Source organism: Bradyrhizobium sp. AUGA SZCCT0169 (genome assembly GCF_018130085.1).
In the GTDB taxonomy this organism is placed as follows: Bacteria; Pseudomonadota; Alphaproteobacteria; order Rhizobiales; family Xanthobacteraceae; genus Bradyrhizobium.
Genome location: NZ_JAFCMC010000020.1, coordinates 52,824 through 107,861 on the forward strand (window position 1 = coordinate 52,824; position 55,038 = coordinate 107,861).

Annotated in this window: 58 protein-coding genes (2 of these 58 running past the window's edge); 19 read left to right on the forward strand and 39 right to left on the reverse strand. The window is 62.8% G+C overall.

The genetic code is table 11. The features are described from left to right. Together JQ609_RS35630 and JQ609_RS35635 are read left to right on the forward strand one after the other, a co-directional pair. A protein-coding gene (locus JQ609_RS35630) for an adenylate/guanylate cyclase domain-containing protein (protein ID WP_283813877.1) crosses the window boundary here: on the forward strand, positions 1-455 show its 3' portion. The gene continues 247 nt to the left of window position 1, outside the view; only the last 455 of its 702 coding nucleotides appear in the window; its start codon lies beyond the left edge, outside the window; it ends in the stop codon at positions 453-455. Beyond that, on the forward strand, positions 452-763 hold the full coding sequence (locus JQ609_RS35635; protein WP_283813878.1) for an adenylate/guanylate cyclase domain-containing protein: 312 nt from the start codon (positions 452-454) through the stop codon (positions 761-763). Before JQ609_RS35630 ends, JQ609_RS35635 begins: the two co-directional genes overlap by 4 nt. Before the next feature lie 322 nt (positions 764-1,085). Here the strand turns inward: JQ609_RS35635 and JQ609_RS21835 are convergent, their stop codons facing one another. The 4 genes from JQ609_RS21835 to JQ609_RS21850 all read right to left on the reverse strand — a co-directional run bounded on the left by JQ609_RS21835 (position 1,086) and on the right by JQ609_RS21850 (position 6,451). Continuing rightward, a complete protein-coding gene (locus tag JQ609_RS21835) occupies positions 1,086-2,069 on the reverse strand; it encodes an ABC transporter substrate-binding protein (protein ID WP_212274918.1) in 984 nt (327 codons plus the stop codon). A 293-nt stretch (positions 2,070-2,362) separates the two neighbouring features. Continuing rightward, the gene (gyrA, locus tag JQ609_RS21840; protein WP_212274919.1) at positions 2,363-5,092 is read right to left on the reverse strand and encodes a DNA gyrase subunit A; all 2,730 of its coding nucleotides are present in this window, start codon (positions 5,090-5,092) and stop codon (positions 2,363-2,365) included. Between the two features lie 211 nt (positions 5,093-5,303). Beyond that, positions 5,304-5,702, reverse strand: a complete 399-nt coding sequence (locus tag JQ609_RS21845) for a DUF2306 domain-containing protein (protein WP_212274920.1) — start codon at positions 5,700-5,702, stop codon at positions 5,304-5,306. A 257-nt stretch (positions 5,703-5,959) separates the two neighbouring features. Further along, positions 5,960-6,451: a single-stranded DNA-binding protein gene (locus JQ609_RS21850; protein WP_192739871.1), complete on the reverse strand. Its 492-nt coding sequence runs from the start codon at positions 6,449-6,451 to the stop codon at positions 5,960-5,962. 475 nt (positions 6,452-6,926) lie between these two features. On the opposite strand from JQ609_RS21850, the gene JQ609_RS21855 reads away from it, so the two are divergent. The 4 genes from JQ609_RS21855 to JQ609_RS21870 all read left to right on the forward strand — a co-directional run bounded on the left by JQ609_RS21855 (position 6,927) and on the right by JQ609_RS21870 (position 11,517). Then, a complete protein-coding gene (locus JQ609_RS21855; RefSeq protein WP_212274921.1) occupies positions 6,927-7,679 on the forward strand; it encodes an outer membrane protein in 753 nt (250 codons plus the stop codon). Between the two features lie 293 nt (positions 7,680-7,972). Next, a complete protein-coding gene (gene uvrA / locus JQ609_RS21860) occupies positions 7,973-10,957 on the forward strand; it encodes an excinuclease ABC subunit UvrA (protein WP_212274922.1) in 2,985 nt (994 codons plus the stop codon). Between the two features lie 57 nt (positions 10,958-11,014). Continuing rightward, positions 11,015-11,305, forward strand: coding sequence for a DUF4258 domain-containing protein (locus tag JQ609_RS35930; RefSeq protein WP_409411192.1), 291 nt, complete (start codon positions 11,015-11,017; stop codon positions 11,303-11,305). Continuing rightward, positions 11,305-11,517 carry a hypothetical protein gene (locus JQ609_RS21870; RefSeq protein ID WP_212210519.1) on the forward strand — a complete coding sequence of 71 codons (213 nt, stop codon included), beginning with the start codon at positions 11,305-11,307 and terminating at the stop codon, positions 11,515-11,517. Before JQ609_RS35930 ends, JQ609_RS21870 begins: the two co-directional genes overlap by 1 nt. A gap of 51 nt (positions 11,518-11,568) precedes the next feature. On the opposite strand, the gene JQ609_RS21875 is transcribed toward JQ609_RS21870, so the two are convergent. Further along, complete coding sequence (locus JQ609_RS21875) at positions 11,569-11,856, reverse strand: HigA family addiction module antitoxin (protein WP_212274955.1); 288 nt, start codon at positions 11,854-11,856, stop codon at positions 11,569-11,571. Between the two features lie 5 nt (positions 11,857-11,861). Next, positions 11,862-12,149, reverse strand: a complete 288-nt coding sequence (locus tag JQ609_RS21880) for a type II toxin-antitoxin system RelE/ParE family toxin (protein ID WP_212274924.1) — start codon at positions 12,147-12,149, stop codon at positions 11,862-11,864. 144 nt (positions 12,150-12,293) lie between these two features. Here JQ609_RS21880 and JQ609_RS21885 point away from each other — a divergent pair, with 144 nt between their 5' ends. Further along, positions 12,294-12,617 (forward strand): hypothetical protein, encoded by a 324-nt coding sequence (locus tag JQ609_RS21885; RefSeq protein ID WP_212210436.1) that lies wholly within the window; start codon positions 12,294-12,296, stop codon positions 12,615-12,617. 57 nt (positions 12,618-12,674) lie between these two features. Here the strand turns inward: JQ609_RS21885 and JQ609_RS21890 are convergent, their stop codons facing one another. From JQ609_RS21890 to JQ609_RS21910, 5 genes are all read right to left on the reverse strand, one after another. Further along, a complete protein-coding gene (locus JQ609_RS21890; protein ID WP_212274925.1) occupies positions 12,675-13,007 on the reverse strand; it encodes a PRC-barrel domain-containing protein in 333 nt (110 codons plus the stop codon). 215 nt (positions 13,008-13,222) lie between these two features. Beyond that, positions 13,223-14,149 (reverse strand): cytochrome D1 domain-containing protein, encoded by a 927-nt coding sequence (locus tag JQ609_RS21895; protein ID WP_249128290.1) that lies wholly within the window; start codon positions 14,147-14,149, stop codon positions 13,223-13,225. A 79-nt stretch (positions 14,150-14,228) separates the two neighbouring features. Beyond that, positions 14,229-14,768, reverse strand: coding sequence for an SRPBCC family protein (locus JQ609_RS21900; protein WP_212210439.1), 540 nt, complete (start codon positions 14,766-14,768; stop codon positions 14,229-14,231). A gap of 158 nt (positions 14,769-14,926) precedes the next feature. Continuing rightward, positions 14,927-15,139 (reverse strand): hypothetical protein, encoded by a 213-nt coding sequence (locus JQ609_RS21905; RefSeq protein WP_212210441.1) that lies wholly within the window; start codon positions 15,137-15,139, stop codon positions 14,927-14,929. A 130-nt stretch (positions 15,140-15,269) separates the two neighbouring features. After that, positions 15,270-16,055, reverse strand: a complete 786-nt coding sequence (locus tag JQ609_RS21910; protein WP_212210443.1) for an AAA family ATPase — start codon at positions 16,053-16,055, stop codon at positions 15,270-15,272. 196 nt (positions 16,056-16,251) lie between these two features. On the opposite strand from JQ609_RS21910, the gene JQ609_RS21915 reads away from it, so the two are divergent. Beyond that, entirely contained in the window at positions 16,252-16,455 is a 204-nt protein-coding gene (locus JQ609_RS21915; RefSeq protein WP_212274926.1) for a hypothetical protein, read from the forward strand. A gap of 883 nt (positions 16,456-17,338) precedes the next feature. Here JQ609_RS21915 and JQ609_RS21920 read toward each other — a convergent pair. Together JQ609_RS21920 and JQ609_RS21925 are read right to left on the reverse strand one after the other, a co-directional pair. Continuing rightward, positions 17,339-18,196: a PCC domain-containing protein gene (locus JQ609_RS21920; RefSeq protein WP_212274957.1), complete on the reverse strand. Its 858-nt coding sequence runs from the start codon at positions 18,194-18,196 to the stop codon at positions 17,339-17,341. Positions 18,197-18,234: 38 nt separating this feature from the next. Then, entirely contained in the window at positions 18,235-19,872 is a 1,638-nt protein-coding gene (locus JQ609_RS21925) for an acyl-CoA synthetase (protein WP_212274927.1), read from the reverse strand. Between the two features lie 201 nt (positions 19,873-20,073). Here JQ609_RS21925 and JQ609_RS35640 point away from each other — a divergent pair, with 201 nt between their 5' ends. Next, the gene (locus JQ609_RS35640) at positions 20,074-20,202 is read left to right on the forward strand and encodes a hypothetical protein (RefSeq protein WP_283813479.1); all 129 of its coding nucleotides are present in this window, start codon (positions 20,074-20,076) and stop codon (positions 20,200-20,202) included. 125 nt (positions 20,203-20,327) lie between these two features. Here JQ609_RS35640 and JQ609_RS21930 read toward each other — a convergent pair whose 3' ends face one another. Together JQ609_RS21930 and JQ609_RS21935 are read right to left on the reverse strand one after the other, a co-directional pair. Next, positions 20,328-20,732: an SPW repeat protein gene (locus JQ609_RS21930; protein WP_212274928.1), complete on the reverse strand. Its 405-nt coding sequence runs from the start codon at positions 20,730-20,732 to the stop codon at positions 20,328-20,330. A 145-nt stretch (positions 20,733-20,877) separates the two neighbouring features. Further along, positions 20,878-21,822, reverse strand: coding sequence for a tetratricopeptide repeat protein (locus tag JQ609_RS21935; protein ID WP_212274929.1), 945 nt, complete (start codon positions 21,820-21,822; stop codon positions 20,878-20,880). A 98-nt stretch (positions 21,823-21,920) separates the two neighbouring features. Between JQ609_RS21935 and JQ609_RS21940 the strand changes: the two genes are divergently transcribed. Continuing rightward, positions 21,921-22,190 carry a GNAT family N-acetyltransferase gene (locus JQ609_RS21940; RefSeq protein WP_212274930.1) on the forward strand — a complete coding sequence of 90 codons (270 nt, stop codon included), beginning with the start codon at positions 21,921-21,923 and terminating at the stop codon, positions 22,188-22,190. Positions 22,191-22,339: 149 nt separating this feature from the next. On the opposite strand, the gene JQ609_RS21945 is transcribed toward JQ609_RS21940, so the two are convergent. After that, complete coding sequence (locus JQ609_RS21945) at positions 22,340-23,128, reverse strand: fumarylacetoacetate hydrolase family protein (protein WP_212274931.1); 789 nt, start codon at positions 23,126-23,128, stop codon at positions 22,340-22,342. Between the two features lie 171 nt (positions 23,129-23,299). Here JQ609_RS21945 and JQ609_RS21950 point away from each other — a divergent pair, with 171 nt between their 5' ends. Then, positions 23,300-23,464 (forward strand): DUF1127 domain-containing protein, encoded by a 165-nt coding sequence (locus JQ609_RS21950; RefSeq protein WP_212274932.1) that lies wholly within the window; start codon positions 23,300-23,302, stop codon positions 23,462-23,464. 81 nt (positions 23,465-23,545) lie between these two features. Here the strand turns inward: JQ609_RS21950 and JQ609_RS21955 are convergent, their stop codons facing one another. Further along, complete coding sequence (locus JQ609_RS21955) at positions 23,546-23,935, reverse strand: DUF3597 domain-containing protein (protein WP_212274933.1); 390 nt, start codon at positions 23,933-23,935, stop codon at positions 23,546-23,548. Between the two features lie 294 nt (positions 23,936-24,229). Here JQ609_RS21955 and JQ609_RS21960 point away from each other — a divergent pair, with 294 nt between their 5' ends. Next, positions 24,230-25,159, forward strand: a complete 930-nt coding sequence (locus JQ609_RS21960) for a DUF2189 domain-containing protein (protein ID WP_212274934.1) — start codon at positions 24,230-24,232, stop codon at positions 25,157-25,159. A gap of 274 nt (positions 25,160-25,433) precedes the next feature. After that, positions 25,434-26,249: a lytic murein transglycosylase gene (locus JQ609_RS21965; RefSeq protein ID WP_212210461.1), complete on the forward strand. Its 816-nt coding sequence runs from the start codon at positions 25,434-25,436 to the stop codon at positions 26,247-26,249. Between the two features lie 58 nt (positions 26,250-26,307). Here the strand turns inward: JQ609_RS21965 and JQ609_RS21970 are convergent, their stop codons facing one another. Next, positions 26,308-26,571, reverse strand: a complete 264-nt coding sequence (locus JQ609_RS21970; RefSeq protein WP_212210464.1) for a hypothetical protein — start codon at positions 26,569-26,571, stop codon at positions 26,308-26,310. Positions 26,572-27,448: 877 nt separating this feature from the next. Between JQ609_RS21970 and JQ609_RS21975 the strand changes: the two genes are divergently transcribed. From JQ609_RS21975 to JQ609_RS21985, 3 genes are all read left to right on the forward strand, one after another. Then, positions 27,449-27,601 carry a DUF1127 domain-containing protein gene (locus tag JQ609_RS21975; protein ID WP_016846063.1) on the forward strand — a complete coding sequence of 51 codons (153 nt, stop codon included), beginning with the start codon at positions 27,449-27,451 and terminating at the stop codon, positions 27,599-27,601. Between the two features lie 152 nt (positions 27,602-27,753). Beyond that, on the forward strand, positions 27,754-29,187 hold the full coding sequence (gene trmFO, locus JQ609_RS21980; RefSeq protein WP_212274935.1) for a methylenetetrahydrofolate--tRNA-(uracil(54)-C(5))-methyltransferase (FADH(2)-oxidizing) TrmFO: 1,434 nt from the start codon (positions 27,754-27,756) through the stop codon (positions 29,185-29,187). Positions 29,188-29,191: 4 nt separating this feature from the next. After that, positions 29,192-30,316 (forward strand): serine/threonine protein kinase, encoded by a 1,125-nt coding sequence (locus JQ609_RS21985; protein WP_212274936.1) that lies wholly within the window; start codon positions 29,192-29,194, stop codon positions 30,314-30,316. Here JQ609_RS21985 and JQ609_RS21990 read toward each other — a convergent pair. The 5 genes from JQ609_RS21990 to yajC are packed head-to-tail and all read right to left on the reverse strand — an operon-like array spanning position 30,313 to position 34,580. Next, entirely contained in the window at positions 30,313-31,176 is an 864-nt protein-coding gene (locus JQ609_RS21990; RefSeq protein ID WP_212210470.1) for a phytoene/squalene synthase family protein, read from the reverse strand. The two genes, JQ609_RS21985 and JQ609_RS21990, sit on opposite strands and share 4 nt — an antisense overlap. Further along, positions 31,173-31,556 carry an Mth938-like domain-containing protein gene (locus JQ609_RS21995; protein ID WP_212210472.1) on the reverse strand — a complete coding sequence of 128 codons (384 nt, stop codon included), beginning with the start codon at positions 31,554-31,556 and terminating at the stop codon, positions 31,173-31,175. The genes JQ609_RS21990 and JQ609_RS21995 overlap by 4 nt, the downstream gene beginning before the upstream one ends. 2 nt (positions 31,557-31,558) lie before the next feature. Further along, positions 31,559-32,563 carry a protein translocase subunit SecF gene (secF, locus tag JQ609_RS22000; protein ID WP_212210474.1) on the reverse strand — a complete coding sequence of 335 codons (1,005 nt, stop codon included), beginning with the start codon at positions 32,561-32,563 and terminating at the stop codon, positions 31,559-31,561. 13 nt (positions 32,564-32,576) lie between these two features. Continuing rightward, the gene (gene secD, locus JQ609_RS22005; RefSeq protein WP_212274937.1) at positions 32,577-34,175 is read right to left on the reverse strand and encodes a protein translocase subunit SecD; all 1,599 of its coding nucleotides are present in this window, start codon (positions 34,173-34,175) and stop codon (positions 32,577-32,579) included. Between the two features lie 39 nt (positions 34,176-34,214). Further along, positions 34,215-34,580, reverse strand: coding sequence for a preprotein translocase subunit YajC (gene yajC, locus JQ609_RS22010; RefSeq protein ID WP_192739505.1), 366 nt, complete (start codon positions 34,578-34,580; stop codon positions 34,215-34,217). Between the two features lie 178 nt (positions 34,581-34,758). Here yajC and JQ609_RS22015 point away from each other — a divergent pair, with 178 nt between their 5' ends. Next, a complete protein-coding gene (locus JQ609_RS22015; protein WP_212274938.1) occupies positions 34,759-35,730 on the forward strand; it encodes an ATP-binding protein in 972 nt (323 codons plus the stop codon). Between the two features lie 135 nt (positions 35,731-35,865). On the opposite strand, the gene JQ609_RS22020 is transcribed toward JQ609_RS22015, so the two are convergent. Beyond that, on the reverse strand, positions 35,866-37,248 hold the full coding sequence (locus tag JQ609_RS22020; RefSeq protein ID WP_212274939.1) for a peptidoglycan DD-metalloendopeptidase family protein: 1,383 nt from the start codon (positions 37,246-37,248) through the stop codon (positions 35,866-35,868). Positions 37,249-37,357: 109 nt separating this feature from the next. Then, a complete protein-coding gene (locus tag JQ609_RS22025) occupies positions 37,358-38,002 on the reverse strand; it encodes a protein-L-isoaspartate(D-aspartate) O-methyltransferase (protein ID WP_409363424.1) in 645 nt (214 codons plus the stop codon). Between the two features lie 256 nt (positions 38,003-38,258). On the opposite strand from JQ609_RS22025, the gene JQ609_RS22030 reads away from it, so the two are divergent. After that, positions 38,259-38,636, forward strand: coding sequence for a response regulator (locus JQ609_RS22030; RefSeq protein WP_212210483.1), 378 nt, complete (start codon positions 38,259-38,261; stop codon positions 38,634-38,636). 129 nt (positions 38,637-38,765) lie between these two features. Here JQ609_RS22030 and surE read toward each other — a convergent pair whose 3' ends face one another. The 12 genes from surE to JQ609_RS22090 all read right to left on the reverse strand — a co-directional run bounded on the left by surE (position 38,766) and on the right by JQ609_RS22090 (position 50,913). Then, entirely contained in the window at positions 38,766-39,533 is a 768-nt protein-coding gene (gene surE / locus JQ609_RS22035) for a 5'/3'-nucleotidase SurE (protein WP_212274940.1), read from the reverse strand. Between the two features lie 98 nt (positions 39,534-39,631). Beyond that, positions 39,632-40,177 carry a hypothetical protein gene (locus tag JQ609_RS22040; protein ID WP_212274941.1) on the reverse strand — a complete coding sequence of 182 codons (546 nt, stop codon included), beginning with the start codon at positions 40,175-40,177 and terminating at the stop codon, positions 39,632-39,634. Between the two features lie 11 nt (positions 40,178-40,188). Then, the gene (gene serS / locus JQ609_RS22045; protein WP_212274942.1) at positions 40,189-41,523 is read right to left on the reverse strand and encodes a serine--tRNA ligase; all 1,335 of its coding nucleotides are present in this window, start codon (positions 41,521-41,523) and stop codon (positions 40,189-40,191) included. A gap of 181 nt (positions 41,524-41,704) precedes the next feature. Continuing rightward, positions 41,705-42,529, reverse strand: coding sequence for a twin-arginine translocase subunit TatC (gene tatC / locus JQ609_RS22050; protein WP_212210491.1), 825 nt, complete (start codon positions 42,527-42,529; stop codon positions 41,705-41,707). Further along, positions 42,526-43,044, reverse strand: a complete 519-nt coding sequence (gene tatB, locus JQ609_RS22055; RefSeq protein ID WP_212210493.1) for a Sec-independent protein translocase protein TatB — start codon at positions 43,042-43,044, stop codon at positions 42,526-42,528. The genes tatC and tatB overlap by 4 nt, the downstream gene beginning before the upstream one ends. Positions 43,045-43,198: 154 nt before the next feature. Next, positions 43,199-43,438: a twin-arginine translocase TatA/TatE family subunit gene (locus JQ609_RS22060; RefSeq protein WP_192739514.1), complete on the reverse strand. Its 240-nt coding sequence runs from the start codon at positions 43,436-43,438 to the stop codon at positions 43,199-43,201. A gap of 218 nt (positions 43,439-43,656) precedes the next feature. Then, positions 43,657-44,388: an SMC-Scp complex subunit ScpB gene (gene scpB, locus JQ609_RS22065; protein ID WP_192739515.1), complete on the reverse strand. Its 732-nt coding sequence runs from the start codon at positions 44,386-44,388 to the stop codon at positions 43,657-43,659. A 21-nt stretch (positions 44,389-44,409) separates the two neighbouring features. Then, complete coding sequence (locus JQ609_RS22070) at positions 44,410-45,240, reverse strand: segregation and condensation protein A (protein ID WP_192739516.1); 831 nt, start codon at positions 45,238-45,240, stop codon at positions 44,410-44,412. Further along, on the reverse strand, positions 45,237-46,259 hold the full coding sequence (gene nagZ / locus JQ609_RS22075) for a beta-N-acetylhexosaminidase (RefSeq protein ID WP_212274943.1): 1,023 nt from the start codon (positions 46,257-46,259) through the stop codon (positions 45,237-45,239). Before nagZ ends, JQ609_RS22070 begins: the two co-directional genes overlap by 4 nt. A gap of 47 nt (positions 46,260-46,306) precedes the next feature. Next, positions 46,307-47,767: an SPOR domain-containing protein gene (locus JQ609_RS22080; RefSeq protein ID WP_212274944.1), complete on the reverse strand. Its 1,461-nt coding sequence runs from the start codon at positions 47,765-47,767 to the stop codon at positions 46,307-46,309. 120 nt (positions 47,768-47,887) lie between these two features. After that, a complete protein-coding gene (gene argS, locus JQ609_RS22085) occupies positions 47,888-49,681 on the reverse strand; it encodes an arginine--tRNA ligase (RefSeq protein WP_212274945.1) in 1,794 nt (597 codons plus the stop codon). Positions 49,682-49,704: 23 nt separating this feature from the next. After that, a complete protein-coding gene (locus JQ609_RS22090) occupies positions 49,705-50,913 on the reverse strand; it encodes a deoxyguanosinetriphosphate triphosphohydrolase (RefSeq protein ID WP_212274946.1) in 1,209 nt (402 codons plus the stop codon). A 107-nt stretch (positions 50,914-51,020) separates the two neighbouring features. Between JQ609_RS22090 and erpA the strand changes: the two genes are divergently transcribed. After that, positions 51,021-51,350: an iron-sulfur cluster insertion protein ErpA gene (gene erpA / locus JQ609_RS22095; RefSeq protein ID WP_212274947.1), complete on the forward strand. Its 330-nt coding sequence runs from the start codon at positions 51,021-51,023 to the stop codon at positions 51,348-51,350. 6 nt (positions 51,351-51,356) lie between these two features. Here erpA and JQ609_RS22100 read toward each other — a convergent pair whose 3' ends face one another. Beyond that, on the reverse strand, positions 51,357-52,196 hold the full coding sequence (locus JQ609_RS22100; RefSeq protein ID WP_249119770.1) for an amidohydrolase family protein: 840 nt from the start codon (positions 52,194-52,196) through the stop codon (positions 51,357-51,359). 17 nt (positions 52,197-52,213) lie between these two features. Beyond that, positions 52,214-55,038, reverse strand: the 3' portion of a protein-coding gene (locus JQ609_RS22105; protein ID WP_212210503.1) for an efflux RND transporter permease subunit. It continues 304 nt past the right edge of the window; the window shows 2,825 of its 3,129 coding nt (coding positions 305-3,129); its start codon lies beyond the right edge, outside the window; the stop codon is at positions 52,214-52,216.

A 55,038-nucleotide genomic window follows, 5' to 3' on the forward strand; every position in this document is an offset into this window, starting at 1 on the left:
GCGACGGGCGCTTTGCGTTTCGACAGGCGGTCGATCTTAGCCCCGGCAAGCACACCATTCAGATCGAGAACCGCACCAGCGATCGCGGACGCTTCTGGTTCCTCCAATACCCTTACCAGTTCGAGCCCCATCTGGTCGAGTATGAGCCGTTTCTTTCCGGCAAGCGGCTGCTGCTCACCCCGTGCTTCGGCGAACTCTACAAGACACAGTTGGTGGATGAGCGGGAGAGCCTGGCAGTCTCCGACATCACCTATCTGTTCACCGATCTAAAGGATTCCACCCCGTTGTATGAAAGCGTTGGCGACGTGAATGCCTATTTTCTGGTGCGTCAGCACTTCGACATCCTGAACAAGATCATTCGGGAGCGATCTGGCACCATGGTCAAGACGATCGGCGATGCAGTCATGGCTGGCTTCGAGCGTCCGCAGGACGCCGTTCTGCCTCCATCGAGATGATCGAAGAACTGCCACGGTTCAACCAAACCGCTTCACGACCACTCGGCCTCAAGGTCGGTGTACACAGAGGCAGAGCCATCGCCGTAAGGCTCAACGACCGGATGGACTACTTCGGGCAGGACGTGAACATCGCCGCCCGCGTGCAAGGTCTCGCCCGCGTCAACGAAATTTGCCTGACGGAATCGGTGATGGAGGCGCCCGGAGTCAGTGACGTCGTCAAAGGCCGACCGGCGTCGCGCGACTACGAGAACTTGAAGGGCATCGGCCAGAAGATGGAAATTTATCGGATTGAAATCTCTCCGGTGTAGAAATGAACGACCGCTGGCCGCTTGGCGGCAGGCCCACGTGCCGCCAGACCAACATACCGCTTGTCGGCATCAGGCAAAGGGCACAAGTCGCCGCTGCGGTCGCTTCCGTTCTGAAACCGCCATTAACCCATGATGATGAGCAACTCTTCACACGTTGATTGAAGCGCGCTATCGGTTCGACGCGACGACTGTTTCCGGCGTCAGACGTGTGGCTCACGCAAATTCAGGGGCGCTCACGCGCTGATCGGCCCCAGGTCCGCCGCTGGTCAAAGGCGGGCATGCTCGCAACCGCAGCGCTTCGTCGACAGGGCCGTCCCCGCCCTTAATCCTCGATCACCTCGTCGGCGCGGGCGAGCAAGGTCGGCGGAATGATCAGGCCAAGTGCTTTCGCAGTCTTAAGGTTGATGACTAGTACGTATTTTGACGCTTGCTCCACTGGAAGGTCTGCCGGTTTCGCGTCTTTGAGAATCTTGTCAATGTAGCTTGCCGCGCGTCGATAGAGGTCGCTGAAATCCGCGCCATAACTCATAAGACCACCCGCGTCCACGTTTGGTCTGTACGCAAATATCGCGGGCAGCCGATACTTCAATTGCAATTCGGCCAAGAGTGGTCCCTGTGCGTTGAAGATCGGGGAACCCAAGACGAGAACACCACGGACGCTTTCTCGTGTCATTGTCGAGAATGCTTTCTCGATTTCCGTGACAGTTCCAGCGGGAGTTATGACTAGTTCGACGCCGAGTTTTTCGCTCGCAGCTTTAATCGCCTTGATAGCGGTTGGATGAGAGGGGGTCGTGGGATTCCAGAGAACACCAATTCTCCTTGCGTGCGGCAGGGCTTCTCTCAAAATCTCCAGCTCTTTGACGGAGAGTTCAGTGAGAAGCATCGACAGTCCGGTGATATTGCCGCCCGGCCGTGAGAGGCTCGCCACATCCCCAAGCCCGACCGGATCTGCATGTGTTGCGAAGACAATCGGGATCGTTTTGGTCACCTTTCGGGCAGATTCAACATGGGTTGAGGCGGGGGCGAAAATAACATCAACTTTCATGCTGGCGAGTTGGGCGGCGAGATCATGCATTTGATCAGCCCGCTCCGCCCACCGGAACTCAATGAGAATATTCTTGCCCTCAACGTAACCGAGATCGCGCAAGCCGCTCCGCAGAGCCTCAACTTCCCTCGTCCAATTAGACGCCGGGCCAAATCCCAGATACCCGATCCGCCACACCCTCCCCGACTGTTGCCCGCGCGCCGCTAGCGGCCAACCAGCCGCAGCGCCGCTCAGAAGCGAGATGAACTCGCGTCGTTTCATTGTAGATCTTGCCCACGATGACCTGAACGCAAGCGTAAGCAATTTCCCGCGCGGCTCAAGCGGTCTGATGCCCGCTGTGGGTCAACAGCGTCGGTTGGCCGCGTGCCGCAGCGGCAGGACGTGCGCCACGTACTGGTCCTGCCGCACGATCAGCATGCACCCTGCTTCGCGATCTGCCGCGCACCCTCCCGGGCGCTCCGGCGGAGCAACGAGCGCCCAGCAATCCGACTTCCGTCAGGCTCGCCTCAAACCGATTTGGCTCTGCTGAGATGAGACCGCGCCCTGACAGGGCCCTAACCGCCATTCCCGTTCTCGCCATTCTCGCCGTCGTCACCGATATGCTCGACGGAGACCACGTGCTCGTCCTCGGCGGTGTCGAACACGATCACGCCTTGGGTCGAGCGGCCGGCGATGCGGATGCCCTCGACCGGACAGCGGATCAACTGGCCCTTGTCGGTCACCAGCATGATCTGGTCAGAGTCCTCGACCGGGAACGAGGCCACCAGCTTGCCGTTGCGGTTGTTGACCGACATCGCGACGATGCCTTTGCCGCCGCGCCCCGTGGTGCGGTATTCGTAGGACGAGGTGCGCTTGCCGAAGCCGTTGACGGACACGGTCAGCACCACCTGCTCCTGCGCCGACATTTCGGCATAGCGTTCCTGGGAGAGCTGGAGCGTACCCGAAATCTCCTCGGCCTCGACATCGGCGGGCTCCTCGGTGCCGGTCTCGCCGGCTACCGCGCGGCGCATCTTCTGATACGCCGACCGCTCGTCCGACGTGGTCTCGACATGGCGCAGGATCGACAGCGAGATCAGCTTGTCGTTTTCGGCAAGCGCAATGCCGCGCACGCCCATCGAGGTGCGGCCGGTAAAGACGCGCACGTCGGTGACGGGGAAGCGGATGCACTGGCCGCCGGCCGCCGTCAGCAGCACGTCGTCATGCTCGGTGCAGATCTGCACGTCGACGATCGCCTCGCCCTCGTCGAGCTTCATGGCGATGATGCCGGAACGGCGGACATCGACGAAGTCGGACAGCTTGTTGCGGCGGACGTTGCCGCCGGTCGTGGCGAACATCACGTCGAGATTGCCCCAGGAGGATTCATCCTCCGGCAACGGCATGATGGTGGTGATGCGTTCACCCTGCTCCAGCGGCAGGATGTTGATCAGCGCCTTGCCGCGCGCGTTCGGCGCCGCCATCGGCAGCCGCCAGACCTTTTCCTTGTAGACCTGGCCGCGCGAGGAGAAGAACAGCACCGGCGTATGGGTCGAGGCCACGAACAGCCGGCTAACAAAATCCTCGTCGCGGGTCTGCATGCCCGCGCGGCCCTTGCCGCCGCGGCGCTGCGCCCGGTAGGCCGACAGCGGCACGCGCTTGACGTAGCCGGCATGCGAGACCGTGACCACCATGTCTTCGCGCTGGATCAGGTCCTCGTCCTCGACCTCGTCTTCCTGCTCCATGATGACGGTCTTGCGCGGGGTGGCGAAATCGTCCTTCACCTCGGCGAGCTCGGCCTTGACGATGGCCTGCACCCGCGCACGCGAGCGCAGAATCTCGAGATAGTCGGCGATCTCCACCGCGAGCTTGTCGAGCTCTTCGGAAATCTCCTCGCGGCCCAGCGCAGTCAGGCGCTGCAGGCGGAGGTCGAGAATGGCCTTGGCCTGCTCGAACGACAGCCGCGCGGTACCTTCGGCAGTCATCCGGTGCCGGGGATCGTCGATCAGCGTGATCATCGCCTCGACATCCCGCGCCGGCCAGTCCCGCGCCATCAGGCTGTCGCGGGCGGTGGTGGGATCGGGCGAGGCGCGGATCACGCGAATGATCTCGTCGATATTGGCGACGGCGATGGCCAGACCGACCAGGATGTGGGCGCGGTCGCGGGCCTTGTTGAGCAGGAACTTGGTCCGGCGCGTGATGACCTGCTCGCGGAACGCGATGAACAGCGTCAGCAGGTCCTTCAGGTTCATGGTCAGCGGGCGGCCGGAATCCAGCGCCAGCATGTTGGCCGGGAAATTCGATTGCAGCGGCGTGAAACGATAGAGCTGGTTCAGAACGACATCCGGCACCGCTTCGCGTTTCAGTTCCACGACGACGCGCAGGCCCTCGCGGGACGATTCATCGCGCAGGTCGGCGACGCCCTCGATCTTCTTCTCGCGCACCAGTTCGCCGATGCGCTCCACCATGGTGGCCTTGTTCACCTGGTAGGGAATCTCGGTGATGATGATCGCTTCGCGGTCCTTGCGGATGGTGTCGATCGAGACCTTGCCGCGCATCATGATCGAGCCGCGGCCGAGGTGATAGGCCGAGCGGATGCCCTGGCGGCCGAGGATGATGCCGCCGGTCGGAAAATCGGGGCCGGGTACGATGTTGATGAGTTCGTCGATGGAAAGCGCGGGGTTGTCGATCAATGCCACGCAGGCGTCGATGACTTCGCCGAGATTGTGCGGGGGAATGTTGGTCGCCATGCCGACGGCGATGCCGCCGGCGCCATTGACCAAGAGGTTCGGGAACTTGGCCGGCAGAACCGACGGCTCTTTCTCCGAATTGTCGTAGTTGGCCTGGAAGTCGACGGTGTCCTTGTCGATGTCGCCGAGCACGGCGAGCGCCGATTTCGTCAGACGCGCTTCGGTATACCGGTAGGCCGCCGGGGGATCGCCGTCGACCGAGCCGAAGTTCCCCTGCCCGTCGATCAGCGGCACGCGCATGGAGAATTCCTGCGCCATCCGGACCATCGCGTCGTAAATCGACTGGTCGCCGTGCGGATGATATTTACCGATCACGTCACCGACGACGCGCGCGGATTTGACGTATTTCTTGTCCGGCGTGTGCCCCTGCTCGTACATCGAATACAGAATGCGGCGATGCACGGGCTTGAGGCCGTCGCGGGCATCCGGCAGCGCACGCGCCACGATCACGCTCATGGCGTAATCGAGGTAGGAGCGCTTCATCTCGTCCAGAATGGAAACGGGACGAATATCGGAAGGCACCGGCGGCTCGCCGGGCTTGTTCTCATCGTTGTCAGACAAAGGGGGAAATCCGGGTCAGTTCTAGGCTGGGAATCATATAGCGTATCGGGGGGCTTTTAACCACCCCGGGGCGCTCCCGGCCAGCTGTTTTTCCCTTCGTTTTTTCAGGGACTTACCGGGCAATCGCCGGGTTCCGGAGCGCCTGTCATGGAGAGGCGAATAGCGAATGGCGAATAGCGAATGGAACCCCTATTCGCCATTCGCTAATCCCTCACTGCCCGAACACCACCGCATGCATGATCCGCCCGGGGACGAAGGTAAACAGCCCCGCAACGACCAGCGCGCCGGCAAAGATCGAGATCATCGTGATCTTGTGGCCGCGGACCTTGTGCCAGCGCGCGTACCACACGCCGAGCACCAGCATGACCGGCGTGAAGATCGAGAGCAGATGGATCGGGCTCCAGGGACCCAGCAGCCTGATCTCGTGGATCCAGAACGAGGAGATCGCGACCACGGCCATTAGGCCAACCCAGATCCAGCCCAGCGTCCGGTGCGGCAGCGTTCCCTTCGGGGCCGCGAACTGGACGACGCCCAGCGCGAACGCAGCCATGGCCGCAAAGGCATGAAGCGGGATCGCGGGAGCGGCATCCAGCAACGGCGCGAGGCTCATGACGGACGCTCCCCAAGGCTCCATCCCGCGGCCGCCGGCTCGACGGCATCACGCGCGGCGGAAAACGCTAAACTGATCTCTTAATGTAAATATCATTTACATCGGCCGGAGTCAAAGTGCTGCGGCGCACAACGACACATAGCTGAATCAAACTGTTGGGGCAGGTTCTCAAGAATAAACACCAGCCAACCGAGCTTGCTCGAGCCGCCGATTTTTCGGCGGCTCACAAGCTCCGGTCAGGCCTGAACGGTGCCCGATCAGAACGGGATGTCGTCGTCCATGTCGTTGTTGCGTCCGGCGCCCGCTGCAACCGCGCGCCGCGGCGCGGAAGTGGCCTGGCCGCCGCCAAAATCGCCGCTGGAATCGTCGGAGCCAAAACTGCCGCCCCCGCCGCCGGAGCGGCCGTCGAGCATGGTCAGGGTCGAATTGAAGCCCTGCAGCACCACTTCGGTCGAGTATTTCTCGACCCCGCTCTGGTCGGTCCATTTGCGGGTCTGCAGCGCACCCTCGATGTAAACCTTGGCGCCCTTCTTCAGGTACTGCTCGGCGACCTTGCAGAGCCCTTCATTGAAGATCACCACGCGGTGCCACTCGGTCTTTTCCTTGCGCTCGCCGGTGCCCTTGTCGCGCCAGGTTTCAGAGGTCGCGATGCTCAGATTGGCGATCGGCCGCCCGTCCTGTGTCCGCCGGATTTCCGGATCCTTGCCGAGGTTTCCGACCAGGATCACCTTGTTCACGCTTCCCGCCATCGTCGCTCTCCACTCAAAATCGGTACCAAAAACTGCTGCGCCACCGCTGCAATCGGCCGGCACGGGCCGCCCGATTGGCCGCCTCATCCGCATCAGGGACATTTGAGACGACCCTATACGCCCGATGGCCGCCCCGACTTAGCGATCCCTCGGCAAAGCAGCGGTTATCCACATATAGCATTGCCCGCAGCATTGTTCCAGTTTTGTTCTACGCAACCTCAGGTCATCGACGCCCGGCCGGTATTCCGGTATTTGCTCCGTGCCGGAAGCCGCGCGGAGCTGGGAGCTGTGTGGCGGATATTCTAAACAAATCATTACCTTGAAGGTCTACACTTCGCCCGCGAGTGTTGCATTTCGGAGACGGCATTTCCGGTTGAATTGGCGTATGGCTTGTCCAGCGGCGCGGCGCTCGCGTCTTGGACAAAAACGCTTCGGGACCAACGGGAAGCGACCAAAGGACTGGGGACTATTTGAAATGAAGAAGTTTTTGCTTGGTACTGTTGCTCTCGTTGCCTTTGCGGCTCCCGCCGCTGCGGCTGATCTCGCTGCGCGTCCTTACACCAAGGCCCCCCCGATGATCGCGGCAGTCTATGACTGGAGCGGTTTCTACATCGGCGCCAACGGTGGTTGGGGTTCGAGCCACAAGTGCTGGGACGTCGTTCCGGTCGCTGGTCCTCTCCTTGCCGAAGGATGTCATGATGCGACCGGTGGCACGGCCGGTGGTCAGATCGGCTATCGCTGGCAGGCGGCTTCCTGGGTTTTCGGTCTTGAAGCGCAGGGCAACTGGGCCGACTTCAGCGGCTCGCGCGTAAGCCAGCAGTTCATCCTGGCTCCGGGCGATGCGACGGATCGCTCGCGCATCCGCAGCTTCGGCTTGTTCACCGGTCAGGTCGGTTACGCCTGGAATAACGCCCTGCTGTACGTGAAGGGTGGCGCTGCAGTCACCGAGGATCGCTACGAACATCGCTTCACCGGAACCAACGTGATTTTCGACTCGGCCAGGGAAACCCGCTGGGGCGGCGTCGTCGGTGTCGGCCTCGAATACGGCTTCGCCCCGAACTGGTCTGCCGCGGTCGAATACGATCACATGTTCATGGGCGATCGCAATCTGACCTTCGCAACGCCCGCTGGTCTGGTGTCCACGGTCGACCGCATCAGTCAGGACGTCGATCTCGTCACCGTCCGCGTCAACTATCGTTGGGGCGGCCCGGTCATCGCGAAGTACTGATCTACGCGAACCGCCAATACCAAATAACGAAAGGCCGGCCTCGTGCCGGCCTTTTTGTTTGAGGGCATCTTGCCTGCCGCGCGTTCCATCCACTCGGTTCCGCTGCCATCTGCTGCCATTGCTATTCCTTGGCAACTCCTTGCAAAACAAACCGTTGATGGCTTGCTGCGAGCACTGGAAATCCCGGCCCGTTCTTCCTACGTTCCAGCTTTCTGCCATCGGCGCCCGGCTAAGGTCTTCCCTGGCCATGCGCGCCCAACGTGGCGCGCCTCCACGCGCCTGGAAATGCCGATATGGATGAAGTGCTGAGGGCGAAGCGCCAAACCAACGCCGGCTCGGGAACGCGCGCGATAACGATCCGCGGCGCGCGCGAGCACAATCTGAAAAACATCGACGTCGAGATTCCCCGCGACAAGCTTGCGGTATTCACGGGCCTGTCCGGCTCCGGCAAATCCTCGCTCGCCTTCGACACCATCTATGCCGAGGGTCAGCGCCGCTACGTCGAGTCGCTCTCGGCCTATGCGCGCCAGTTCCTCGAGATGATGCAGAAGCCCGACGTCGACCAGATCGACGGACTGTCGCCGGCGATCTCGATCGAGCAGAAGACGACGTCGAAAAACCCGCGCTCGACGGTCGGCACCGTTACCGAGATCTACGACTACATGCGCCTGCTATGGGCGCGCGTCGGCGTGCCCTATTCGCCCGCAACGGGCCTGCCGATCGAGAGCCAGCTGGTGTCGCAGATGGTCGACCGCGTGCTGGCGCTGCCCGAAGGCACGCGGCTCTACCTGCTGGCACCGGTCGCGCGCGGCCGCAAGGGCGAGTACAAGAAGGAGCTCGCCGAATACCTCAAGAAGGGCTTCCAGCGCGTCAAGATCGACGGCAGCTTCTATGAGCTCGCCGAAGCGCCCACGCTCGACAAGAAATTCCCGCACGACATCGACGTCGTCGTCGACCGCATCGTGGTCCGCCCCGACATCGGCCAGCGCCTCGCCGAAAGCTTTGAGACCGCCTTAAAACTCGCTGAAGGCCTGGCGGTGATCGAATACGCCGACGCGCCCGCGGGCGCTGCCGAGGAAAAGAAGTCCGACAAGAAAACGGCAAAGATCCACGACAAGACCGGCCCGGAACGGATTTTGTTTTCGGAGAAATTCGCCTGCCCGGTTTCTGGCTTCACCATTCCCGAGATCGAGCCCCGGCTGTTCTCGTTCAACAACCCCTATGGCGCCTGCCCGGCCTGCGGCGGCCTCGGCGTCGAGCAGCATATCGACGAAGACCTCGTCATCCCCGACAAGGAGCTGACCTTGCGCAAGGGCGCGATCGCGCCCTGGTCCAAATCGTCCTCGCCCTATTACATCCAGACGCTGACCGCGCTCGGCAAATTCTACAAGTTCACGCTCGACACCAAATGGAAGGACCTGCCGAAGAAGACGCAGGCCGCTATTCTTCATGGCTCCGGCGACGACGAGATCAAGTTCTCCTATGAGGACGGGGTGCGCTCTTACGACACCAAGAAACCGTTCGAGGGCGTCATCACCAACCTCAACCGCCGTTTTCGCGAGACCGAAAGCGAATGGGCACGCGAGGAGCTGGCAAAGTATTTTTCCGACATCCCCTGCGAGGGCTGCCACGGCTACCGGCTGAAGCCGGAGGCGCTGTGCGTCAAGATCGGCGGCAAGCATATCGGCGAGATCAGTGAACTCTCGGTCAAGCGCGCCGGCGAATGGTTCGAGAGCGTGCCAAAGGCGCTCAACGCCCAGCAGAACGAGATCGCCATCCGCGTGCTGAAGGAGATCCGCGAGCGGCTGTCCTTCCTGCTCGACGTCGGCCTCAATTATCTGACGCTGTCGCGTTCGTCCGGTACGCTCAGCGGCGGCGAAAGCCAGCGCATCCGCCTCGCCTCCCAGATCGGCTCGGGGCTGACAGGCGTGCTCTATGTGCTGGACGAGCCATCGATCGGCCTGCACCAGCGCGACAATGCGCGGCTCTTGGAAACGCTGAAGCGGCTGCGCGACCTCGGCAATACCGTGATCGTGGTCGAGCATGACGAGGACGCCATTCGCCTCGCCGATTTCGTGCTCGACATCGGCCCCGGCGCCGGCATGCATGGCGGCCACATCGTGGCGCAAGGCACGCCCGCCGAGGTCATGGCCAATCCGAAATCGCTGACCGGAAAGTACCTCACCGGCGAATTGTCGGTGGCGATCCCCGAGCGCAAGCCGCCGAACCATCGCCGAACCATCAAGGTGATCAACGCCCGCGGCAACAATCTGAAAAACGTCTCGGCCGAAATTCCGCTCGGCCTGTTCACCTGCGTGACCGGCGTCTCCGGCGGCGGCAAGTCGACGCTATTGATCGACACGCTCTACAAAGCGATCGCGCGAAAACTCAACAACGCCAGCGAAGGCGCCGCGCCCCACGACCGCATCGAGGGGCTGGAGCATATCGACAAGATCATCGACATCGACCAGTCGCCGATCGGCCGCACCCCGCGTTCCAACCCCGCGACCTATACCGGCGCGTTCACGCCGATCCGCGAATGGTTCGCCGGCCTGCCCGAAGCCAAGGCGCGCGGCTACGAGCCCGGGCGCTTCTCCTTCAACGTCAAGGGCGGTCGCTGCGAGGCTTGCCAGGGCGACGGCGTCATCAAGATCGAGATGCACTTCCTGCCCGACGTCTACGTCACCTGCGACGCCTGCAAGGGCAAGCGCTACAACCGCGAGACCCTGGAAGTCCTGTTCAAGGGCAAGAGCATCGCCGACGTGCTCGACATGACGGTCGAGGAAGCCGCCGAGTTCTTCAAGGCCGTCCCGCGCGTCCGCGAAACTTTTAAGACGCTGCACCGCGTCGGCCTCGACTATATCCATGTCGGCCAGCAGGCCACCACGCTGTCCGGCGGCGAAGCCCAGCGCGTCAAGCTGGCAAAGGAACTGTCAAAGCGCGCAACGGGCCGCACGCTTTACATCCTGGACGAGCCCACCACCGGGCTGCATTTCCACGACGTCGCCAAGCTGCTCGAAGTGCTGCACGAGCTGGTGTCGCAGGGCAACACGGTCGTCGTCATCGAGCACAATCTCGAGGTGATAAAAACCGCCGACTGGGTCATCGACCTCGGCCCCGAAGGCGGCGACGGCGGCGGCGAAATCGTCGCCTGGGGTCCGCCGGAGGATATCGTGAAAGCGCCGCGGAGCTATACCGGCAAGTTTCTGGAGCCGGTGCTGAAGCGGGCGGCGGGAAAGCCGCGGAAGAGTACGGGGGCGAGTGAGGCGGCGGAGTAGACAACCGGACGTGAGGAGAGCCATTTGAGCGATACGCTCACTTAGATTCAGGCTCTTGTGACGCGGGGTTTGCTCCGCATTTCCGATCACGGCTATGACGAGCTTGCCAAGGATGATATATTGGTAACTGAGGTGCTGGTTGGTATCGATACCGCTGTTGTTGTCGAGGACTATCCGGCGGCAATGCGGGGACCCAGCGTTCTCGTTCTACAGTGGGACATCTTGCGGAGGCCGGTTCATGTGGTTTGGGCAATCCCAAAGGATCAATCGGATCCTGCGGTACTAGTCACGGCATATCGACCCGACCAAGAGCGATGGTCATCTGACTTCATGCGACGGAAGAAATGATGCTCCGAAAAACCGTCAAACTCATTCACGAAGGCCGTTATGCGGCAGAAGTCCCGGTTGAGCTCATCGAGGACGATACCGGATGGTCGCCATACCTTTCCTTGGAAGATGCACAGAAGCTTGATGCCGTCCGGCTGGCGTTGCGCAGAGGTGAAATCGCGGAAGCCGCAAGGCATGGCCTGGTATTCGAATTGACGCCAATTTCCGCTTAGCAGGTTGGCTCGTAGGGCGGAATAGCGCGGCGTATTCCGTTCTTCTGCGCCCTAAGCCGCGTCCGCCGGCCTCACCCGCTTCGCAATCTCCGCGCCCTTCTCCCGCTCAACGATGCCGATGTCATATTGGCCCTGCAAGTCGAGCCAGAACTGCGCCCCATTGCCAAAATAGCGTCCAAGGCGCACCGCCGTGTCAGCCGTAATCGAACGGCGACCGTTGAGAATGTCGGTGACGCGGCCTGAGGGTACGCCGATATCGAGCGACAAACGGTTGGCACTGAGCTTGCGAGCGGCTAGTTCGCGCTTCAATAAACGACCGGGGTGTACGACAGGAGCCATGACGGTCAACCTTTGTGGTAGTCCACGATCTCAACCTCGTGGGCATCGCCTTTGTGAAACTCGAAACAGATACGCCAGCGCTCGTTGACCGTCATCGCCCACTGCTTCTTGCGATCACCCTTGAGCTTGTGAAGGCCTACGCTTTTCAACGGACTTAAGTCGCTGAGTGACTTTGCTACATTCAATGCCACCAACAGATCGATCGCAGCTTCGAAATCCAGCCCGCGAAATTGATTTGGCTGTTCGCCGTCCCAAACCTTGCGGGTCGCGGAATTCCGCCATGATCGGATCATGGCATAAATATACTACGTCAAGCGGTGAACAGCAAGGATAGAGAACGAATAGAACAGCGTCGGCTCCACTATCCGCGGGCGGCAGGTTACCCCTGGGTCGGGCATTTGAATTGACACCACTCTCTGCCTGGACAAGCTAGGTCCATGCCCAGCCCGATTTACACCTTGTTCCGCAATGCGATCCTGGCCGAACAGCAGGTGGTCTGCACCTATGAAGGCCGCCATCGCGAATTGTGCCCGCATATCCTGGGTCTCAACAAGCGTGGTGAGGAAGTCGTGCTGGCGTGGCAATTTGCCGGACAAAGCAGTGGCAAGCTACCGCAGTGGCGGTGCCTGCGGCTTGCCGACGTCAGAAATGCCAATCCGCGTAACGGGCCATGGCACGCGGGAGGCTCTCACCGCACCGAGCAAACTTGCGTCAGCAGCATCGACCTCGACATCAATATTCACGTGCGCAAGTTGCGGTAGCGCGGCCGGCCAGTGTCGCGGACGTCCCTTTGCAGTAACGCGCTGCTCGCCCTCGCCCTACACCGTCCAATAATGCGGGTGCGGGTAGGATCGCGAGCGGTCGCCCCAGTCGAAGCCGTCTTCATCGAACTCGGACGGACCGGCGCGCAAATCGTCCAACGTCAGCTCGACCACGAAGGCCTGACGCGCGGGATCAAACCTGAGTTCGTCCCACCGCACGGGATAATGGTGATGGGTGGCGAGCAGCCCGCCGGTTTTTATCACGGCATACGCGACGGTTCCGCGCACCTTGTCCAGCATCAGTCGTTCGATCGTGCCGAGTTTCGCGCCGTCTCGGCCGTAGACGTTCGCGTGCTCGACGCGATCACTGGGCACCAGGGTATGCGGCATGGCATCCTCCCTGTTTTTCTCTGTTCTCCAGCCAATTATAGCACCAATGAGCCGGACATGCGCGCGCCCGGCAGCCGCGGCGCACGGACGCATGTAGGATGGGTAGAGCGCAGCGAAACCCATCAATCTCGCGCGCGGAGGGATGATGGGTATCGCGGAGCCTGTCATCGGGCGCGCATTCGCGCGACCCGTTGGCTCCACCCATCCTACGACCTCTACCGCCGTAAAAACATCCCGAACGCCCGCGGTCCGTCGCCGACCTTGATCTCACCGGTCACTTTCAATTCGACCGCATCGATCACGCTGATCGAGTTGCTCTCCCAGTTCGCCACGATGATCTGCCTGCCGTCCGCCGTCGCCGCGATCCCTTCCGGATAATCGCCGACATGGATGCGCTTGACCGGCGCAAGCGTCGCGAGATCGAACACGCTGACGGTGCCGTCATACTGGTCGCTGACGAAGCCGCGGCCCTGGGCAAGTGCGACCGCGTAGGGGCGCAGGCCCGTCTTCACGCGCCCGATCTCGCGGTTATCCGCGATGTCGATCACGGAGACGTCGTTCGATCCGACATTGGCGGTGTAGGCCCGCCGGCCCTCCGCATCGATCGTGATGCCGAACGGGCGCGTGCCGACCTTGATGATCGCCCGGCGTTCGCGCGTCGCGGTATCGATGACGGATACGCTGTCGGCATCGCGGTCCGCCGAGAGCAGCAGCCGCCCGTCCGGTGTGACCACAAGTCCCGACGGCGATGCGCCGACCGCGATATCGGCGATCACGCGCTGCTCTTTCGGGTCAATCACCCGCACCGCCGCGGCGTACCAGTCGGCGACATAGACCGCGCCGCCATCCGGCGCCACCGCAACGCCGAGCGGACCGCCGCCGACGTTGATCCTGCCGACCACCTGGCGTGCGGCGGCATCGACCACGGTGAGCGCCTTGGCGTCGGGGCTCGTCACATAGGCGAAGCGTCCATCCGGCGTGATGGCTACCCCTGCCGGCTTGCCGCCGATCGCGATGGTCGCGACCGGCCGCGACGTCGCGAGGTCAACGACGGTGAGATTTTCGCTGAGCTGATTGGTGACGAACGCCTCCTCGGCCCGGGCGGCCCAGACCGTGCCGATGCTGGCGACCGCAGCCGCCAGAACGACATAGCGTTTTCCAGCGAAGTGGACCCGGTTCGCGCTCAGAAAACGCGTCAAGACAAGACTCTAGCCCGCACGGTCAGCTTCCGCTTTCGACCTTCTTCTTCAGCGCCTCGAGGCCCGCTTTGTAAAGCCCGCTCACCGCCTTCACGGCGGCCTGGTCGCTCAGCTCCGGCGGCGGATCGTTGTTGGGAAAACCGCGGTAGAACGCGCCGGCCCACTCCAGGCTGCTTCCCTTGCCGTCGGCGCTGGGCGTGACCGTCAGGGTGGACGAATAGTTGGTGACCGGCAGCACCTTCACGTCGACGGCCGTGATCCGGTAGGAATAGGTCATCTTCTCGGCATCGTACTTATAGAGTTCCTCATCGACGGTCGCACCACCAGCCAGCGTCAGCCGCCGCGTGGCCTCGATCTCGTTGCCTTTGCTGCCCTCGGTCTTGCTGACCGGCTGCAGCCAGCTCATGTCCTGGAAATTGCCGATCACGGCCCACACCTTGGCCGGCGGCGCGTTGATCTCGATCGATTCCCGCACCTTCTGGCGGGTCGGCCCGTGCGCCCAGGCCACCCCCATGACTGCCAGCGCCGCCACCACGGCCCCCACCCTCGCGGTCGTTCTCATGTCGTTTCCTCTTGGTCCTTATGGCCGCGCAGGCGCGCGGCGGCGTTATGGCAACGCATTTTCATACCAAAGGAGGCTGGTTTGTGGCGCCGCCGGACCGCGCGGCGTATTCAGCCTGGAGCACGCTCGCGCGGCGCAACTCGCTTCGCTGGTGCGCCCTACCTCTCCCGCTTCTCCAGCGACGCGGCAATCCGCTCCAGAAACCCGTTCATCCGCCGCGTCTCCGCGACCTGCTGCTCGTAAAGCTCGATCGTGGTCGAGCCGGAAGATCCACGCGCCTGCATGCCGTTGCGGCGCGCGAACCAGCACCACACCGCGATCAGTAGTACGAACGGCAGCCATGCGACCGCAAACGATATCCATTCATTCATAAGAAACGTCTCCGATTTCGATCACACCGGGCAATTGACAGCGACAGCGCGCTACGATGGTGGCTTGCCGCTCGAGCTCGCTCACATGTTTCCTTAGTGCGGTCGGCGGTCTCAAGTTCACCCGGCGCTATCAGAACTGGTCGACATCCCGGCGCTGCGGCATCCACTCGTCGACCACCGCTTCCACAAATCCGGCCGGATCGTTGCAGAACTCCCGCATTACCCGGTAGTGGTCGGTCTGTTCGACGGTCACAGGCTCCAGGCCATACTTCGATAGCCGCAGCAGGCGCGCGCCGGGATAGGCCATCAGCATTGGCGCGTGCGTTGCCATCACGACCTGGCAATGCGTCGATTGTTCCATGCGGTACATCAACTTCAAAAATTCCATCTGCCGCGCCGGCGACAGCGCGGCTTCGGGTTCGTCGAAGATGAACAGGCCCTGCCGCTGGCAGCGCTCTTCGAAGAAGCGCAAAAAGCCCTCGCCGTGCGAGTAGGACAGGAAGTCCGAGCTGCTTCCGACCGAATCGAGATATCTGGCGATCGAGAAGAAGGTCTCGGCGCGGAAGAACCAGCCATTGGTGATCTTCGGCAGCCAACTCGCGCGCAGCGCCTCAGAAAGCTCCCCTCCCATCTTCTCACGCGCATCCGAATGGTCGACGGCCCGGTAGCCCTTGCCGCCGCCTGCGTCGTCAAAGCCCGAGAGCACGGCAATGCCCTCCAGCAGCGTGGATTTGCCGGTGCCATTCTCGCCGGCGATGATGGTGATGGGCCGGTCGAACTCCAGTTCGAGCCCATCGCGCAGGAACGGCAGGCAGAACGGATAGGCCTCGCGGTCGGCGATAGCAGCTGGATCGAGCCAGACGCGCCGGAGATATGGCGCGGGCATATCGATGACGCGGTTTCGTCTTTTGCTCATGCAAAGGGCCTGCGGACGACCAGGAATGGTCAGCGCATCCAATACGCGTGGCGAAATGAAATCAAGAACAGAAAGGGAATCGCTCTCCCAAGCCAGGTCTAGAATGTGCCCGAAGTCACAGAGCGACACGACCGCATCGCGTAGCCCTTATCATCGCGGCGGGAATGGTCTCGCTCCAGGCATTAAGGGGAACGACATGACCAATCTGAACAATGACATTCGCGAACTCGCAACGGATGAGCTGAACGGCGTCAGCGGCGGACGGTCCGACCTCGGTCAGCAACTTCAGTTCGCGCTTCAGGAAGCGAACAACGTCTATTCGAGGGCCTCGAAGGCTCAGTCGGACGTGAGCTCAAAGTGGTCTCAGACCCTCGACGGCATTGCCCAGAATTTGAAGTAACGAGTCCAGCCCAGCCGCCTCCTCCGTCATTCCCCGATGCGCAATTGCGCATCTGAGGGCGCGCCTCTTGGCGCGAACCCGGAATCCATCAGGCCGCACACGCCGACGCCCGATGGATTCTCTGATGTGCAATTGCACATCAAAGCTCTCGCTACGCGAGCTCCGGAATGACGACGGCGAGTATTTCTCGACTGCGACAAAACAACACGACGGGCAAATCAATTCTGATTTATCGAAATCGTGTCAAGCGGAAAATTTCCGACAATCAAAAATTTTTCTCTTTCCTCCGACCCCAAATCACCTGCACATCAATAGCCATCCCGTCCCACTCGGAGGGGTGTCGGCCGTCGTCACAACGAGGGGCGGGTCGCGGTGGACGCTGAGGTTGCGATTGACGGTCGCGGCTGAAGCGTACGGCAAAAGCGTGTGGTCCTGGCGCCCGTAACGGCGTCAAGTCTTCGGGAGCTAACGCTTCCGAGGGACGACGGTGGCAATAGAGACCGTCTCACCGGGGAGAGCACGCCATAAGTCGTAAAGCCACTGCGCAGGGAATGTCGGATGCTCTCCGCTGCCCTGTATGCTCGTGTGCAGCTTTGTTTGCACTATTCGCACACGAGACCGCGGGTGCAGCGCGCATCCGGCATTCCCTGCGCCCTCTGAATTTTTTGGGGGCGAACGATTTCAAGCACAACTCGGGCGCAACGCGTCGCGAGAATGCGAAGCCACATCCACGTGTCGTCCCGGCGAAGGCCGGGCCCCATAACCCCAGGGAGTAGTTTTGCGAATGGTCTCTGCTACCGAGCTTCATAGAGAGATCACGCGGTATGGGTCCCGGCCCCCCGTGCGCAATTGCGCACTAGGCCGGGACGACAGCAGAAACCGATCAAAGCACTTCGAGCACCAGCTCCATCGTCATCAGCACCGGATTGTCGCCGCGCATCAGCCGGCCTTCGGCGATTCCGCCGAGATAATCCACCAACGCAATATCCAGCGTCGCCTCCAGCGTACCGTCGGCGGTTGACGTGATGGTGCCCGAGCGGATCGCAAGCTCGGTCGCGAACGGCACGACGGATCGGCCATCGGTGAACTGCGCGCCGATCGTGCTACCGACCCCGCCATGAATGCGGGCCTGAAAGATCCCGTGTTGCCGGCAGAATGCTTCCAGCGCACACGCGAAATCCTGGTTCGGCCGCAACCGCAGCGCAAAGGCCCGGCTCGTGGTGTCAGCACCGGTCGCCTCGCGCGGCACCGGCCCGAACAGTTTGAAGTTGGTCTCGCTATCCACCTCGGCGGTAAAGACAGCGCCATCGATCCCGAACGCTTCCACCGCGAACGGCTCGGCGACGATGCTCTCCTCGGGCAGGATATGACCACCGTGCAGGTCGCCATCGGTCTCGGTCCACAGGCCATGGCAGTGGAAAAACGGCGCGCCGTCGCGCTCGCCAAGAGTCATCGCCGCGAACTTGAGCTGCGTGACGCCTTCGGGCCGGAAGGTGTCGCTGTAGAACGCGGCATTGGCGCCGGTCTTGGACAGCGCCGGCATCACATAGGCAAACGGCCCGAGCGCCCCGCCCCGCATGCTCAGCACGCCGCCGGCAAATCCGGCCTCGGCAAAGCCGCGACGCGCGGCTTCCAGCAGCGGCAGGCCGGCTTGCAGCGTGAACGAGAACGCGCGGCCGCACGCCTCGACCCACTGGATGCGTTCAGGGTTGGGCGGACCGGGCTGGACGATGCTTCGCATTGCTTCCGGCACCGGCCGGTTTGCCTTCGCCGCCGTCATCATGATGCGTCTTGCTTGGTGAGGTCGAGCAGTCCGCGCGCCTCGAGTTCGTCGCGCACCAGCCGCTTCGGGATCTTGCCGTAGCCCGACTTCGGCAACGCCTCCCAGAAGAAGAAGCGCTTCGGCATTTTGTAGCGCGGCACCTTCGGCGACAGGAATGCGGCCAGCTCAGCTTCGCTTACCGCAGCGGCGCCCTCACGCGGGACGCAGACGGCAACGCCGACCTCGCCCCAGAACGGGTCGGGCACCCCAAGCACAGCGACCTCGCCGATCCCGGGATGGGTCAAAATCTTCTCCTCGACCTCGCGCGGATAGATGTTGGATCCGCCCGAGATGTACATGTCGGAGGCGCGGCCGGTGATGTAGACAAAGCCCTCCTCGTCCATATGGCCGAGATCGCCGGTGCGGAACCAGCCGTCGCGAAACGCCTTCGCATTGGCATCGGGGTTGTCGTAATAGCCGGCGAACACGGCGGGGCCGATCACGCAGATCTCGCCGGTCTCGAACGGTTTGAGTTCGCGCCCGTCATCGCCCTGGATCGAGACCTGCATGCCGGTGCGCTCGAAGCCACAGGTGCCGATCCGCGCGTGCGGGGAGTCCTCGGGATCATGCAGATTGGCCGGCATGACGGTGATGTTGCCGGTGACTTCGCCGAGCCCGAAATACTGCACCAGCACCTTGCCCAGCTTGTTCAGCGCGGCCTTCTGGTCCTCGCGGTACATCGGCGCGCCGGCATAGATGATGAAGCGGAGCGAGGAATGGTCGTAGCGGTCGACCGCGGGATGCTCGACCATCATCTTCAAAATGGTCGGCACCGTAAAAATGTTGCTGACGCGATGCGCCTCGATCAGCCGGAACGCCTCGTTGATATCGAATTTTTCCGACGGCAGCAGGATGGTCGGCACGCCCCGCGCCGCCTGCACCAGCTGGTGCACGCCGGCGCCATGCGACAGCGGCGCCACCACCAGAGAGGCGTCCTGCTCGGTGGTGCCGGGCATCAAATCGGCGAGATGGTTGGTGACCACAAAGGCCATCTGGCCATGGGTCAGCACCGCCGCCTTGGAGCGTCCCGTGGTGCCCGAGGTGAAGAAGAACCAGCAGGGGTCGTTGTAGTCGACCGCGGTATTGGCAAAACTCTCGCCGGCATGCGCCGCAATGGCGGCGCTCACCGACTTCTCGCCAAAGGCGCCCTCGCCGATCCGCCAGATGAACTCCAGCGCGGGGTTGGCTACGGCGGCGGCGTGTTCCGGGAAATCGCCGTGGCACAAAAACCCCTTGGCACCCGAGGCAGTGGCAAGATAGGCGACCTCGTCCGGCATCAAGCGGAAGTTGGTCGGCACCCAGACCACGCCGAGCCGGAACGCCGCAAACATCGACCAGAACATCTCGTCGCAATTTTTCGAATGCACCAGCAGTCGGTCGCCCTTGACGAGGCCGCGCTCGGCAAGCGCGGCTGAAAGCCCCGAGACGGCGCGGTCGATCTCGCGCCAAGTCCAGGTCCGGTCGCCGTAGATAAAGCCGGTGCGATCGCCATGGCGGCGGGCATTCTGGGTCACCAGATGCGCCAGGTTCATCACCCGGTTCGACATCCGCACGAGGCCGCCGCGCGGCGCGGCTGTGGTTGCGGTTCCCGTCACGTCGGCACCGCCGCACTGCACAAGCCAAGCAAAATCATCATCGTTACGCTTCTCAACACTAATCTGAACGTCCCGGCCGGACGTTAGCAGAAAGCCCGGCCTCTGCCAGCGCGTCCAGGCGTCCTGGTCCAGGCTGCGTGCTTATAGACGCGGCTGCATGGCTGGCCCATGGTGCCATCAGCCAAACGCCGGGAGATCAAGATGGCCAATGAAAAAGGCCCTAACATCAAGAAGAAGCAGAAATGCAAGAATTGCGAGGGCAAGGGCCTGGTGAAGAAGGGCGATAACGTCGTCAAATGCCAGCGCTGCAAGGGGACCGGCGTGCGCTGACCTCCCGATTTTCCACGCCGAAACAGGACCACCCGGCGGGTCCCGGGCGATCCTGTCGTCATCGTTACCGCGCTGCCACGCAGGCCTGCCGACGAGAAAGCCGGCAGGCCCGATCGCAAGCAACCCTACTGCGGATGGTTGGCGAGTTCCTGGTCGGTCAGGCGCCAATCCTGCCACAGCTGAAGCGCGCCGAGCAGAGCCACGACTGCGCCGAGTATCGCGTGCCAAGCCGGCAGAAACGCGTCGCCGGAATAGCCGAAAATCCACGGTGAAGCGATCAGCCAGAGCCCGAGGACGATCTCCGCCACCTCCTCCCAGCGCTGCAATGCGACATATTCCAGCTGGGCGAGGCCGAATACCAGCATGCCGACCACGAACGTATTGAGGATCATGGTGCTGCGATCGGCGGTCATGACCTCGTTGGCCGGCTGCAGGGGAAACCAGGGCGACACCACGATCAGCACGCCAAGCAGCATGCCGAACCAGTCCTCCCACGATCGATGTGTTCTGAAGAAACGAAAGTCCGACATAGTAAACCTCCCATTGAAAAGAGGCATACGTCAGCGGCCGGCTATCCCTGACATTTCCGATCTCGAACCATATCCGGCCGCATCGGGGCGTATGTCTTGCAAAAGACGTAGGTACACCCTAACCGGTTGCAAGACCTCAACAGACCTATTGCGCTGCGCCAAGTTGCTGCAGGCCTTCACGGGCGGTGCGCAGGCTGGGGTTGATCTCCAGGGCTTTGCGGAAATCCGCGACCGCGCCGGCCTTGTTGCCCAGCCGCATCTTGGCCTGGCCGCGGTTATTCCAGGAATAGGCGTCGGCCGGATCGTATTGCAACGCCTTGTCGTAATCGGCAATGCCGCGCTTGGTATCGCCCTGATACAGCCGGATCATGCCGCGGTTGCGCCAGCCCCGGGCATCGGTCGGCGCGATTTTCGCCGCCGCACCGTAATCGGCGGCGGCACGCTCCAGTTGCTCGGTATCGCGATAGACATTGCCGCGGTTGATATAGGCCAGCACGTCCGGCTTCAGCTTGATCTGAATGCTGTAATCGGCGATCGCGCGGGTGGTGTCGCGCTTGCGATGATGGAGATAGCCGCGGTTGCCATAGGCGATGGCGAGCGACGGGTTGTGTTTGATGGCGGCGTCGAAATCGGTCAGCGCGCGATCGAGGTCGCCTTTTCCGACCCAGGCGTCGCCGCGATTGTTGTAGGCCAACGCGAAGGTCGGATCGATTCGGAGCGCCGCGTCATAGTCGGAAATGGCGTGATCGAGTCCGCGCTTGAAGGCATAGACCCGTCCGCGATTGGTATAGGCGCAGGCATAGTCCGGATCGAGCTTGATCGCCTCATTGAGGTCGGCCATGGCGGCGTCGAGTTCACGCTTCTCGGTAAGCCCGTGGCCGCGGTTGCAATAGGCGCCGGCGAGCCTCTTGCCGGTCTCGGTCTTGCCATCGATCACGACGCTGCAGGCCGTTACCCGCTCATTCGGCGCCGTCGTCGTGTTGGTACAGGCCTGCCAGTTCCGGTCGCCCCCGGCAGATGCGGCTGGCGCTTGCGTGAACGTCAGCGATGCGCCCAGCAGCGATGCGGTCAAACAGGTCAAAATGCGCATGATGTCACCCCGGCAAGCGATTTCTCCCTTGGTCGCTCGTTTGCATCATCGGGTTCACATGCCTACATGAGTAGGGTGAATCGCATGGAACTCCTCGCATGACCGTCCGCAACAACAAGGCCCAAAACCGCTTCGAACTCGACGTCGAGGGTGCGGTAGCGTTTGCGAATTATCGGCTGACCCCGTCGGCTGTTATCATCACCCATACCGAGACGCCGAGGGCGCTGCGCGGCCGCGGCATTGCCTCCGAACTGGTCAAGGGCGCGCTGGAATTGATCCGCGCCGACGGCCACAAGGTGATCGCCGGCTGCGGTTTTGTTGTCGACTACCTGCAGAAAAATCCGCAATTTGCAGACCTGACCGCCTAATTTCGTCGTCCCGGCCTAGTGCGCGATTGCGCACGGGGCCCGGGACCCATAACCACCGGGGGGAGTTTTGCGGATGGTCTCTGCTCCCGAGCCTTCCGAGAGATCACGCGGTATGGGTCCCTGCGTTCGCAGGGCGCAGCGACGACAATCTATACAATCTTGATCGACATATCCGGCAGCCCTTCCAGCTTGCACAGCAGCACGTCACCCTTCACGACCGGGCCGACATTTTCAGGCGTGCCCGAATAGATGATGTCGCCGGCCTTCAGCTCGAAGGCATCCGACAATTTGGCGATCTGCTCAGCGACGCTCCAGATCATGTTCTGCAGGTTGGAGTTCTGCTTGACGGTGCCGTTCAGCGCCAGCGAGATCGCGCCCTTGGTGAAATGGCCGGTCTTGGCGGCGGGGTGGATCGGGCCGAGCACCGCAGAACGGTCAAAGCTCTTGCCGATCTCCCAGGGCTTCTTCTCGTCGCCCAACGCGCGCTGCAGGTCGCGCCGCGTCATGTCGAGGCCGAGCGCATAGCCATAGACGTGATCGAGCGCCTTCTCCGCCGGGATGTTGGTGCCGCCCGATTTGAGCGCTGCCACCAGTTCGACCTCGTAGTGATAGTTCTTGGTCAGTGAGGGATAGGGATGATCGGCGATGCTACCGATCGCGACGTTCTGGATCGCATCCGTCGGCTTCTGAAAAAAGAACGGCGGTTCGCGGGTCGGGTCGGATCCCATTTCGCGCGCATGCGCGGCATAGTTGCGCCCGATGCAATAGATGCGGCGGACCTGATACACGTCGGTCTCGCCGACGATCGGAATGGTCGTCGCCGGTACCGGAAACATCGACTTCGGGCCGGCCTGCGCAGCGGCCGGAGCGCTTGCCGCCGCGCCCGCCAGCGCCAACGCTCCGGTCGTTAGAATGGTTCTGCGGTCGAGGCTGTTCATGATGGTCTCCCTGGTTCACGTTTCTCGTTCAGGCTGTCTCTACAGCCTTTTCGCACAAATTGCATGGCACCTGCGCTTTGCTGCATTGCAGTGAACCGCGTCGCCGCAGCTCGCGACCAACGGCCATCAGCACCGCAAAGGTGCCTCTCACATCTTGAATAGGAAAAGACCATGTTGATCTCTCTGATTGCCGCCTTCAGGCGATACGCCCGCTACCGCTCCGAGCTCGCGAGCATGAGCCAGCTTGACGATCGCATGCTCCGCGACATCGGCATCAGCCGCGCCGACCTTGCCAACTCCGCGCCGCGCTACACCGGGCGCCGGCCGTATCCCTGAACGATCGTTCTCGCGCACATTCCAAAACAAAGAAGGCCCGCGTCACCGCGGGCCTTTTGCCTGTTGATCAGAACGAGAGCGTCAGTGCTTGATCTCCGGCGGCAGCTTGCCGCCATTCGCGGCCAACTTGGTCATCACCTGCTTGTGCAGCCAGATGTTCATGCTCGCTGAATCATTGCTGTCACCGGTATAGCCGAGCTCCTTGGCGAGCTCCTTGCGCGCCGTGAAGCTCGAATCGATGTCGAGCGCCTTCATCAAGTCGACGATCGAGGTGCGCCACGCCAGCTTCTCGCCCTTGGCGGCCACCGCCTTGTCCAGAATCGGAGCGACATCGACCGTTGCCGCCGGTGCTGCGGATCCGCCGGCGGCCGCCGCTTCTGCAGTTGCTCCGCCTGCCGCTCCGCCGGAAGCCGGCGCCGCGTCTGCCTTGGTGCCGAAAATCGCGCCCATGATTTTTCCGAAAATGCTCATCGTTGGCTCCCAGTGGAATTGAATAGGTATGTCGCTAGCGGCACTGTTGACCGGCAGCACCAGCCCGGGCTCGCCTTGCAGTTTAGCCAGCCAATTGTGGCTTGCCAATGAAACATTCACCGAAGCGTGAGTGCTATTGTCCCGGTTTGGGAGTACGCTGATGACTCAGTTCGCGACATGGCCAGTTGTTCTTCCCTGTCTTCGCGTCCGGTCTGATCGTGATCATGTTTCGAAACGGCACGTTTGCGCCCTCCAGCGAGCGCAAGATGCGGCCGCCAGAGGGAGACGACGACCATGGCGATTCCAATTCAAGGCACCTCATATCAAGGCAATGTCACATCTCTGACGCAGAGCGGACAGGAGACCGCGAACGCGCCAGAGATCCGAACCATCGGCCTTTCCGATTTGCACCGGGCCTTGCAGCTCGGCTGGGAGGATTTCAAGGCCGTTCCAAGTCACGCCGTTATCCTGTGCGTGATCTATCCCGTGCTCGGATTGGTGCTGGCGCGCACGGTGCTCGGTTACTCGGTGTTGCCGCTGTTGTTTCCGCTGGCCGCAGGCTTCGCCCTGCTCGGCCCGTTCGCAGCGCTCGGCCTATATGAGATGAGCCGCCGTCGTGAGACCGGCGCACAGGCGACGGCGTGGGATGCGCTCGAGGTGCTGCGCTCGCCCTCGTTCGGCGCCATGCTCGGGCTCGGCGTCCTCCTGCTGGCGTTGTTTGTGACCTGGGTAGCCACCGCGCAGGCGATCTACATCGCGGCGTTCGGCTATGAGGGCGCGACGGGCCTGCAAGATTTCGCGACGCGGGTGCTGACCACGCCGCAAGGCTGGTGGCTGATCGTGGTCGGCTGCGGCGTCGGCTTCCTGTTCGCCCTCGTCGCGCTCTGCATCAGCGTCGTATCGTTTCCGCTGATGCTCGATCGTCACGCCGGCGCCGGCGACGCGATGGTGACGTCCCTGCGCGCGGTCGCACGAAATCCCGTGCCGATGGCGGTCTGGGGTTTGATCGTGGCCGTGCTGCTGGTTGCAGGAACGCTGCCGTTCTTCCTTGGCCTTGCCGTCGTCATTCCACTGCTTGGCCACGCCACCTGGCATCTCTACCGGGAAACCATTGAACCGGAACTCAACCCCCAGCCGCTTCCGCCCCGCGCGCCACGCGAGCGCAAGCCCGCGGCGGACTTCCCGGCCAATCTGTTTCCCTGGCGGCGCAAGGAAGGCGCATAGGCCTTACAGCAAGTAGCGAGATCAAACCGCCGGTCGGTTGTCGACCGGCGGTTTGGCGTCCATTCATGCTGGCATCGCGCAGACCAATCCAGGCCGCCCCTCGGCCTCGGCCTTCGGGTTCAGAATTGCCTATGAATTGAGCGCCTGTGCTGATGACACGTTTGTGTCAGCGCCGACGAAATGGCGGCCTTGTTTTGGCCGCTGTTGCTCCGAACATTCGGTGTGGTTTCGAGACTAATGTCGATCATGAATCGACTTTGGAGCGAACGACACTATGACCTCTCGCGTTTCTGTTCGGACTTTGGCGCTGGCTGCACTTCTCCTGACTTCGGCAAGCCCATCGATTGCAGCTCCCTGTGGCTCCGGCACGTTTGAGGGCTGGCTCGAAGACTTCAAAAAGGAAGCCGCGGCGAAAGGAATTTCGCCGGCGGTCATTCAAACCGGACTGACCGGCGTGGCGCTCGACAAGACGGTCATTGCGCGGGACCATTCACAGAAGGTTTTCAGCCAGAGCTTTGAGGAATTCTCCGGCCGCATGGTCCCGCCCCGGCTCGCCCGCGGCGCCAACATGCTCAAGCAATATGGATCGGTGCTCGGGCGCATCGAACAGGCCTATGGCGTGCCCGGCGAAGTACTGGTCGCAATCTGGGGTCTGGAGACCGATTACGGCGTCAACATCGGAAAATTCCCGACGCTGCGCTCGCTTGCGACGCTGGCCTATGATTGCCGTCGCACCGATTTGTTCAAGGCCGAGTTGATGGACGCGCTCCGCATCGTCGAGCGCGGCGATATCGCGCCACAGGATATGCGCGGCGCCTGGGCCGGTGAAATCGGCCAGACCCAGTTCATGCCGTCGTCCTACATCAAATATGCGGTCGATTTCGACGGCAATGGCCGCCGCGACCTGCTGCGCAGTGCGCCTGATGTGCTGGCCTCGACCGCGAACTATCTTGCAAGCTATGGCTGGCAGCGCGGCAAGGATTGGGAGCCCGGCAGCGCGAATTTCGCCGTGATCCAGCAGTGGAATAAGAGCGAGGTCTATTCCAAGACCATCGGCTATTTCGCGACACAGCTTGCGCGTGCGCCTTAATAGGTCGGGAAAATCGGAGGGCCAGGCACCAAGGCAACAGGCCCTCCGCCGGGTAGGTCTACTTCGCCGTACCTATGTGCATCGCCTTGCTCAGATGCGCGCCGCAGACGCCCATCTTGCCGCTCAGCATGGCGTCCTGAGCCATGGCGATTTCCTTTTGCGCGGTAATCTTGCCCTCGCCGTCCGCCATCGCCTCGATGGCGGTCTCGGTCTTTTCGAGGTTGGGACCGCTGCAGCCGGCGTTCACCTTGGCGGCGTTTGCGGGAGCGATGGCGTAGGCAATGGCAGCCATTGCGGCTGCTGCGATTAATTTATTGAGCATGTTGTTTTTCCGTTTTCTGTTTTTGACAGCACCAGCGTCATTGCCGGAATCTGCGCGATGATTGTTTTCCGGTTGCAGAAAATTTTGGAATGACGTTCGCGCGAGGTGCTGAGCGCAGCATGCAATGCGATTATGCGAAACGACGCTTTTTCATTACGGCTGCGTAATTCATTACGGCCACGTAACGACGCGGCGCAGCATGTTGATCGATGCAGCACCGGGCAAAGATCGCGTTCGATCTCGCCATGGTGCGCGCTACCCCGATAGCGATGATCAACGCATGTGGTGAGACGTTGCGTTCAAATCGGGAGCGCTGTTCGCACGGTCTTCGTCGAGCGATACGCCAAGATAGCTATCGTCGCCACGAGCAGCGGAAGTCATCAGCGGTCGCCAGCCGCAGCAAGTGTCGGCGGGTCCCGGCTGCTGGCTAATGCCCCAGCGCGGGGCTCGCGCCACAGTTGCGCCTAAGCCGCGCGCCTTGCCACCATAGACTGATTATATATTCATTCTTATGCGAAGAACTGCATGCGAATCGCGCATGCGAAGCAGAGCGACGGTTCGATTTTGTGCAGGTCGGCCAGCCATTGATTTCTGGTGCGGAAGCATCTCTTGACGAGGTCGTAATAGTTGCTACCGAAATTTTGTCAACTATTTGATTTTGAATGCGTAATTCATATGTACTGAGGTCGGAACCAGCCTTTGGCCGCTCGATTGAGCGAGCAGTGCCGATGGGTTAATCAAACCTTACCAAAGCCATGCGTTTCCAGCTTAGCTGCACCGCAACATAGGAACTTCTGCACTGCAAAATATCAGCTATATTCATTTCAACGATGAGGCGTCCCTCCAAGAGCTGAATCGTAATTTCAAGGAGACTACCATGTTACTCTCGCTCATCCGCATGATCCAGGCGTTCCGGGACTATCAGCGCAATGTCAGCGAACTGTCCCAGCTTAGCGATCGCGAATTGGCCGATATTGGCCTCGATCGTTCGGACATTCCGCGCGTTGCAGCCGGGACCTATAACGGCTGATCCTTTGTCAGCTGCCTGACGAACGGATAAACGCCCGCCTCGCTGCGGGCGTTGTCGTATCTGGACTTGGTCGTATCCGGGCTGGATTCCTTGTTCAAAAAACGCCATTGCCGCAGGTGCACTTGGCGAGAAAACGCGCTAACCCTGCGCGCATGACCGCAGCCAAGAATCCAACTAACACCGTCCATGTGATCGGCGGTGGCCTCGCCGGCTCGGAAGCCGCCTGGCAGATCGCCAATGCCGGCATCCCCGTGGTCCTGCACGAGATGCGCCCGGTGCGGATGACGGAGGCCCATCAAACCGAAGGGCTTGCCGAACTCGTCTGCTCCAATTCATTCCGCTCCGACGATGCCGCCAATAATGCGGTGGGCCTGCTGCACGCCGAAATGCGCCGGCTGGGCTCGCTGATCATGCGGTCGGCGGACGCCAACCAGGTGCCCGCCGGCGGTGCGCTGGCGGTTGATCGCGACGGATTTTCGGCCGCCGTCACCCGTGCCCTGCACGAGCATCCGTTGATCGAGATCGACCGCACGGAAATCGCCGGCCTGCCGCCGGCCGACTGGGGCAACGTGATCGTGGCGACCGGTCCCCTCACCTCGGCGCCGCTGGCGGACGCTATTCGCGAACTCACCGACGAGAACGCGCTGGCGTTTTTCGACGCGATCGCGCCGATCGTACACAAGGATTCCATCGACATGTCGGTGGCCTGGTTCCAGTCGCGCTACGACAAGGTCGGGCCCGGCGGCACCGGCGCCGATTACATCAACTGCCCGATGACCAAGGAACAGTACGACGCGTTCGTTGCTGATCTGCTCGCCGGCGAGAAGGTCGACTTCAAGGACTGGGAGACCAACACGCCCTACTTCGATGGCTGCCTGCCGGTCGAAGTAATGGCTGAACGCGGTCACGAGACGCTGCGCCACGGGCCGATGAAGCCGGTCGGCCTCACCAATCCGCATAACCCGACGGTGAAGGCCTACGCCATCGTACAGCTGCGCCAGGACAACAAGCTCGGCACGCTCTACAACATCGTCGGCTTCCAGACCAAGCTGAAGCACGGCGCCCAGCAGCGCGTGTTCCGCAGCATTCCCGGGCTCGAGGCGGCCGAATTCGCCCGCCTCGGCGGCCTGCATCGCAACACCTTCCTGAACTCGCCAAAGCTTCTGGACGGCCAATTGCGGCTGCGCGCGCAGCCGCGGCTGCGTTTCGCCGGCCAGATGACCGGGTGCGAAGGCTATGTCGAATCCGCCAGCATCGGATTGATGGCCGGGCTCTATGCCGCCGCCGATGCACGCGCGCAGTCGCTGGCGCCGCCGCCGGCGACGACAGCGCTGGGATCCCTGCTCGGCCACATCACCGGCGGTCACATCGAGACCGTCGACGCTGGCCCGCGCTCGTTTCAACCGATGAACATCAATTTCGGCCTGTTCCCGCCGCTTGCCAGCCCGCCAACGAAGAAGCCGGACGGCACGCGGCTGCGCGGCAACGAGAAGACGGTCGCCAAGAAGCAGGCGATGAGTGCGCGGGCGCTGGCCGATCTCGACCGCTGGATCGCCGATCACCTGCGCGTCGCGGCGGCGGCGTAAGATCATGGCTTTGCCAAAGGATGACGCCGCGATTCTGTCGGCGCGATGGACCGAAGGCGTGCTGCTGAAGCGCGACGTGTTCTCCACCGTCGAGCGCGGGCGCTTCAAAAGCGACGCCGGCGAGGTCGATGCGGTGTTGCGCCGGCTCGATCAGGTGCCGATATGGTCCTATCTCCTCGCTCGCCATCTGTTCGCCCGCGAGCACCGCGCACTGGCGCTGGCGCGTGACCTGAATGTCGGCCCAAAACTGCTGTGGGCTGGCCGGCAGGCGCTGGTGCGCGGCTTCATCGATGGCGTCGCGCTGCAAATGGCAAAGCCGCATGGCGACCTCGGCTATTTCCGTTCCGCCAAGCTGGCACTGCGAAAACTGCATCGCGCCGGCATCTGCCACAACGATCTTGCCAAGGAGCAGAACTGGCTGCGCGGCAGTGACGGACAGGCCTATCTCACCGATTTCCAGCTGGCCGCCTGCTTCAAGAGCCGCAGCCGGCTGTTTCGCATCGCGGCCTATGAGGACCTGCGGCACCTCTTGAAACACAAGCGCAGCTACGCGCCTGCCGCGTTGACGCCAATGGAGCGCAAGATCCTGGCGCGCAAATCCGTCGTCGCCAGCGTCTGGCTGATGACCGGCAAGAAGGTCTATCAGGCCATCACCCGCGGCCTGTTCAATTTCACCGATCGCGAAGGCGGCGGCCGTCGCCTGGTCAACGACGCGCCTGTGCTGATCGAGATGATCCGCAAAAATCCACACGTGCGCGATACGGCCATCGTCGCCTTTGCTGACCGCCGCACCGGCGTCGGACTCTATGCGTTCGTCGAGGCCGATCAGGTTGCGCTGGAAAAGCAGCTGCGCAGCGAGCTTTCGTCCGCCAGGGGCGTCAAACCGCCGGAGCATATCCAGGTCGTGCACGCATTGCCGCGCGATACCGCCGGCAAGCCGCGCACCGAAATCCTGCAGCTCGTCGCGATGAACCAGCTCGACCTGATCGAGCCGATGATGAAGAACGACACTGACCGGGCGTTCCTGAAGGACATTCTGGAGAGCCGCAAGAATTTGCGGGACCGGTTTAATTTTGAAGCGGCCGATATGGATTCGCCGTCGGGCGCCTCTACGCGAACAAACTCTTAACCACCGAATTCCGGCGAGCGCGACGCCCGCCACAGCGTCCAGAGCGTCCGCAATCGCGACGAGGTCCTAGGTACGAACGGATCGGAATCCGCCCGCGACATCCACTTCAGGTCGCGGCGGACCAGCGCCAGCGGCAGGAATACCGGCCTCACCTCCGGCGGCACGGCGGAGAGCAGTTCGAAGGCGGTTTTCAGATGCTCCCGCGCCTCGCCGATCAGCTGGTCGATCGCCGCGCGCGCCTGCGGCGTCTGCTTGCCCGAATAGACTTCTTCCATGCCGCTGCCGTGTTGCTGCAGCAATTGCAGCGGCACGAACAGCTGGCGCCGCGCCGCATCCCACGGCAACTTCTCGATCACCTGCACCAGGCCCTGGGCGAAGCCGGCGTGGCGCGCGAGGTGATCGACCGCTTCCGAGGGCCGCGACGCGACGAGCCCGGCCAGCGAGAACAGCGCCGAAGATGTGTCGTTGATGTAGCCTTCGAGTGCCGCCATCGACGGCATCGGGTCGTTGTAGAGATCGAACTGGTGTTCGTCGATCAGGCGGGACAGCGGGTCGACCGGCAGGTGGTAGTCACGGATCACCTGCAGCAGTTCGGCGGCGACCGGGTTGCCTTCGATGCCGCCATGGCCCGCGCCGGCCAGCATGTCGGTCCACCATTGCAGCCGCATCTCGCCGGGCAGCGGCTGGCTGACCTGCTCGCGCACCCGTGAAATCTCCGCGTTGAAAGCGTAGATCGCGAGCAGCGCGCGGCGCTGGGCCGCCGGCATGAACAGCGTCGACGCGTAGCGGACGAAATCATGGGTGCGCACCAGGTCGGCGCAGAAGCCGGCGGAATCCCTGGATGCCTCGCTTGCGCTCATGGCACCGCGATCAGCGCGGCGGCAACGCGCCGGCGCTCACCCATCATGATGTTGTAGGTACGGATCGCCGGCCCGGTCTGCATCGGGTCCAGCACCACCCGCACCGCGCGCAGCGCCTCGCGCAAATGTTTGGGCGGAATCCAGACGTCGGTGCCGGTGCCGACGACCAGGGTGTCGATCGAATTCGCAGCCTTGAAGACGCGCGCCAGCGAATATTCGTCGATCTCATCGGGCTTCGTGACGTCCCACGCCCAGATCCCGTCCGGCAGGCACAGCAGCGAGCCGCGGTGCGACATGTCGGCGAACGCAAAACCACCCTTGCCGTAGGCCTCGATCGGCGCCGACCTCGGAAAATGCGGAGCGTCCGAGGAGCTCGTCATGCTTACTTCTTTTTAGGCGTATCCGGCGCGTCGCGGTGCTCACCAACGCCGAGATAGATCAGGATCGGCGCCGCGATGAAAATCGAGGTGTAAGTGCCGACCAGCACGACGCCGAACATCATGACTGCGGTGAAGCTGTGGATCGCGTGGCCGCCGAACACCAGCAGCGCCAGCAACGCCAGCGTCACCGTGACGTGGGTGATGATCGAGCGCGACAGTGTCGAATTGATGGATTCGTTGAGCAGTTGCGGCATCGGCATTTTCTTGTAACGCCGCAGCATTTCCCGAATCCGGTCATAGATCACGACCGTGTCGTTCAGGGAGTAGCCGAGGATCGTCAAGAGCGCCGCGATACTGGTGAGGTCGAAATCGACCTGGGTGAGCGACATGAAACCGATCGTGAGCACGATATCGTGAACGTTGGCGATCATGGCGCCGAGCGCGAACTGCCATTCGAACCGAAACCAGAGATAGAGCAGGATCGAAAAGATCGCGAGCATCAGACCGATCATGCCGTAGGCCAGCAATTCGCCGGAAACGCGCGGGCCTACCACCTCTACGCGGCGATACTCCACGCTGTCTCCGAGGGCGCTGCGGACCTTCGTCACCGCCTCTTGTTGCGCCTGGTCGCCGCCGGCCTGCTCGGCAACCCGGATCAGGACGTCGGCCGGACCACCAAACTGCTGAAGCTGAACCTCGCCGAGGCCGAGATTGCTCAACGTCGCACGCATCGTGGCAATGTCGGCGGAGCCCGACTTGGACTGCACCTCCAGCAACGTTCCACCCTTGAAGTCGATGCCGAAATTCAAGCCGTGGGTGAAGAACAGGATGATCGCCACGATCGAAAGCGCCGCCGAGATCGGAAAGCTGATGCGGCGAAAGCGCGTAAAATCGAAATGCGTATCGTCAGGGACGATCCGCAGCGGAGGCAGCAGATCGAGCACGGCGACGACTGTCAGCACGGCAATCAGGATGCCAAGCCCGATGAGGACGAATTGTGTTGTCAAAGCCGACTCCGCTTCAAATTGGCACGGTCTTCGGCCGCTTCCATCGTACCCAGCCGGCGACGATCAGGCTGGTCAGGGTAAACGCGGTGAACACGGTGGTGATGATGCCGATGCCGAGTGTCACGGCAAAGCCGCGGACCGGCCCGGTGCCGATGTAGAACAGCACGGCGGCGGCGATGAAGGTCGTGATGTTGGAGTCGAGAATGGTCGACAGTGCGCGCGTGAAGCCGGCGTCGATCGCCGAAATCGCGGTGCGGCCGTGGCGCAGCTCTTCGCGGATGCGCTCGTAGATCAGCACGTTGGAGTCGACCGCAATGCCGACCGTGAGCACGATGCCGGCGATGCCCGGCAATGTCAGCGTGGCGTTCAGAAGCGACAGGATGCCGAAGATCATGGCGACGTTGATGGCGACCGCAATATTGGCGAACACGCCAAACAGGCGGTACGTCACCAGCATGAACACGATGACCAGGATCGAGCCTACATAGGCCGCGAGTTCGCCCTTCTCGATCGAATCCTGACCGAGGCCCGGACCGACGGTACGCTCCTCGATGATGGTCAGCGGCGCAGGCAGCGCGCCGGCGCGCAACAGAATCGCCAGATCGTTGGCGGCCTGCACCGTGAAGTTACCGGATATCTGACCGGAGCCGCCAGTGATCGGTTCCTGGATAACCGGCGCCGAGATCACCTTGCCGTCCAGCACGATCGCGAACGGTTCCTTGACGTGTTGTGTTGTCGCCGCCGCGAACTTCCGTGATCCGGAGCTGTTGAACTTGAAAGAAACGATCGGCTGGTTGGTGCGCTGGTCGAATCCCGGCTGGGCGTCGATCAGTTCACCGCCCGAAACCAGCACTTGCTTCTTGATCACATAGGGCTGCGGATACGCCGGGTCGGCGCTGGGCAGCAACTCCGAGTCCGCCGGCACGCTCCCCCGTTGATCCGGCGGCACCGTGAGATCGACCATCCGGAATTCCATCTTGGCGGTCTTGCCAAGAATGTCCTTCAGCCGGGTCGGATCTTGCAGGCCCGGCACCTGCACCAGGATGCGGTCGATGCCCTGGCGCTGGATCAGGGGTTCCACCGTGCCGAGTTCGTTGACGCGGCGCTCGACGATCTGGATCGATTGTTCGACCGACTGGCGGATGCGTTCCGTGACCGCGGCCGGAGGCACTGTCAGCCGGATCACCCCACCGCCACCGTCAGCCACCTCGAGGCCACGCTGGCCGCTCGACCCCAACAACCCGCCAAGCGGTTGCGACAGTTCGCGCAGTTTGGTCAGCGCGGTCGGCGCGTCGGTGTCCTTGGTGATGCGCACTTCGACGACATCGGCACGGGCACTGAGGCCGGTGTACTGGATCTTGGCCTCACGCAGCACACGGCGGACGTCGTCGCGCACCTGGTCGAGCTTTTCCTTCTTGACGTAGTTGGAGTCGACTTCCAGCAGCAGGGACGAGCCGCCCTGCAAGTCGAGGCCGAGCACGATGTGGCGCTGCGCCCATTTCGGCCAGGTCTTTACCGTGGCCTCAGGGAAGAAATTCGGAACGGCGCACAGGCACACCACCAGCGCGGTCAGAATGATCGCCAGCGCCTTCCACCGCGTGAAATACAACATCGAGTTGACCCGTCAGATCAGGAGTATGCAGAGCGCAAATCAGCTCGCGGACGTCTCGTCCTTGGCGGTCTCGGCCTTTTCCTTGGCCGGCTCGCCCTTGGCGCGCACGCCGGAGATCATCTGCCGCATCTGGCGCACGCGCACACCGTCGGAGATCTCGAACTCGATCTGGTCGTCGTCGACGACCTTGGTCACCTTGCCGACCAGGCCGCCGGAGGTCACGACGGTATCGCCACGCCGGATGTTTTTCACCAGTTCGGCATGGTCCCTGATCTTCTTCTGCTGCGGGCGCAGAATCAGGAAGTACATGATGACGAAGATCAGTGCGAACGGCAGCAGCGACATCAACATGCTGTTGGCATCGCCACCGGCTGCAGCCTGGGCGTACGCAGGGGTAATCAGCATTCGAACAATCCTCGTGAGACGGGAAACGACCGGCGACGCAAGCGTCTGACCGGTCCGGGCAAATTCGCGCGGACTATAGCGGCGGCCGTCCCAATTGCAACGCTGCCAGCCCCCTCATTTAGGGCGCTTGCGGGAGCTTCCAAGGCCCGTTAAGGCTGCGCCGTCAGGAACACGGAAAATGTCGAAAAAACCCAATAAAACAGCGGCTCGCGCCACCTCCAAAGCAGGCCGGCGGAAGCCCGCGAAAACCGCGACAAAACGTCCGGCGCCCCCCTCGAAAGACGCCACCGCCGAGCGCATCGCGGACGCGCTGGAGGCCATCGCGAGCCACCTTTCCGCGGCCTCCCCGGCCAACGCGGGACCTGAGTCGTTCGGGGCTGCGGACGCCTTCGTCTGGCACCCGGACGGGCGGCTGGCGCCGGTACCGCGCGTCAGCCGGGTCGACCTCGGGTTGCTCAAGGGTATCGACCGGATGCGCGACATCCTGATCGAGAATACCGAGCGCTTTGCCGACGGCCTGCCCGCCAACAATGCGCTGCTGTGGGGCGCGCGCGGCATGGGCAAGTCGTCGCTGGTCAAGGCCGCGCATGCCGACATCAACCTCAAGCGCAAGCCGGCCGGCAAACTCAAGCTGATCGAGATCCATCGCGAGGATATCGAGAGCCTGCCGGGCCTGATGGACCGGGTGCGCAGCTCTTCATTCCGTTTCATCGTGTTCTGCGACGACCTCTCCTTCGACGGCAACGACGCCTCCTACAAATCGCTCAAAGCGGTGCTGGAAGGCGGCATCGAGGGACGCCCGGACAATGTGATCCTCTACGCCACCTCGAACCGCCGGCATCTTCTGGCGCGCGAGATGATCGAGAACGAACGCTCGACCGCGATCAATCCCGGTGAAGCGGTCGAGGAAAAAGTCTCGCTGTCGGACCGCTTTGGTCTGTGGCTGGGCTTCCATCGCTGCAGCCAGGACGAATATCTGGCGATGGTCCGCGGCTATTGCGGCCATTACGGCATCAAGCTTGCCGATGAGGAACTGGAGCGCGAAGCGCTGGAATGGTCGACGACCCGCGGTTCACGCTCGGGGCGCGTCGCCTGGCAGTTCACGCAGGAGCTGGCGGGACGGCTAGGTGTAAGGCTGGTGGGAAATTAGGACGCGGCAGCCGCGAACTCGCTCCGTCATACGCGGGCTTGACCCGCGTATCCATCGCACTTCGCAAGAGCGCTTTCTTCAGGGATGGATTGCCGGGTCAAGCCCGGCAATGACAGTTGAGGAGATACTGCGCCCTCACGCCCCGTTCAGGAATTGAAGCGGGTCAACCGGTGAAGATCCTTTGCGGATCTCGAAGTGGAGTTGCGGCGACCCCACCTCACCCGATTGGCCCGACTTGGCAATGATCTGGCCGCGCTTGATCGTGTCGCCGCGCTTCACCATCAGCTCACTCGCATGGGCATATGCAGTGACGTAACCGTTGGAGTGCCGAACCAGAATGAGATTGCCGTAACCCTTCAATTCATTGCCCGAGTAGGCGACGACGCCGTCTTCGGCAGCCTTCACCGGGGTGCCTTCCGGCACCGCCAGATTGATGCCGTCATTGGCCTTGCCGTTGGTCTTGGCGCCGTAGGTCGTGATGACCTTGCCGCGTACCGGCCAACGGAACGTCGGCAGCGCGCCAGTGGCTTCACTCGGCTTCACGGCCGGCGCTTCCGAGACGACCGGCTTTTCCTCGACATTGGTTGTCGCCTGCGCCAAGCGCGCGCTTTGCGGCTGCGCGGCAGGTGTCCCCGGCTTGGCGGCAGGCGCTGCGACCGCTGCGACCTGCACCGGTGCAACAGGCTGCGCCGCAGGTGCGGCGGCGGTCTTGGCGCCGGGCACGGTCAGCTTCATGCCGAGGCTGAGCTTGGCCGATGTGTCGAGGTTGTTGGCCTTGGCGAGATCCCCCACCGGGAGGTTGTTACGGCGCGCAATGCTCATCAACGTGTCGCCGCGATTGACGACGTGCACGCTCGACGGCCCCGCAACAGCCGCGACCGGCTTGCTGGCCGGCGGCGCTACCGCCGGCGCGGGCGCAGCGGCAACGGTCTGGCGCGGGATGATCAGTTGCTGGCCGGGCGATAGCGCGCGCGGTCCCTTGTAACCATTGGCCTGCAGGATCGCAGCCGACGAGACGTTGTAGCGCTTGGCCAGGATGTCGAGCGTGTCGCTGGTACCGACGATGATCGTGGTGCCGCCATGCGCGGGCGCAGCGGCAACCGAGCGCGGCGCAACGGTGGCGGTGGTCTCAAGCTTGGGTTGGCCCGGCGGGGTATAGGACGAAAGCCCGCGGCCTCCGCCCGACACGCCGTTGCCTGCGGCCTGATAGGATCGCGGCGCCGTGACCACCGGCGGCGGTGGCGGCAAGGCCGACGATTGGTATTGGGGCTGCGACTGATACGGCTGAGTTTGCGGCCGAGAATATTGCGGCAGTTCGCGACGCTCGACCTGGGGCGCCGGCGCCTGCTGCACCGAACCGGTCGCGTCCGGCTGATAGTTGAACGGGTTTGACAGGGTGTTTTGCGAGAAGCGCGTCGACATATCGGCGCTGCAGCCGGCAAAGCCAAACGACATCAGCGTCAGCACCGCCACTTGCGGTACGCGACGCGAGCGAAGCAACTCGACGACACGGGACATGGTTACTCACTCATACGCAACTAAATACTCTTTTGAGTAAACACGTCCCGAGTAAATAACCGCTTAACCCTTCAAATAAGATGTTGGCGGGAACCGCCAATCCGTGATTCTACAGTTCGCGGGCAATCCCCGGCAGCGCCGGCACGAAGCGCACGTCGACCAGCGCCTTGCGGTCGAACCCTGCGTCAGTCCTCGTGACGCGCAGCAGAGTCTGGACACCCTGGTGGGGTCCGACCGGTGCGATCAGGATGCCACCGGGCTCAAGCCGCGCCAGCAGCTTCTCCGGGATTTGCTCCATCGCCGCGGTCACGATGATGCGGTCGAAATCCCCGGCACCTGGCGGGATATCGAAGCCGTCGCCAAGCAGGACCTCGATATTGTCGTAGCCCAGCTTTTCCAGCCGGGCCCGCGCGCTGTCGGCCAGCGTCCGGTACCGCTCCATGGTCAGGACGTGCTTGCAAAGCCGGGACAGGATCGCGGCCTGGTAACCGGAGCCGGTGCCGATCTCGAGCACCTTGTGTTGCTTTTGCAGCTGCAATTGCTCGGTCATGTAGGCGACCACGAAGGGCTGGCTGATGGTTTGCCCGCAGGCGATGCCGAGCGCGCTGTCGCGATAGGCATGACCGCGATCGGCCGCGGTCACGAACATCTCGCGCGGCACCTCTTCCATGGTGCGCAGGATGGTCTGGTCGCTGATCCCCCGCCGCCGCAGGGAGAGCTGGAACATCATCTTTTCGGGCGGTTCTTGCGACATTAGAGACTCGGGGGCGCGGCCTGGCCATTCATCTAGTGCTTCGCTCGGGATTTGATGCAATAGCCAGCGGAGCTTTAAGGAAGAATTTCCTCAAAATGGGTTCCGCTTGTGGAACTACGGTCCGGGAACAGCGTTAGAGCCCGGAAAATCGGGGCTCTTGACGGGCGGGCCGCAGGCCTTGGCCTGACCCATCTTGTCGTTGCGCCGATTGGTGTTATTTGCGAACCTTGAGCTCGGGAAGGGCAAGGATTCCATCATGATGGCGACGCGGCCGCAGGGCTGTTCAGTGTTTCTCGTCGAAGACGAGGTCATGATCCGGATGATGGTCGCCGACATGCTCGAAGAGCTCGGCTACAGCGTCGCCGCCGAGGCCGGCGAAATCGGCGAAGCCGTCAAGCTCGCCCAATCGACCGAGTTCGATCTCGCCATCCTCGACGTCAACGTCAACGGCAAGGTGATCACGCCGGTGGCCGAACTGATCAAGGCGCGCAACCGGCCCTTCATTTTCGCGACCGGCTACGGCTCCTCGGGCCTGCCCGAGGAATATCGCGACCGCCCGGCGCTGCAAAAACCGTTTCAACTGGAAACGCTGGCGCAGATGATCAACAACGCGCTCAAGAGCGCGGCGGCTTAGCCGCTCTATCCACACACCCTGCCCGTCATCATCCGCGAAAGCGGATGATCCAGTACTCGAGAGACCGTCGATTGAACCGCGACGCCGCGGCGTACTGGATACCCGCGTTCGCGGGTATGACGCTTCGCGTCACTTCAACGTCGTCGTCAGAGCTTCCGAAAACGCTTCATCGGTGCGGTCGAGTCGCAGCGGCGTCACTGACACGTAGCGCGCGGCCAATGCGGCGAGATCGGTGCCTTCGGCCGGCGTGTCCAGCATCGCGGCGCGTTCGAAGCCGATCCAGAAATAGGGATTGCCGCGGCCGTCATGGCGCTTGTCGACTTTCAGGAAACCGAGATTGCGCTTGCCCTGCCGCGTGACGCGGATGCCATTGACCTCGTCGGGGGTGCAGGCCGGAAAGTTGACGTTGATCACGGTGTTCTTGGGCACGCCGGCGTCGATCACCTTGCGCACGATATCCGGCCCGAATTTCACCGCCGTGTCCCACAGCGGCGCGTTCCGCGTTTCGATGGAGAATTCCTGGCTCAGCGCAAACGATGGAATGCCCAGAATGGTGCCTTCCAGCGCGCCCGCGATGGTGCCGGAATAGACCACGTCCTCGGCGACGTTGCGGCCCTTGTTGACGCCCGACAGCACGAGATCCGGCAGCTTTTCGCCGAGGATGTGGCGCGCGCCCATGATTACGCAATCGGTCGGCGTGCCGCGCACCGCAAAATGCCGCGGGCCGACTTCGCGCAGCCGCAGCGGATCGTTCAGCGACAGCGAATGCGAGACGCCGGATTGATCGAGTTCGGGCGCCACGATCCAGACGTCGTCCGACAGCGCGCGGGCGATCTCCTCGACGACCTTCAGACCGGGAGCGTGAATGCCGTCGTCATTGGTGCAGAGAATGCGCATCCGTCAAAATGCCTTCCGGTTCGATTCGAGGCCGTTTTCCATGTCGCCGGCGCCGTATTATCCGCCTATCGCCGCCGAGGCAAACCGGCAAGATATGGTCATTCCCGCATCCGGACGCGCCAGGGACGAACGAACTTGGCGTAGCCTGAAAACACCATTTGAAATTTTGGCGGCACGGACTGAGCCGGCTCGGGCTCAGGCGTTGGGATCGCAATCGCCCGCAATATGACGGGCGGAGCCGGAGGCGGTTTGATCGGATCCGGCTTTGGAGGCCGGGGCTCTTCCAACGTTGCGATCTGAGGTGGCGGCTCAATTGGTGCGATGGGCGAAACCACCACCGGCGCCGGCGTAACCGGCGGAGCAGCCTGACGCACCGTTGGCGCAACGGGCGGAGCCGGCGCGATTGTTTCCGGCTGCGTCACGCCGCCTGGAGGAAACCGCTTCCGCGCCACCTCGAGGCCCTTGTCGAAATCCGCGACATTGAGCCATTCCTTGGCCCGCATGGTTTCGATCAGCGCCTCGTCCCACAACTGCGAGACCTCGATATCGAAGAAGCCCTTCAGCTTCTGGTCGATCAACTGCATCCCGAGGCCGGTGACAGCCCATTGCCGGCCGATCCAATGGATGTCGCGATGCAGGGGCATGTTCGGCTTTGCTATTTGTCGTGCTCGATGACCTTGAGGCCGCCCATATAAGGCTGCAGCACGTCGGGCACTGCAATCGATCCATCCTGTTGCTGATAGGTTTCCATGACAGCAATCAGCGCGCGGCCGACCGCGGTGCCGGAGCCGTTCAGCGTATGCACGAAACGCGGCTTGCCATCGGGCCCGCGATAGCGCGCATCCATGCGCCGCGCCTGGAAATCGCCGCACACCGAACAGCTGGAGATTTCGCGAAAAGCACCGCCGTCGCCCTGCCCCGGCATCCACACTTCGATGTCGTAGGTTTTCTGCGCGGAGAAACCCATGTCGCCCGCACACAGCGTCATGACACGATAATGCAGATCGAGGCGGCGCAATACTTCTTCAGCACAGGAGAGCATGCGCTCGTGCTCGTCCTTGCTCGCCTCCGGTGTGGTGATCGAGACCAGTTCGACTTTTGTGAATTGATGCTGGCGGATCATGCCTCGGGTATCACGGCCGGCGGCACCTGCCTCCGCACGGAAACACGGCGTCAGCGCCGAAAGACGCATCGGCAATTCCTTGTCGTCGACAATGGATTCGCGGACAAGGTTGGTCAGCGACACTTCGGCCGTGGGAATGAGGCCAAGACGTTCAGTCTTTAGGCGGCCATCATCCGGAGCCGCCAGCAGCTCGCCCTTGATCGCCCAGAACTGATCATCCTCGAATTTCGGCAATTGCCCGGTGCCGAACATCACGTCGTCGCGCACCAATAGCGGCGGATTGATCTCGGTGTAGCCATGTTCGTTGGTGTGGAGATCGAGCATGAATTGCCCGATCGCACGCTCCAGCCGCGCGAGGCCTTTTTTCAGCACGACAAAACGCGCGCCAGAGAGTTTCGCTGCCGTCTCGAAATCCATATAGCCGAGCGCGCCGCCGAGATCGTCATGCGGCTTCGGCGCGAAACCGTAGGTGCGCGCCTTGCCGAACACCTGACGCTGCACATTGCCGTGCTCGTCAACGCCGTCGGGCACTTCGTCGAGCGGCAGGTTCGGGATCGCGGCCAATTCTTTGGCGAGTTCGTCGTCCGCCGTCTTTGCCGCGGCTTCGAGCTCCGGCATCGTGGTCTTGAGTTCGGCGACCTCGGCCATCAGCTTCGATGCACGCGCCTCGTCCTTTGCCTTCTTGGCGTCGCCGATTTCCTTCGAGGCCGCATTGCGCCTTGCCTGCGCCTGCTCGGACGCCAGAATCGCCGCGCGGCGCCTTTCGTCGATCGCCAGCAGCGACGGCGACAGCGGCGCCAGGCCACGGCGCTTCAGTCCGGCGTCGAAGGCTTGCGGGTTATCGCGGATCGATTTGATGTCGTGCATGGCGGATCATTCCTGAATTCGTCAAATGCCAACGCAATACGTTGACATTTAACGGTGCGCTTCCCGTACCACACCCGTCATCACCCGCGAAAGCGGGTGATCCAGTATTCCAGAGCAGAAGCGATGGATTCGAGAGGCCGCGGCGTACTGGGTACCCCGCTTTCGCGGGGTACGACGAACCCTACTCGGCCGGATTGGCCGCGGGCGGCGGGGTCGCGGAGGGTGGCGTACCGGTTGCGGCCTTGGCTGCGGCGACCCGCTTCTCCACCAGGGCGACCGCGAGGATCGAGCCTTCGTAAAGGACCATCAAGGGCAGCGCGAGCGAGGCCTGGCTCAGCACGTCCGGCGGCGTCAGGACGGCCGCGATGACGAAGGCGACCACGATGAAATAGCGCCGCTTTTCGCGCAGCTGCTGCGCGGTGAGGATGCCGATCCGGCCCAATAGCGTCAGGATGACTGGCAGCTGGAACGCGATGCCGAAGGCAAAGATCAGCGACATCATCAGCGACAGATATTCGCCGACCTTCGGCAACAGCTGGATCTGCGCGGTCTCGTCGCCGCCGGACTGCTGCATGCCGAGCGAGAAGCGCACCAGCATCGGCAGCACGATGAAATAGACCAGGAGCGAGCCGAGCACGAAGAAGAACGGGGTCGCCACCAGGTACGGCAGGAACGCGCCGCGCTCGTGCTTGTAAAGCCCGGGCGCCACGAATTTGTAGATCTGCGTCGCGATGATCGGGAACGAAATGAAGCCGGCGCCGAACAGCGCGAGCTTCAGCTGCGTGAGGAAATATTCCAGCAGCGCCGTGTAGATGAACTTCGAATTCTCGGGGCCGGCGATCCAGACGAACGGCCACACCAGCACGTTGTAGATCTGCTTGGCGAAGAAGAAGCAGAAGATGAAGGCGATACCGAACGCCAGCAGCGCCTTGATCAGCCGCGAGCGCAGCTCGATCAAATGGTCCATCAGCGGCGCTTTGCTGGCCTCGATGTCTTCGTCGCTCATGACGCTTTGGCGTCCTTGAGAATGTCCGGCGCCGCTGGCGCGATGTCCTGTGACGCGGCCTGAGCTTCGCGGGTGATGATTAGCGGCTCGGAGACCGCCTGATGGGTTTCGGCCTCGACGAACGTCTCGGCCGTCGGGGCGGCCGGCGTGGTCGGTGCGACGATTTCGGGCGTCACGGTTTCCCCGATCGAGGTCTCCACCTGCGAGTTGACGGGCTTGTCGATGTCCCCGATCTGCAGGGCGTCACCGACGTCCTTTTGCAGCGAGGTGATCAGACCGGTGGGAGACATGCCTGTCGCGACGTCCTTGACCTCGTCAAAACTCTTCTTGAGGTCGGCCATTTCGGCCTCGCGCATCGCTTCCTGGAACTGGCCCTGGAATTCGCTAGCCATCTTGCGGGCCTTGCCCATCCATTGCCCGACCATGCGCAGCACGCCCGGCAGCTCTTTCGGGCCGATGGCGATCAGCGCGACAACCGCGATGACGACCAGTTCACTCCACCCGATGTCGAACATGAAAATTTCCGCTTACGCGACCCCGCCCCACCCAAATCTCCATAGCAAGATTTTGGGGCGGCCCGCGTCTTTTCTCAACCGGCGTCCATGACTTCAATAGGCCATGGCTTCACCGGACACCGGTCCGCGCCCGACGGCGCCTACAACTAAACCGTCAAACAGCCTTGCTGCCGACATCGGTGCGGGCCGCCGTCGGCGCCGCATTGTGATCGATGGTCTTGGTCGGCTCGACCGCGGGCTTTTCCGCAGGCTTGTCATCGTCCTGCAAGCCTTTCTTGAAGGACTTGATGCCCTGCGCGACGTCGCCCATCAGGTCCGAAATCTTGCCGCGGCCGAACAACAGCAGGACCACTGCGATCACCACGATCCAGTGCCAAATGCTAAGCGAACCCATCCTGCAACCCTCCAAAAGAGACGGCCGGCATCCGGCCCAAGCTTTGCCGGAAGGTAGGCCCGGGAGGTGTCAAAAACAAGGACCCAGGCCGCGGCAAATCGCTGTCGCGACTACGGATTATTGCTACCGTTAATCCGGTTTCGAGGACTGAACGGCCCCTAGCGGAACAGGCCCGTTCTACTTTGCATGGGGTTGTTTTCGATATTTTTGTCCCCGCCCTAGCTTTCGCTAGGGGTCTCGGGCTCGGCCGCCGGCGCCAGCAGGAGTTCCAGGGTGTCGCCGGCATCCAGCGGGTCCTCGTCCTCTCGCAGCGCCACGTCGTCCGACGGGGTCGGAACGCTGAAGCCGGAAGGCAGCCGCGAATCCAGCAGGCCGGTGCCTTTCAGCTCTTCCAGGCCCGGCAGATCGCCGAGTGCTTCGAGGCTGAACTGCGACAGGAACCCGTCGGTGGTGCCGAACGTCAACGGCCGGCCCGGCGTCTTGCGGCGGCCGCGGGGACGGATCCAACCGGTCTCCAGCAACACATCCAGCGTGCCCTTGGAGGTGATCACGCCGCGGATTTCCTCGATCTCGGCGCGCGTCACCGGCTGGTGGTAGGCGATGATCGCGAGCACCTCGATGGCCGCGCGCGACAGCCGCCGCGTTTCCGTGCTCTCCCGCGTCATCAGCCACGACAGATCGCCGGCGGTGCGGAACGTCCACTTGTTCGCGACCCGCACCAGATTGACGCCGCGCGTGGCGTATTCCGCCTGCAGTTGCGCCAAAGCGACCTTGACATCGACACCGTCTGGCATCCGCTTGGCCAGCGCCGCCTGATCGACCGGCTCGGCGGAGGCAAACAACAGCGCTTCCAGCAGCCGCAATTCTTCGGGCCTCGCTTCGGGCTCGTTCGTGGGATCGACGGAATGTTCCTCGGCTTCTTCCATGCGCTTTTCCGCGAGGCTCGCCATGGCTAGGTCTCCTTCTTCCACTTACTCGACCGAGAGATCCGAAGCGGACATCGCTCCGGACGCTTGCGGCTGACGCTTACGAAAATACAACGGCGCGAACGCCTCTTTCTGGTTCAGTTCCATCTCGCCTTCCCGCACCAGCTCGAGCGCGGCGGCAAAGGTGGAGGCAAATACCGTCGCTTTCTGCGAGGGATCGACAACATAACTGAGGAGAAATTCGTCGAGGCAGCTCCAGTCCTCGGCCATGCCGACCAGCCGCTCCAGCGAGGCGCGCGCTTCCGACAGCGACCACACCGTGCGCTTGGCCAGATGCACCGTTGCCAGCACCTTCTGTTGACGCTGCGTGGCATAGGCCGTGAGCAGGTCGTATAGCGTCGCGGTGAATTTGGGGTGGCGGATTTCCGCGATCGATTCCGGATTGCCGCGCGGGAAAATATCGCGCTGGAACTGCGGCCGGTTCATCAGCCGATTGGCCGCCTCGCGGATGGCTTCCAGCCGGCGCAGCCGGTTGGCGAGCGCGGTCGCCATCTCCTCGGCGCTCGGGCCGTCGGGCGTCGCCGGCTCCGGCAGCAGCAGCCGCGATTTCAGGAACGCCAGCCAGGCCGCCATCACCAGATAGTCGGCCGCAAGCTCGAGGCGGATCTTTCGCGCCGCCTCGATGAAGACGAGATACTGGTCGGCCAGCGCCAGGATGGAAATTTTGGATAGGTCGACCTTCTGTTGCCGCGCCAGCGTCAGCAACAGGTCGAGCGGACCCTCATAGCCCTCGACATCGACAACCAGCGAGGGCTCGCTGTCGGTGCCGTCAGCGGCGGGCCGTCCGGTCTCAAACGATAGAATCTCCGCGGTCATACCGTCCCTACCCGATCCATCAACGCGTCCAGTTCAGCCCGCGCCGCCTGCCGGTCGAGCGGCAGCGGCGCCTTTCGCGAGGCCAGCGCCCGGTTGGCGCGATTGAGAGCCTCGCCCGTCAGTTCCGGCGTCTCGGCTGCGACATCGCGCATTTCGTCGAGCTTGCCGTTGCAATGCAAAACCATGTCGCAGCCGGCGTTGACGATGGCTCGGGTCCGCTCGGCGATCGATCCCGCCAACGCATTCATGGACACGTCATCACTCATCAACAAACCCTGGAACCCGATTACGCCGCGAATCACCTGCCGGATGATTGTCGCAGAAGTCGTCGCCGGATGGACGGGGTCTAGCGCGCTAAACACAACATGTGCGGTCATCGCCATCGGCAGGTCCGCCAGCGGTTGGAAGGCGGCAAAATCGGTCCGATCGAGCTCTTCCCTCGTCGAATCAACCGTTGGCAGCCGAAAATGACTGTCCGCTGTGGCCCTTCCATGGCCGGGAATGTGCTTCAGGACCGGCAACACCCCGCCCTGCTCCAGCCCCTCGGTGACGGCACGGGCGATCGCGGCCACTTTGCCCGGCTCGGTTCCATAGGCCCGGTTGCCAATGACGGCGTCGGCCCCCGCAACCGGCACGTCCGCCAGTGGCAGGCAGTCCACCGTGATTCCGAGGTCGATCAGGTCGGCTGCGATCAGCCGTGAGCTCAAACGGGCGGCCTTGAATCCCAGTTGAGGGTCGATGTCGTACAGCGCCCCAAAGACGGCGCCTGGCGGATAGACCGGCCAATGCGGCGGTCCGAGCCGCTGCACCCGCCCGCCTTCCTGGTCGATCAGGACGGGCGCATCGGCGTTTCCGACCAAATTGCGCAATTCGCCAACCAGCGAAGCAACTTGCGCGGGGGTCTCAATGTTGCGTTTGAATAGGATAAAGCCCCATGGCAGCTCGGCACGGATAAACGCGCGCTCGTCAGCGCTCAATTCCAGTCCGGATATGCCTGTGATGAATGCGCGGCTGCTCATGGGGGCCGATTAGGCCCCTCACAGCTCCCGGGTCAAGGAAACGGCCGTTAATTCCTGAGGATGACGCACTGTCCACCGGCGGTTTTCAGGTTGCCGCACAGCTGCGCCGCCTCCTCCTGAGAACCAAACGGTCCGACCATCGAGCGGTAAACGACGCCCTTGTCGCCGAGATCCGCCCGCCTGATCGAAGCCGAACGTGTCCCCAGCACGGATGGATACTTGCCCTGCAGCGCCCGGTAGGACGCCAGTGCATCAGCCTCGTTCTTCTGCGAGGAGACCTGAACGAGATATCCGACGCCGGAGGGCGCGGCCTGCGCCTGACCGGTTGCCGCGACACGGGTGGGCGCCGGATCGGGCGCTGCGCCGCCTTGCGGCGTCAGCGCGAGCGGGCCATTGGCGCTGGCGTTGGCGGATGACGGGTTGCGCGGCGCCGCGGCCGGGGCTGGCGCCGGTGCGGCCGTACGGGCAGCCGGCGCCGGCTTTGCCTGTGCAACCCCTGCAGGAACGCCACCATTATCGGCGTCGCCCTTTACGGCAAGGGTCTTGACCTTGCGCGGTTCGTTGTTCGGCAGGGAGCCGTTCGCGGCGGTCGCCGGCGGCGGAGCGGCCGGAGAGACGCTTGCGACCGAGGGCGGGCTGCCATTCGGGTTCAGCGGCGGAAACACCACGCGCGGACCGGACCTGGAGTTGACATCGACCGGAGCCTCTTCACGCGAAACGATCTTTTCGCCGCCATCGCCGGGCACCATGCGGTCCGGTGTCTTGGCAGCGGCACCATCGCCCGGCGTCGCCATGACCTTGGTCGGGCTGTTGTCGGCCTTGATGATCGGCGGCTCGCCGCTGCGGGGTGAGCCGACATAGGTTCGGTAGGCGAAGGCAGCCCCCGTCCCGACCACGGCCAGCGCCAGCACCGCGGCGACCGTAATCAGGCCGTTGCTGCGCTTGCGCGGCGGCTCCGGCTCTTCCTCGTAATCGCTCTGATAGGCGTAGGGATCATCCGGAAAGGCCGGATCACGTGCATATTCATGCTGCCCTGATTCCAGCTGGCCATACAGCGCGTCGTCATACCGCGAGGGATCCACCGGCTGCTCGTCCGCGTATTGCTGCGCCGGCGCGTGATGGTCCTGTTCATGTGCCGCCGGCTGCTGAGCCGCGTAGCGGTGCAAGGGATGCACGGGGCTCGGCTGGTAATCCTGCTCCGGCTCTTCGTATTCCTGCTGCGGTGGCAGTGGCGGCGCATCGTGCCTGGCGCGCTGCATCCATGGCGGCGGGCCCGCGGCTACACTGACCTCTTCCTCGTCCACGGCGTCGTGTTGCGGTCGCACGTTGGCCCGCGACTGCAGTGGGTGCGGGGTCTTGGCGCCGCTGCTAAACGGATCGGACTGCCCGATCAGCCGCGCCAGCTCCGCCAGCGGATCGCTGTCGCCCCTCGCCGGGGCAGCCGGGTTCGCGCCGCGATCATCGTCGGCGTCCGAAGGAAAAGTTCGTTCCTGGTATCTATCAGCCATCGTGAAGATGCATCCCCTTCGGGACAGCGCCAACCCGCCATGACCATACGAGCCATGAACACGAATTGGCTCCTGCCAGATACCCTCACAATCCCCATTGCGAGGGCCTATGCCCCTTGCCTACCGCATCTCGGTCGGAGCGTGGACGCCGAGAACGGCTAAGCCCGATTCCAGAACCGAGACGACGCCCTGGACCATTGCCAGTCGCGCCCTCGTAATGTGTGCATCATTAGTGATAATGAAGCGTAAATAGGGCAAATCCCGCCCCTTGGTCCAAAGCGCGTGAAATTCACTCGCGAGATCATAGAGGTAAAAAGCGATTCGGTGGGGTTCATGCGCCACCGCCGCCGCCTCGATCATCCGGGGATAAAGCGCCAGCTGCTTCAACAGGCTGAGTTCCGTAGGGTCCGTCAGCCGCTCCACCGCGGCGTCCCCGAGATAGGCCGCCCGGGCGGAATCGCTCTCCGGCAGGTCCGGAAGCATTTCCCGGGCGTTCTTGAAGATCGAATGGCCGCGGGCGTGGCCGTACTGGACGTAGAACACCGCGTTATCCTTGGACTGCTCGATCACCTTGGCAAGGTCGAAATCCAGCACCGCGTCGTTCTTGCGGAACAGCATCATGAAGCGCACGGCGTCAGACCCGACCTCGTCGACCACCTCACGCAAGGTGACGAACTCGCCGGAGCGCTTTGACATCTTCACCGGCTCGCCGTCGCGCAGCAGCTTGACCAGCTGCACGATCTTGACGTCGAGGGCCGCCTTGCCCGAGGTCACGGCCTTCACCGCCGCCTGCATGCGCTTGATATAACCGCCATGATCGGCGCCGAACACGTCGATCAGGTTGGTGAAGCCGCGATCGAACTTGTTCTTGTGGTTGGCGATGTCGGAGGCGAAATAAGTATAGCCGCCATCGGACTTGATCAGCGGACGATCGACATCGTCGCCGAATGCGGTGGCCCGAAACAGCGTTTGCTCGCGGTCCTCGTAGTCGTCGACCACCTTGCCTTTGGGCGGCGCCAGGCGGCCTTCATAGACATCGCCTTTGGCACGCAGATAGTCGATGGTCTCGGTGACCTTGTTGTTGCCGGTCTCGATCAGCGAGCGCTCCGAGAAAAACACATCGTGCTTGATGTGCAGCGCCGAGAGATCGCCCTTGATCATCTCCATCATCATGTCGATGGCCTTGAGGCGCACGATCGGCAACCAGGCGTTTTCCGACATCGCCTTGAGCTTGCCGCCGTATTCGGCGGCCAGCGCCTGCCCAACCGGGACGAGATAATCGCCGGGATAGAGGCCTTCCGGGATCGCGCCAATGTCCTCGCCGAGCGCTTCCCGGTAACGCAGATACGCGGAGCGGCCGAGCACATCGACCTGCGCGCCGGCGTCGTTGATGTAGTATTCGCGCGTGACGTCATAGCCCGCGAACTGCAGCAGGCTGCACAGTGCGTCGCCGAACACGGCGCCCCGGCAATGTCCGACATGCATCGGCCCGGTCGGATTGGCCGAGACGTATTCGACATTGACCTTTTCGCCGCCACCAATCGCGCTCTGGCCGTAGGTGACGCCCTCGCGCAGCACGGTGCGCAGCGCCTCCGCCCACACCCCTGGCTTCAGGGTGAGATTGATGAAGCCGGGCCCGGCGACTTCGACGGAAGCGATCAGATCGTCGGCGCGCAGCTTTTCGGCGAACTTGTCGGCAAGATCGCGCGGCTTTGCCTTGGCTTCCTTGGCGAGCACCATCGCGGCATTGGTCGCCATGTCGCCATGGGTCGCATCGCGCGGTGGCTCGACCACCACTCGGGAGAAATCGATGCCGGCAGGCCAGTTTTCCTCGGCCGCTAGCACGGCACAAATCCTGTGCACGCGCGCAAGCACATCGGCAAAAAGGTGCGGAGAAGTGGGTTTTTCGGCCATTTTTTGAAGTCCTCGGCCGCCGCCTAACGCAAATCCGGGGTCAAGTCAAAAAGCCTCTGGTGCTCGATCAGGGCGAAACGGTCGGTCATCCCGGCAATGAAATTGCCAATCCGGCGGGCACGCCCGGCTTCGGTCTCCCGCTCGGTCTCCTCGACCCACTCGGCCGGCAGGTCAGCCGGCGATTTCTGGTAGCGCGCGAACAGGTCGAACACGATCTGCTCAGCCTCACCCATCACCCGCATCACCCGCTTGTGGCGGTACATCCGCTGCTTCAGGAATGCCTTGATGTCGGCCTCCTCCGTCGCCACGGCAGGCGGAAACGCGACCAGGGGCTGAGCGCAGTGGCGCACATCGTGGGCCGATTGCGGCTTGGCCGCTTCGAGCCGCCTGCCTGCCTCGGCGACAACAGCCGAGATCATGTAGGAAATCAGCTCGCGCACCAATTCCGCCCCGCGCCTGCCGTCATCGAGATCGGGATAGTGCTTGCCGATGTCGGCGATGATGGCGGCCGTGAGCGGCATCACGTTGAGGTCGTCGACCCTGAACAGGCCCGCGCGCAGGCCGTCATCGATATCGTGGGCGTCATAGGCGATGTCGTCGGCGAAGGCTGCGACCTGGGCCTCCAGCGAGGCGTAGGTCCACAGCTCCAGATCATATTTGCGGTTGAAATCGGCGATCCCGACCGGGATCCCGCTGTCGCTGTAGCGCCCGGTGGGGTCCCCGCTCCGCATCGTCAGCGGACCATTGTGCTTGACGATGCCCTCCAGCGATTCCCAGCTCAGATTGAGCCCATCGAATTCGGGGTAGCGATGTTCCAGCGAGGTTACGACGCGCAGGGTCTGGGCGTTGTGATCGAAGCCGCCATGGGCCGCCAGGCATTTGTCCAGCGCCCGCTCCCCGGCATGGCCGAACGGGGGATGGCCGAGGTCGTGGGCCAGCGCCAGCGTCTCGGTGAGGTCTTCGTCGAGCCCGAGCTGGCGGGCCAGCGCGCGGGCGATCTGGGCCACCTCCAGCGAATGGGTCAGCCTTGTGCGGTAATGATCGCCTTCATGGAACACGAAGACTTGGGTTTTGTGCTTCAGGCGGCGGAAGGCGGTGGAATGGATAACCCGGTCGCAGTCGCGCCGGAACGGGCTGCGGGTCTTGCTCGGCGGCTCCGTAAACAGCCGGCCGCGGCTGCGATCGGGATCGCAGGCATAGAGCGCGCGGGGGGCAGCCATTCCGACCGACACGTTTTTTTAGTCCTTATCCATTTGATTCTGCGAGATTACATACTTAACTATGGGGAGCGCGGGATACCAAATGAATTGGGTATGACGCCTTCGACCGGAGACCACGCATGACCACTGCCATCACCGTCAGCGAGCGGGCCGCCCGCCGCATCGGGCAAATCCTCAAGACCGAGGGCGAGGGCGCCATGCTGCGCATTTCCGTCGAAGGCGGCGGCTGCTCCGGCTTCCAGTACAAATTCGACGTCGAGCATGCCCAGGCCGAGGACGATCTGGTGATTGCGCGCGAGGGCGCCGTGGTGCTGGTCGATCCGGCATCGGTGCCGTTCCTGGCCGGCTCGGAAGTCGATTTCGTCGACGATCTGATCGGCGCGTCGTTCCGGGTGGTCAATCCGAATGCCACCGCCTCCTGCGGCTGCGGCACCAGTTTTTCGATCTGAGCGACATCAGCGCGGCGTGGCGAACAACGCCTTCGCATTGCCGCTCGCGATCTGCTCGGCGATTTTGGGCGATAGCTGCGCCAGCCAGGCGCGATAGCTCGCCATGATCTCACCATAGCTCGCCCAGCGCTCCGGCACCCAGGTGTCCGAACCGAGCAGGAAGCGATCGGGATAGCGTTCGAACAGCGTCCGCCACTCAGCCGTCAGCTTGCCCGCGCCGTCGGTGATGCCGCTGCGATACGACAACTCTCCCCACAGCTTTGGGTATTTCGACAGCATCGCCGTGACGCGATCGGTCGACAGCCCAAAGCCGGTATGCGCCCAGATGATCCGGGCTTTCGGATTGTGCCGCATCAGGATCTCGACTGCCTCGTCATCGGCATGGGCGTGCAGATAGAGGTCGTTGGCGACAGCAAAGTCGACGGTCTTCTTCACCCACTCGTTTTCCGCCGACTTGCCCGACAGATGGAATTCGCCGATGCCCCGGTAATAGCCGCGCTTGAATTCGTCCTGCACCAGATCGAAGATCACGGGGTCGCCGAACCAGCTCTGGATATCCGACCGGACACGGTACGGACGGATGAAAGGCACGACCTGCAGGCCATCGGCCTTGGCATCCACCAGCGCATGCGTTCCGCTGTTCGGGCGGCTGGTCGCGAGGATGCCGGTGACGCGATGCTTCTTGAATAGCGCGAGCACCTCGTCGAGCTGGTAATACGGCTTTGGTTCCCAATTGTAATGCAGATGCGCGTCGAAGATTTCGATCGGCTCGGCCGCAACGGCCCTCGTCCCGACGTTCCACGCAAGCGCGGTCAGGATGACGATGCATCGCAAGGCGGTCCGCATTGCCCGCGCCGGGATCATTACTCGGCCGCGACCACGTGCGGCCGCTTCTCGTCGCCGGTTTCTTCGAGCTGCGGTTCGAGCCGGCGCTTCAGGCGGCGGTCGAGACGGTCGAGATAGATGTAGATCACGGGGGTAATGTACAGCGTCAGCAGTTGCGACAGGCACAGACCGCCGACCACGGCGACGCCAAGTGGCTGGCGCAGTTCGGCGCCGGCGCCGGCGCCGAGCGCGATCGGCAGCGTGCCGAAGATCGCGGCGAACGTCGTCATCATGATCGGGCGGAAACGCAGCAGCGCGGCTTCCCGGATCGCATGCTCGGCGCTGAGGCCGACGCTGCGCCGCTCCAGCGCGAAGTCGACCATCATGATGGCGTTCTTCTTGACTATGCCGACCAGCATCACGATGCCGATCATCGCGATGACGGACATCTCCATTCCGAACAGCATCAGGGTCAGGATCGCGCCGATGCCGGCCGACGGCAGGCCGGAGATGATGGTGATCGGGTGGATGAAGCTCTCGTAGAGGATGCCGAGGATGACGAAGGCCGCGAACACGGCGGCGAGGATCAGGACGCCCTGCCCGCGCAGCGAATCCTGGAACACCTGCGCCGTGCCGGAGAAGCCGGTGGCGATGGTTGCCGGCAGGTTGGAGCTCTGCTCGAGCGTGGTGATCTGGTCGACCGCATGGCCCAGCGAATAGCCGGGCGCGAGGTTGAACGAGATCGTCACCGCCGGCTGCTGCGCCTGGTGGTTGATTTGCAGCGGCCCCACCGTCGGAACCAGCTTCGCCACCGCTGACAGCGGAATGGTCTGGTTGTTCTGGGTCTTCATGTAGAGCTTGGACAGATCGGACGGATCGACCCGGAACTGCGGCTGCACTTCCAGGATAATCTGGTAGTCGTTCGACGGCATGTAGATGGTGCCGACCTGGCGCGAGCCGTAGGCGTTGTAGAGCTGGTTGCGAACCTGATCGACGGTGACGCCGTAAACGGCGGCCTTCTCGCGGTCGATATCGACCGTCATCTGCGGGTTCTTGATGTAGAGATCGGTGGTGACGTCGAGCAGTCCCGGCACCTTCTCGATCTTGTCGCGCATCTCCGGCGCCAGCCGGTACAGCGAGTCGGTGTCGCCGCTCTGCATCACATACTGGTACTGGCTCTTGGAGATCCGCCCGCCGATATTGAGGTTCTGGATCGGCTGGAAGAACGCCTGCATGCCTGGAATCTGGCGGGCCTTGGTCCGGAGCCGCCCGATGATCGTCGTGAGGTTGTCGCGTTCCTTTTTCGGCTTCAGCGCGATGAACAGGCGCCCGTAATTCGCCGTCGCGTTCGGTCCGCCGGCACCGACGGTGGAGTTGATGTATTCGACCGCGGGATCGCCTCTCAGCACGGCGACCAGCGCCTGCTGCCGCTCCTTCATCGCATCGAAGGACGTATCGGTCGCAGCCTCGGTCACGCCGATCAGGAAGCCGGTGTCCTCCTGCGGAAAGAATCCCTTCGGCACGATCATGTAGAGGTAGACGGTGCCGCCGAGCGTCGCCAGCGTCACGGCCAGCATCAGCGCCTTGCGCGCCAGCACCCAGTCGAGCGTCCATTCATAGGCACGCAGCCAGGATTCGAACATCGCCTCGAAAGCGCGAAGCACGATATTCGGCTTCTTGTTCGGGTCGTGCGCCCGCAACACGCGCGCGCACAGCATCGGTGTCAAGGTCAGCGAGACGAATCCCGACACGATGATCGCAACCGATACCGTCACCGCGAATTCGCGGAACACCCGGCCGACGATACCACCCATCAGCAGCACCGGGATGAACACGGCGATCAACGAGAAAGTGATCGAGATGATCGTGAAGCCGATCTCGCGCGCGCCCTTCAGAGCGGCCTCAAACGGCCGCATCCCGCGCTCGATGTGGCGGACGATGTTTTCGAGCATGACGATGGCGTCGTCGACCACGAACCCGACCGACAGGGTCAGCGCCAGCAGCGTCATGTTGTTGATCGAATAGTCGAGCGCATACATCACCGCGCAGGTGCCGAACAGCGAGATCGGAACCGCCAGCGCCGGAATGAAGGTCGCGGACGCCGAGCGCAGGAACAGGAAGATGACGAGGATGACCAGCCCGATCGCGATCAGCAGCGTCTCCTCGACGTCGGCCACCGCCTGACGAATGGATACCGAGCGATCCATCAGCACGTTGATCGACACCGATGGCGGGATCTGCGCCCGCAGCACCGGCAATTTGGCCAGGATGCCATCGACCACCGCCACCGTGTTGGCGTCCGGCTGTTTCTGGATGCCGAGCACGATCGAGCGCTCGTCGTTCAGCCAGGTTGCGATCCGCTCGTTCTCGACGCTGTCGTAGATCTTTGCGACCTCATCGAGCTTGACCGGCGAACCGTTGCGCCAGGCCACCACGATCTTGCTGTAGTCGGCCGCCTTGTCCATCTGGCCGGAGGCCTGCAGGGCCACGTCCTGCTTCGGTCCGTTCAACGTGCCGACCGGGGTCGACGAATTGGCGGCCGAAACCGCGGAACGGATGTCTTCGAGCGACAATCCACGCGCCGCGGCGGCTTCCGGATCGGCCTGGACGCGAACGGCGAACTTCTGCGCGCCGTAGACGCTGACCTGCGCGACGCCCGGTATCTGCGACAAAGTCTGGCCGATGGTGATTTCGCCATATTCGTTGACCGCCGACAGCGGCAGCGTGGGTGAACCGAGCACCACGAACAGGATCGCGAAATCGGCCGGGTTCACCTTGCGGAAACTCGGCGGGATTCTCATCTCGATCGGCAACCGGCGTTGCGCGATCGTCAGCGCCGTCTGCACGTCGAGCGCGGCGGAAT

Excerpts from the sequence above, each read along its gene's own strand:
- JQ609_RS22100 (WP_249119770.1), bottom strand. The coding sequence starts at position 52,196 with ATGCGGACCGCCTTGCGATGCATCGTCATCCTGACCGCGCTTGCGTGG.
- JQ609_RS21890 (WP_212274925.1), bottom strand. The coding sequence starts at position 13,007 with ATGCCGCATACCCTGGTGCCCAGTGATCGCGTCGAGCACGCGAACGTC.
- scpB (WP_192739515.1), bottom strand. The coding sequence starts at position 44,388 with ATGGCGAGCCTCGCGGAAAAGCGCATGGAAGAAGCCGAGGAACATTCC.
- JQ609_RS21850 (WP_192739871.1), bottom strand. The coding sequence starts at position 6,451 with ATGGCGGGAAGCGTGAACAAGGTGATCCTGGTCGGAAACCTCGGCAAG.
- JQ609_RS21855 (WP_212274921.1), top strand. The coding sequence starts at position 6,927 with ATGAAGAAGTTTTTGCTTGGTACTGTTGCTCTCGTTGCCTTTGCGGCT.
- secD (WP_212274937.1), bottom strand. The coding sequence starts at position 34,175 with ATGTTGTATTTCACGCGGTGGAAGGCGCTGGCGATCATTCTGACCGCG.
- JQ609_RS21995 (WP_212210472.1), bottom strand. The coding sequence starts at position 31,556 with ATGACGAGCTCCTCGGACGCTCCGCATTTTCCGAGGTCGGCGCCGATC.
- surE (WP_212274940.1), bottom strand. The coding sequence starts at position 39,533 with ATGCGCATTCTCTGCACCAATGACGACGGCATTCACGCTCCCGGTCTG.
- JQ609_RS22025 (WP_409363424.1), bottom strand. The coding sequence starts at position 38,002 with ATGTCGCAAGAACCGCCCGAAAAGATGATGTTCCAGCTCTCCCTGCGG.
- JQ609_RS21845 (WP_212274920.1), bottom strand. The coding sequence starts at position 5,702 with ATGAGCCTCGCGCCGTTGCTGGATGCCGCTCCCGCGATCCCGCTTCAT.
- JQ609_RS21920 (WP_212274957.1), bottom strand. The coding sequence starts at position 18,196 with ATGCGAAGCATCGTCCAGCCCGGTCCGCCCAACCCTGAACGCATCCAG.
- JQ609_RS21985 (WP_212274936.1), top strand. The coding sequence starts at position 29,192 with ATGGCTTTGCCAAAGGATGACGCCGCGATTCTGTCGGCGCGATGGACC.
- JQ609_RS22015 (WP_212274938.1), top strand. The coding sequence starts at position 34,759 with ATGTCGAAAAAACCCAATAAAACAGCGGCTCGCGCCACCTCCAAAGCA.
- JQ609_RS21950 (WP_212274932.1), top strand. The coding sequence starts at position 23,300 with ATGTTGATCTCTCTGATTGCCGCCTTCAGGCGATACGCCCGCTACCGC.
- argS (WP_212274945.1), bottom strand. The coding sequence starts at position 49,681 with ATGGCCGAAAAACCCACTTCTCCGCACCTTTTTGCCGATGTGCTTGCG.
- JQ609_RS22030 (WP_212210483.1), top strand. The coding sequence starts at position 38,259 with ATGATGGCGACGCGGCCGCAGGGCTGTTCAGTGTTTCTCGTCGAAGAC.
- JQ609_RS22080 (WP_212274944.1), bottom strand. The coding sequence starts at position 47,767 with ATGGCTGATAGATACCAGGAACGAACTTTTCCTTCGGACGCCGACGAT.
- uvrA (WP_212274922.1), top strand. The coding sequence starts at position 7,973 with ATGGATGAAGTGCTGAGGGCGAAGCGCCAAACCAACGCCGGCTCGGGA.
- JQ609_RS21935 (WP_212274929.1), bottom strand. The coding sequence starts at position 21,822 with ATGCGCATTTTGACCTGTTTGACCGCATCGCTGCTGGGCGCATCGCTG.
- JQ609_RS21835 (WP_212274918.1), bottom strand. The coding sequence starts at position 2,069 with ATGAAACGACGCGAGTTCATCTCGCTTCTGAGCGGCGCTGCGGCTGGT.
- JQ609_RS21970 (WP_212210464.1), bottom strand. The coding sequence starts at position 26,571 with ATGCTCAATAAATTAATCGCAGCAGCCGCAATGGCTGCCATTGCCTAC.
- erpA (WP_212274947.1), top strand. The coding sequence starts at position 51,021 with ATGACCACTGCCATCACCGTCAGCGAGCGGGCCGCCCGCCGCATCGGG.
- JQ609_RS22040 (WP_212274941.1), bottom strand. The coding sequence starts at position 40,177 with ATGCCCCTGCATCGCGACATCCATTGGATCGGCCGGCAATGGGCTGTC.
- JQ609_RS21915 (WP_212274926.1), top strand. The coding sequence starts at position 16,252 with ATGACCAATCTGAACAATGACATTCGCGAACTCGCAACGGATGAGCTG.
- trmFO (WP_212274935.1), top strand. The coding sequence starts at position 27,754 with ATGACCGCAGCCAAGAATCCAACTAACACCGTCCATGTGATCGGCGGT.
- JQ609_RS22070 (WP_192739516.1), bottom strand. The coding sequence starts at position 45,240 with ATGACCGCGGAGATTCTATCGTTTGAGACCGGACGGCCCGCCGCTGAC.
- JQ609_RS21955 (WP_212274933.1), bottom strand. The coding sequence starts at position 23,935 with ATGAGCATTTTCGGAAAAATCATGGGCGCGATTTTCGGCACCAAGGCA.
- JQ609_RS21880 (WP_212274924.1), bottom strand. The coding sequence starts at position 12,149 with ATGATCCGATCATGGCGGAATTCCGCGACCCGCAAGGTTTGGGACGGC.
- JQ609_RS21975 (WP_016846063.1), top strand. The coding sequence starts at position 27,449 with ATGTTACTCTCGCTCATCCGCATGATCCAGGCGTTCCGGGACTATCAG.
- JQ609_RS21870 (WP_212210519.1), top strand. The coding sequence starts at position 11,305 with ATGCTCCGAAAAACCGTCAAACTCATTCACGAAGGCCGTTATGCGGCA.
- JQ609_RS21885 (WP_212210436.1), top strand. The coding sequence starts at position 12,294 with ATGCCCAGCCCGATTTACACCTTGTTCCGCAATGCGATCCTGGCCGAA.
- JQ609_RS21910 (WP_212210443.1), bottom strand. The coding sequence starts at position 16,055 with ATGAGCAAAAGACGAAACCGCGTCATCGATATGCCCGCGCCATATCTC.
- JQ609_RS21940 (WP_212274930.1), top strand. The coding sequence starts at position 21,921 with ATGACCGTCCGCAACAACAAGGCCCAAAACCGCTTCGAACTCGACGTC.
- JQ609_RS21945 (WP_212274931.1), bottom strand. The coding sequence starts at position 23,128 with ATGAACAGCCTCGACCGCAGAACCATTCTAACGACCGGAGCGTTGGCG.
- JQ609_RS21875 (WP_212274955.1), bottom strand. The coding sequence starts at position 11,856 with ATGGCTCCTGTCGTACACCCCGGTCGTTTATTGAAGCGCGAACTAGCC.
- JQ609_RS21905 (WP_212210441.1), bottom strand. The coding sequence starts at position 15,139 with ATGAATGAATGGATATCGTTTGCGGTCGCATGGCTGCCGTTCGTACTA.
- JQ609_RS21960 (WP_212274934.1), top strand. The coding sequence starts at position 24,230 with ATGGCGATTCCAATTCAAGGCACCTCATATCAAGGCAATGTCACATCT.
- JQ609_RS21900 (WP_212210439.1), bottom strand. The coding sequence starts at position 14,768 with ATGAGAACGACCGCGAGGGTGGGGGCCGTGGTGGCGGCGCTGGCAGTC.
- yajC (WP_192739505.1), bottom strand. The coding sequence starts at position 34,580 with ATGCTGATTACCCCTGCGTACGCCCAGGCTGCAGCCGGTGGCGATGCC.
- JQ609_RS22020 (WP_212274939.1), bottom strand. The coding sequence starts at position 37,248 with ATGTCCCGTGTCGTCGAGTTGCTTCGCTCGCGTCGCGTACCGCAAGTG.
- tatB (WP_212210493.1), bottom strand. The coding sequence starts at position 43,044 with ATGTTCGACATCGGGTGGAGTGAACTGGTCGTCATCGCGGTTGTCGCG.
- nagZ (WP_212274943.1), bottom strand. The coding sequence starts at position 46,259 with ATGAGCAGCCGCGCATTCATCACAGGCATATCCGGACTGGAATTGAGC.
- JQ609_RS35640 (WP_283813479.1), top strand. The coding sequence starts at position 20,074 with ATGGCCAATGAAAAAGGCCCTAACATCAAGAAGAAGCAGAAATGCAAG.
- JQ609_RS21965 (WP_212210461.1), top strand. The coding sequence starts at position 25,434 with ATGACCTCTCGCGTTTCTGTTCGGACTTTGGCGCTGGCTGCACTTCTC.
- JQ609_RS21990 (WP_212210470.1), bottom strand. The coding sequence starts at position 31,176 with ATGAGCGCAAGCGAGGCATCCAGGGATTCCGCCGGCTTCTGCGCCGAC.
- tatC (WP_212210491.1), bottom strand. The coding sequence starts at position 42,529 with ATGAGCGACGAAGACATCGAGGCCAGCAAAGCGCCGCTGATGGACCAT.
- JQ609_RS35635 (WP_283813878.1), top strand. The coding sequence starts at position 452 with ATGATCGAAGAACTGCCACGGTTCAACCAAACCGCTTCACGACCACTC.
- JQ609_RS22060 (WP_192739514.1), bottom strand. The coding sequence starts at position 43,438 with ATGGGTTCGCTTAGCATTTGGCACTGGATCGTGGTGATCGCAGTGGTC.
- JQ609_RS21930 (WP_212274928.1), bottom strand. The coding sequence starts at position 20,732 with ATGTCGGACTTTCGTTTCTTCAGAACACATCGATCGTGGGAGGACTGG.
- serS (WP_212274942.1), bottom strand. The coding sequence starts at position 41,523 with ATGCACGACATCAAATCGATCCGCGATAACCCGCAAGCCTTCGACGCC.